The following is a 56,068-nucleotide window of genomic DNA, read 5'->3' on the forward strand; positions in this document are numbered from 1 at the left end:
AATTTACATGGCGAGCAGAGCTTGCGTCGTTTTCTCAAAGATACTCTTTCCCAGGGAGGAGTGAGCAGCCGGATACAGACGCTTTCGGGGGCTCGGGTCGGCGCGTCCGTTCAACGGCAAGATTCTTCGGCGGCGGGGCATCACTTCCACTGCAGAAAGAGGTGCGCAATTATGCAGATTGCGAAAAATAATTCAACCTGCTTTTATTGCCGCTTTGCCCGAGGAGCACCCGATGGAGTATCGCCAGTTAGGCCGGACCAATCTGAACGTGAGTGCAATCTGCCTTGGCACCATGACCTGGGGCGAGCAAAACAGCGAAGCTGAAGCCTTCGCCCAGATTGAGCGCGCCAAGAGCGCCGGGATCAACTTCATCGATACAGCCGAGATGTACCCGGTGCCGCCCAAGGCCGAGACCTACGCCACCACCGAGCGCTACATCGGCAACTATTTCAAGAGTCGCGGGGATCGTTCCGACTGGATCCTGGCCAGCAAGATCGCCGGTCCCGGCAACACCATCGACTACATCCGCGACAAGAACCTGCGCCACAATCGGCAGCACATCACCGAAGCGGTGAATGCCAGCCTCCAGCGCCTGCAGACCGACTACATCGACCTTTACCAATTGCACTGGCCGGAGCGCAGCACCAATTTCTTCGGCCAACTGGGCTACAAGCACAAGATCGAAGCCAATCTCACACCTCTGGAAGACACGCTCGAAGCGCTGGACGAGCAGGTCAAGGCCGGCAAGATTCGCCACATCGGTCTGTCCAACGAAACCCCGTGGGGCACCATGCGCTTCCTCGCCCTGGCCGAAGCCCGCGGCTGGCCACGCGCGGTGTCCATCCAGAACCCTTACAACCTGCTCAATCGCAGCTTCGAAGTGGGCCTGGCGGAAATCGCCATCCGCGAACAGTGCGGCCTGCTGGCCTATTCGCCTCTGGCATTCGGTTTCCTCTCGGGCAAGTACGAAGGAGGCGCGCGCCCGCCAAAAGGTCGCCTGAGCCTCTACAGCCGCTTCAGCCGGTACTTCAACCCGCAATCGGAAGCCGCGTGCAGCCGTTATGTGGCCCTGGCGCGTGAGCATGGCCTGGATCCGGCACAAATGGCGCTGGCATTCGTGACGCAACAGCCGTTCGTGACCAGCAACATCATCGGGGCCACGACACTGGAGCAACTCGACAGCAACATCGCCAGCTTTGAGCTGAAACTCTCGGATGAAGTGCTGGAAGGGATCGAGGCGATCCACAAGGATCACCCCAACCCTGCGCCTTGATTGATTCATGGACCCGATCGCGAGCAGGCTCGCTCCCACAGAGGATTCGCAGATCCTGTGGGAGCGAGCCTGCTCGCGATGACGGACGATCAGTCACCCCCCATCAAAGCGACCGAGCAATGATCTCCTTCATGATTTCATTGGTCCCGGCATAGATCCGCTGTACCCGCGCATCCGCCCACGCCCGGGCGATCGGGTATTCCCACATGAAGCCATAGCCGCCATGCAGCTGCACGCACTCGTCGAGCACCTTGCATTGCAGGTCCGTCCCCCAGTACTTGGCCATTGCCGCCGTAGGCACATCGAGCTTGCCTTGCAGGTGCAGTTCCAGGCAGCGATCGACAAAGACCCGGCCAATCTGGATTTCGGTGGCCATCTCCGCCAGTTTGAAACGGGTGTTCTGGAAGTCGGCAATCGCTTTGCCGAACGCCTTGCGATCACGGGTGTACTCCAGCGTCCATTGCAAGGCCGCCTCGGCCGAAGCCAACCCGCCGACAGCCACAGTGAGACGCTCCTGAGGCAATTCCTGCATGAGGTAGGCGAACCCCATGCCGGCCTGGCCCAACAGGTTTTCCTTGGGCACACGCACATCCTGGAAGAACAGCTCAGAGGTGTCCTGAGCCTTCATGCCCACCTTGTCCAGGCGCTTGCCCTTGTCGAAGCCCGGCGTACCGGCCTCCACCAGAAACAGGCTGGTGCCCTTCGCGCCGGCCTTGGGATCGGTCTTGGCGACGACAATCACCAGGTCGGCGAGATAGCCGTTGGTAATGAAGGTTTTCGAGCCGTTGATCACATACTCGTCGCCGTCCAGCACCGCGGTGGTCTTCACGCCTTGCAGGTCGGATCCGGCACCGGGCTCGGTCATGGCAATGGCGGTAACCATTTCCCCGGAAACCAGCTTCGGCAGGTATTTGTGTTTCAGTGTTTCACTGCCGTAATGCAGGATGTAGGGCGCAACGATGTCCGAATGCAGGGAAAAACCGATGCCGGTCAGCCCCAGGCGCCCTACTTCTTCGATCACAACGGCACTGTAGAGAAAGTCTGCCCCCAGACCGCCATATTCCTCCGGCAGATGCGAACACAACATCCCGGCTTCCCCAGCCTTGTTCCAGAGTTGACGGTCGATATAGCCTTGTTTCTCCCATTGCCCGTGGAAAGGCACAGCCTCTTTTTCGAGGAACGTTCGTACGCTTTCGCGAAAAAGTTCGTGCTCGGAACTGAACAAGGTTCTGGGAATCATGCGGCACCTGTCGTTGTTTTCAGAAGAAATAAGCCTTCAGAGACTATGCCCCGCGTCCGATACAGGACACTGGACACATCCGACAAAAAATAAGACGATCCAGCCGTCCGATGACCACTTTCCCCTATAAGAATAAAGTTGAACTATGTCTAACCAAGCCTCCACGCCCTTGCGGCGCGTCAGCATCCTGGCCATCGACCGGGTTTTCGCTACCACCCTCATGCAGGCCAAGGATTTCTTCCATCTCGCCAGTCTGCGCTACGGCAAACAGTTGGGCCACGGCCTCGTCCCGGCATTTGAAACCCGGTTGGTCAGCCCCGACGCAAAACCGGTGAACAGTTTCAGCGACGTGATCATGCCGGTGGACGGCGGGCTGGAAAATGCCGACATCATCGTCCTGCCCGCCTTCTGGGACGATTTCGACACCCTGTGCCAACGTTATCCACAAGTCCTGCCATGGCTGCGCCAGCAGCATGCGCGTGGCGCGGTCCTGTGCGGTGAGGCCACCGGGGTATTCTGGCTGGCCGAGGCCGGATTGCTCGACGGCAAGGAAGCGACCACCTACTGGCGCTTCTTCAACACCTTTGCCGAGCGTTTCCCGCAGGTCTATCTCAACCAGGACAAGCATCTGACCGACGCCGACAACCTGTATTGCGCAGGCGGCACCACCTCGGCCTGCGACCTGTACATCTACCTGATCGAGCGCTTCTGTGGTGCCAACGTGTCCCAGGCCGTGGCTCGGGACATACTCTATGAAGTGCAACGCAGCTATTCGCCAGGCCGCATCGGTTTCGGCGGGCAGAAACTGCACCAGGACGTGATCATCCTGCAGATCCAGCACTGGCTCGAAGAACACTTCGCCGACAAGTTCCGCTTCGAAGACGTTGCCCGCGAGCATGGCATGAGCATCCGCAACTTCATGCGCCGCTTCCAGACAGCCACGGGCGACAAGCCGCTGCATTACCTGCAACGCCTGCGCATCGAAACCGCCAAGGGCCTTCTGTCCGGCAGCCGCAAGAGCATCAAGACCATCAGCTACGAAGTCGGCTATGACGACGCGAGCTTCTTTGCACGGCTGTTCCGTCAACACACCGAACTGTCGCCGAACCAGTATCGCCAGCAGTTTCAGCAAGCCGCCTGAAGGCAATAATCCTTCCTCGGTAAGCTTCGAAAGCCGGAGGCCTGCAGTTGCAGGCCTTTTTCTTTCAATGCAACAGAACCGCTGCAACCTTCAACGGCGGCTTTTCAATGAATGACTATCCGCACTACCGGCTCAAAGCCTGAAAATGCCTAGCCAGAGCCGTGCACGATGGGCTCTGGCTCTTTCCCGATCCTGGCGAAGCAACCTGCCCCCAAATTCTTCGGACAAGGACTACAGCCTAAACGGAAGCCGCTGACTGACGCCCGCCTGCCATTTCAACTCTTATAAACACGCAGTCAAACAGCGTGAATAACAATAAGAAGAGGTCATCAGCAATGAGCGAGCCAACAAGTCCAGTTCGTGTAGCAGTCGTGCAATTCGATCCACAAGTCGGTACCGGCAATCGTGAAGCTAATCTGCGTCGCAGCCTGGAACTGGCATTGGATGCGGTCAACGACGGCGCCAATCTGATCATCTTGCCCGAGCTTTCCAACACAGGTTATTTCTTCAGTAATCGTCAGGACGCCTTCGAGCATGGCGAGACGGTACCCGACGGCCCAAGCATGCGGGCCTGGATGGAGTTTGCCCGCCTGCACAAAATCTACCTGGTCGCCGGTTTGAGCGAACGCGACGACATGCGCCTCTACAATACCGGCGTCCTGGTCGGGCCGGACGGCTTTATCGGCAAGTACCGCAAAGCCCATTTATGGAATCAGGAGAAACTCTGGTTCACGCCAGGCGATCTGGGCTTCCCGATCTTCGATACGCCCATTGGCCGCATCGGCTTACTGATCTGTTGGGACATCTGGTTCCCGGAAGTGCCGCGAATCCTCAGCCAGCAAGGGGCGGACATCATTTGCAGCCTGAACAACTGGGTCTGGACGCCTGCGCCATTGTTCGACGATGCCGGAAAATGCATGGCCTCCTACCTGACGATGACCGCGGCCCACGTCAACAACGTGTTTATCGCCGCGGCGAGCCGGATCGGCGAGGAACGGGGGGCGCGTTACCTGGGTTGCTCCTTGATCGCCGGCACCAACGGCTGGCCGATCGGTGCAGTAGCCTCGGCGGATCAACAGGAAATCCTGCTCGCCGATATTGACCTGACCAGCTCGCGCAGTGCCCCCATCTGGAACAATCTGAACGACCTGCACAGGGATCGCCGCACCGATTTATTCGACCAGATGCTCGGCTACACCCAACACCCTTGCCTCCCGCGCTGACTCAGGAGGCAGAACGATGGATATCACAAACGGGAAAAATCGACCGATCCAACGATCACCCTTCGACACGACGGTCATCCTGCTGCTGATCAGCGCGGCATTGCTGATCATCGGACTCTCATTCACCTACCGTTCATCCTGGTCTGCCCACTGGCCTGGCTATGGCGACATGGTGTCGAGTCTTCCACAGCCGAGTGCCTGGTTGCGTTGGGTATTGGGCGATATCAGCGAAGTGGCATTCTATAAACACGAATTCGCCTCAATCGGGTTATTGGCAGGCGCCTACCTGGCCTACTGGGCGAACCGAACGGGCAAGTCCTGGCAAGGCTTCTCCATTTCCTATGGAACGGGACTCTGGCCATGGCTGGTGACCAGCTCGTTGTTCGGACTGCTGCTGAGCAACCTGCTATGGGGCTGGACGGTGACCGCCACGCTTTGGCAACCCACGTTTGCCGCGTTTGTTTCGCTGCCGGCGGCGATGGTGCTGATGTTTGGTGGGGGCTGGAAGGTCACGATCAATGGCGCAATTATGGGTGCGCTGCTCGTCACACCCATGTGCCTGCTGATCGTCAACTACCTGTGTAACCCGCTGGCCTTGCCCGCGGTAATCGGCAATGTCCTGGGCATGGCGATTGCCAGTGTCCTGGCGTTTCTGCTTTGCCGCTGTTGCCCGTTCCTGGTGAAGTCGGAACGTCCCGCACCCTCACCTGCCTCGACCGTAACCCCCGAAGCCAGGACGCCCGACTATGGATTGATCTGGAGCCTGCGACGGGTTCTGGCGGACTTCTCCGAAGCACCGTTCTTCGGCAATGAACTGGCCAGCCTCGGTCTGATACTGGGCGTATTGCTGGCCTACAGCTTGAACCCAGAAAGCCCCGCCTATGGCTCGGGTCTTTTGCTGCACATCATTGCCGCACAGGCACTGACCTCAGCCATTGGCGTGCTGATGTGGCGCAGACAGTGGATGTCGCATGGCTGGTATCCCACCTATGTGCCATTGGTATCGGTCGTACCAGCCGCGATTCTGGCCCATGGCGGCAGTTGGCAGGTGATCGGTGCAAGCGCCCTGCTGGGGGCGCTGGTCGCGCCTCCGCTGGCGAGTGCGTTATCCCGACGATTACCGGCCGACATGCACGCCTACATAGGCAACGTGCTGTCGATGGCCATCAGCACACTCCTGATCGTGCCACTTATCGGCTGGCTGATTGTGAAGTAGTCCTTCCCCTCGGCCGTATCGAGCTCAGCAGCCCGATACGGCCCCTTCCTGTGACAAACAAGCGAGGTACCCCATGGACCTGCCCCAACTGGCCATCGCAGCGCTCGGTGGCACAGTCAGCATGCAAGCCAGCAATGCCGGTGAAGGCATTATTCCGACCGTCAGCGGCGAAGCCCTGCTGTCTTCGATACCTGAACTGACGATGCTGGCGCGCGTAAACGCTGAAACCCTCGGCCTGCTACCCAGCGCTTCACTGGATTTCGAGTTTTTGTTGAGCGTGCTGTCCTGGGCGAAGTTCCAGGTCAAGCAAGGCGCCGAGGGTGTCGTCATCATTCAGGGCACCGACACCCTTGAAGAAACGGCGATGTTTTTCGATTGCTTGTGGCCCTGTGACGCCCCCTTGGTGCTGACCGCAGCGATGCGTTCGGCGAATCGGCCGGGCGCCGATGGGCCGGCCAACTTGCTGGATGCATGCCGGGTAGCCTTGGCCGAAGACAGCCGACAACGCGGTGTTCAGGTCGTCATGAACGGGGAGATTCATCACGCGCGCAATGTGCGTAAAACCGATTCGCTGGCACTGCAGGCGTTTTCCTCTCCAATCGTGGGGCCGGCAGGACTGCTGCTGGAAGACCGTGTTCGTTATCTACGCCCAGCCGTTGCACGCCGGGTACTGCCCTTGCCGCAACAGACCGCACAGAAAGTAGCGATACTCGAAGCCTCGCTCTCGACCGACACCCTGCTGTTGGAAAACATCGTCGCGCTCGGCTACGACGGGCTGGTGATTGCCGGCTTCGGCGCCGGGCACGTCTCCCAGCGCTGGTCGGCCGTAATCGAGCGGATTGCGCAAAAGATCCCGGTCATCATCGCCACACGCACCGGGTCCGGCTCAACCGCGAGAACGACCTACGGTTTCAGCGGCAGCGAGATGGACTTGATCCACAAGGGTGCATCCATGGCAGGGTTTCTCTGCCCGCGCAAGGCGCGAATCCTGCTTTGGCTGTTGATTGGATGTCAGCAGCAGGATGAACTGGGGCGACATCTGAATGGCGACCCCGCATTCAATTCAGACGCATGACCCTGTAGGAGCGAGCCTGCTCGCGAGGCGGTGTGCCTGCTACATCGATGCTGGATGTGCCATCTTCGCGAGCAGGCTCGCTCCCACGTGGATTTCTGCTGTTCATAAAAAAGGCCTGCAATTGCAGGCCTTTTTTATGAACGTTTACGGCTTGTGCGCCCGAGCCAGGAACTCGTGGGATTGCATTTCCAGCAATCGGCTGAGCGTACGCTGGAATTCGAAGGTCAGACGACCGCCGGTGTAGAGGTCTTTGAGCTCGACTTCCGCGGAAATGATCAGCTTCACGTTACGGTCGTAGAACTCGTCGACCATGTTGATGAAGCGTCGGGCGATGTCGTCGGTGGTGACGCTCATCTGCTCGACGCCGCTGAGCAGCACCGCATGGAAGATCTTGCCCAGTTCGATGTAGTCGTTCTGGCTGCGCGGGCCGTCGCACAGTTCGCGGAAATCGAACCAGGCTACGTCATCGCAGGTACGCAGGGCACGGATTTCGCGGTTTTCGACGATCAGCACGTCGTTCTCGACCGCTGCCGTGCATTCCGGTGTCAGCGCGCGGAAACTCTTGCGCAGGCTTTCATGGGCCGCTTCATCGAGCGGGTAGTGAAACAGCTCGGCTTGTTCGAGGTGACGCAGACGATAGTCGACGCCACTGTCGACGTTGACGATCTCGGTGTTCTGCTTGATCAAGGCAATGGCCGGCAGGAAGCGCGCACGTTGCAGGCCGTCCTTGTAGAGACCGTCCGGTACGATGTTCGACGTCGCGACCAGAGTCACGCCGTTCTTGAACAATTCTTCCATCAGGGTGCCGAGGATCATGGCATCGGTGATGTCGGAAACGAAGAACTCATCGAAGCAGATGACCCGGGACTCGCTGGCGAAGCGCTTGGCGATGATGGTCAGCGGGTTTTTCTCGCCCCCCAGGGTTTTCATCTCTTCGTGCACGCGCTTCATGAAGCGGTGGAAGTGAGTACGGGTCTTTTCCTTGAACGGCAACGCTTCGAAGAAGGTGTCGACCAGGTAAGTCTTGCCGCGACCGACGCCGCCCCAGAAGTACAGGCCCTTGACCGGAGCCTGATCCTTCTTGCCAAACAGTTTGCCCAGCAGGCCCGGTTTGTTTTGCTCGGCCGCGATCAGGTCGTCGTACAGGCGCTGCAAATGACGCACAGCCGTTTCCTGCGCAGCGTCATGGAAAAAGTCCGGGCGTTTCAGATCAGCTTGATATCGTTCTAGGGGCGTCATAATTCGTTAGCAAGGCAACAAAAACGGGCCGTCACTGTAGCGATGGCCCGTGGGAATGGCAATCAGCCCTTGGTCGGGCCGAACCGTTGATTATTCCTGAACTGGCGTCAGGGCAATACGCAAAGCCTCGATTGCAGCATCGCGCGCACGGCTGTCAGCGAACGCCGGGCTGTCGCCAACGCACTCGCCTTCCAGCCAGACGCTGAAGCTCAGCGCTTCACTGCGCACGTCCAGTGGCTGGCCTGCCTGCAATTGCTTGGTCACCTGACCTGCGGTCTTACCGTCGGCGAAATTGCGAGACAGCAGCAGTTGTTCGCCATCGGCGGCCAGCAGGCGGAAGCGGAAACTGCCGTCGTCTTCGCGGAAACTGACAAAACGCGCGGCTTTCGCGGCTTTCTTCTTGGTGGCCGTCGCCACTTGAGTCTGGGCAACGAAGGAACGCAGTCCCACCGCTTCACGCAGTTCGTTGAGGAACGGCGTAGCTACCGCGCGGGCTTTTTTCGCACCGTGCTGCAGGATGTCTTCCAGATCCGCCGGCCGCTCGATCAACTGCTGATAGCGTTCGCGGGACTCACCCAGTTCGTTGTCGAGCAACTGGAACAGGCGATTCTTCGCTTCGCCCCAACCCAGGCCCTGCAACAGTTCGCTGCGGAATTCGTCGCACTGCGCGGGGGTAGCAAACGCCTGGAACAGCGTGAACAGGTGCGAGTTATCCGGATCTTTCGCCTCACCCGGTGCACGGGAGTCGGTCACGATCCGCGAGATCGCGTCCTTCATCTCTTTGGCGCTGCTGTACAGCGGAATGGTGTTGTCGTAGCTCTTGGACATCTTCCGGCCATCGAGGCCCGGCAGCGTGGCCACGCTTTCCTCGATCAGTGCCTCGGGCAGGGTGAAGAACTCTTTGCCCTGGCCAAACAGGTGGTTGAAACGCTGGCCGATGTCCCGCGCCATTTCCACGTGCTGGATCTGGTCACGACCGACCGGCACTTTGTGCGCGTTGAACATCAGGATGTCCGCAGCCATCAGCACCGGGTAGCTGTAAAGGCCCATGGTGATGCCCGCATCCGGGTCTTCGCCGGTCTCGACGTTCTTGTCCACCGAGGCCTTGTAGGCGTGAGCACGGTTGAGCAAACCCTTGGCGGCGACGCAGGTCAGCAACCAGGTCAATTCGGGGATTTCCGGGATGTCGGACTGGCGGTAGAAGGTCACGCGGTCCACATCCAGGCCACCGGCCAGCCAGGTCGCGGCGATTTCCAGACGCGAGCGCTGGATGCGCAGCGGGTCATCGCATTTGATCAAGGCATGGTAATCGGCCAGGAAATAGAACGAATCGGCATTGCTGTCACGGCTGGCGACGATCGCCGGACGGATGGCGCCGGCGTAGTTGCCCAGGTGCGGCGTGCCGGTTGTGGTGATGCCGGTGAGGATACGGGTACGAGTCGTCATGGGTAATCGCTTGTCAGACTGCAATCAATTCGAAAGACGCGGCAGGATCAGATCCTTTAGATCGGTCAGCTTGCCATGAAAAAAGTGTCCGCATTCTGCCACTTTCAGCAGCTCATGGGGACGTTCGAGCTTGTCGGACCACTGATAAACGACTTGCGGATCGATGACTTCGTCGGTTTCCGGCTGGATCACCGTCAGCTCGCCCTGTTGCGGCAATTGGTCCTGATCCCCAAGACGCATGACCGCGGGTGCCACCATGAACAGGTGCTTGAGTCGCTCGCCCTGCGCTTCCAGGCGGCCGCCGAGACTTGCGGCAACGAATCCGCCAAAGGAGAAACCGAACAGCGTCAGTGGCAAGTGCGGGTGCCTGGCACGAAACCACTCGGCCACGGCCTGGGCATCATCGACTTCGCCGGTCCCCATGTCGTGGGTACCTTCGCTGGCCCCCACGCCACGATAGTTGAAACGCAAGGTGATCAAACCGGCATCGCGCGCGGTGCGCTGCAGGGTCGAGACCACCTTGTTGAGCATGGTGCCGCCCTGCACCGGGTTTGGATGGCAAATGAGGGCCAGGCCGAGCGGCTGCTCGTTGTCCAGGTAGAGGGCTTCCAGCTGGCCGACCGGGCCATCAATCACTACAGGGGTTTCACGCATAAGCAAGGAAGGAACTCCGTGACCTCGAATCGGGTCGACTCGTCTAGCAAATTGTCTGTGGCTGTCTATTACGAGCGAATCGCGGTATACAGCACAGGTTCGAGCCGTTAACGTAAAGCAAAGCCGTTTATAGAGGAAGGACTCGTGGAACACTCGCTCTTAGTTTGGTTGTTGCCGACTCTTGCCCTGGTTGTGGGTGTCGCCATTGGATTCCTGATCGCTCGCCTTGCGCCGAATGCCGCGCCTAGCAGCACGCAACGTCAGCTGGACGATATTCAGGAACGTTTCGACAGTTATCAGAACGAGGTGGTGACCCACTTCAACAGCACCGCGACACTGGTCAAGAAACTGACTCAGAGCTATCAGGAAGTGCAGGAACATCTCGCCGAGGGAGCCAACCGCCTGGCCCTGGACGAGCAGACCCGCCAACGCTTGCTGGCCTCCCTGCACGCCGACGCAACGCAGGCCCCACGGGAACGCCTGACGCCACCGCGCAACCAGGAACCGCCACGCGACTACGCACCCAAGTCCCCGAACGCCCCGGGCATGCTCGATGAGCATTACGGCTTGAAGAAGTAAGCAGGTTTCAGAAACAAAAAAGCCCCCGGACAAATGATTGTCCGGGGGCTTTTTACTATCTGATGTTTCAATGGTGACCGAACTGCCCTCTTCGCGGGCAAGTCGAATCGTCGCACCGCCGCTCCCACAGGTTCTCGGCTGGAATGCAGATTTGTGATCCACCGCGACTACTGTGGGAGCGGGCTTGCCCGCGAAGGTGCCAGTACAGACACCTCAAAAAAGGCCCGACCATCGAATCGGGCATTTTTCCAAGGCCAGGCCTTATGGGTACTGCTGAACGGTACCTTGCTGCTGACCACCGTACTGCTGGCCAGGAATCGCCTTGAGGTTGACCTCGACACGGCGGTTCTGCGCACGGCCATTGACGTCACCGTTGCTGGCGATCGGGTTATCCGGGCCTGCGCCACGGGCGCTCAGGTTGGCGCCGCTCACGCCTTGCGAGGTCAGGTAAGTCGCGACGCTCTGGGCACGACGCTGGGACAGGTCGACGTTGTGCTGGCGGCTGCCGGTGCTGTCGGTGTAGCCGACGATTTCGATCTGGTTCTGGTTGAACTCCTTGAGCGAGCCCGCCAGGTTATTCAGAGGCTGGTAGAAGTTCGGAGCGATGTTCGCCGAGTCGGTAGCGAACGTGATGTTACCCGGCATGATCAGTTTGATCTGATCGCCCTGGCGCTGCACTTCGACACCGGTGTTGGCCATGCTGGCGCGCAGTTTCTTCTCCTGCTGGTCGGCGTAGTAGCCATAACCGGCGGCGGATGCACCGCCGATTGCCGCACCGATCAGCGCACCCTTGCCGCGGTTGTCATGGTTGATGGCCGCACCGGCCACAGCACCGGCCAACGCACCGAGGCCACCGTACTTGGCGGTTTTGCTCATACCCTGGGAGCCGCCATCAGCCTGCCCCTGATTGTCGTAGGGGTTAGACCCGGCACAACCGGACAGCAAGGCCACAGCGGTAGCGGCAATAATCAAACGACGCGTGGTGAACATGAAAAGCTCCTACTTTTTGCATTCTGTGGTGCAACGATCCAAGGCATCTGCCTTTGCGGGTGTTGGATCACGTTAACGGTCAAAAATTCCTGTTGTTACAAATCAGCCCCGCACAAACGGGTTTTCACGCATTTCATCGCCCAGACGCGTATCCGGACCATGTCCGGCCACGACTGTCGCCTCTTCGTCGAGGGTGTACAAACGCTGCTTGATGGAACGCACGATGGTCGCCTGATCACCACCCCACAAATCCGTACGCCCTACTCCACGACGGAACAGCGTATCGCCAGCAATCAGCAGCTTGGCCTCTGCAAACCAGAAGCTCATGGAACCGGGCGTATGACCGGGAGTATGCAGCGCGACACCACACCCACAGGCGAGTTCTTCATCATCCGCCAGCCAATGATCGGGTGATGGCACCGGGGTGTAAGGCACGCCGAACATCTGGCACTGCATCTCCAGATTGTCCCAGAGGAATTGATCCTCCTTGTGCAGGTGCAACGTTGCACCGGTTTTCTCCTTGAGCTGACCGGAGGCGAGGAAGTGATCAAGGTGCGCATGCGTGTGAATGATGCTGACCAGCTTCAGGCCGAGGGCTTCGAGGCGCGCCAGAATCAGCTCATGATTGCCACCCGGGTCGACGACAATGGCCTTTTTCGTGATCGGATCGCCGATGATCGTGCAGTTGCACTGCAAGGGGCCGACGGGGAAGGTTTCGCGAATGAGGGTGGATTGCTGAGACATCAGAGTTTTGCTCGATAAACCTGGACGGGCGATTTTCGCACAATTGAGTATCAAGCCATGCGCAACGATATGTAACGTGAAATATTCCTAACCCAACACCCCCAACTCCTTCGCCCGCGCCACTGCCTGCGTACGACGTTCAACCCCAAGCTTGCTGTTAATGTGGCTGGCATGAGTCTTGACCGTATGCAGTGAGATAAACAGCTGATCGCTGATCTCCTGATTCGAGCAGCCTTGGGCGATCAGTCGCAGAACGGCCATTTCCCGCGTGCTCAGTTGCTCCGCCGCGCCGGGAGCTTCCAGTGCCGGTCGGGTTGCCAGCGTGGGCAGTTGCTCCAAAAGGTCCTGGGTGACGCTCGTCTGTGCACAGCTTTGCAACTGACCGCGAAGCCAGTCCGGATGCTCGGCCAAGAGTGCGTCAAACGGCTGCAGCACACCTCCGGCGGCGGCATCCAGTGCCTGATTCAGCGCCTTGCGCGCCTCGGGTTCACGCCCCGTCCCGAGCAACAGGGCGATTTTTTGTGTCAGCGCCATTGCACTGAGCATCTGCCGGCCGCTCTGCTGACCGTGCTCGAGCAGTGCATTCAAACGCCCCTCGGCCAACATCGGCTGGCCCTGGATGACTTCGAGCAAGGCTTGTTGCAGTTCGATATGCAGCGGTAGTTGCGGATGGAATTCCGGCGGCGCCGCCGGATGTTCACCGTTATAGGTCTGCCCCAGTCGCGCCAGCCAGGCCTCCGCCAGATCGATGCGCCCCTGCGCCAGCCAGAGCTCGCACTTGACCAGTGTGATCATCGCCAGGTAGTAGATGGGCGGCACGTCCCAGATATGCATGAGCCGTTCGGCTTCGGCCAGTTCGGCAAACGCCTTGGCGAACTCGCCGCTGCTGCCTTCGAGCCGGGCGATCACACAATGGCCGATCAACACACTGATGTCGCGGCAGGCGCGTGCCTCGTTCAGGCCAACCTGCAGGCGCACCCGTGCGGTTTGCGGTTGCAGGCGCACCGCCAGCAGAAATCCTTCGTACAACGTCAATCGCGCACGAATGGCATACAGGCGTTGCGGCGACAATCCTTGCAGGCGTTGCAGTCCCTGCCGGACTTCATCGAGCGAGCGGAGGATTTCTCCACGTGATTGCAGCACGCGGGCGCGGTCGTAATGAGCCAGCGCTTCGAACAAAGGGTTACCCACCCGTTGCGCCAACTCCAGGGAATCACGGTTCAACTTGCGTGCGCGCCACAGGTCGCCATCGGCAATGGCCAGATTGGACAGGGTCGACAGACACATCAGGCGCTGTCCATATCGCTTGCAAGGAAGGCTGTGCAGCGCTTCGGTCAAGTAACGCAGGGTCAGCTCACGGTTACCGCGCCCGCGCGCGATAATCCCGCTCAAGGCCAGCCATTGCGCCAGCATCGACTTTTGCGCCGTGGCCGACGGGGCCGGCAGAAAACGGCTCAAATGGCTGGCCAGCTCTTCGGCCGCGTCCAGTTGGCAGGCCAATCCCAGCGCCCAGCTGTAGAGCACAATCAGCCGCGGCGTGCTGATCAGCAAGCTGTCGGGCAAGTCCATTTTCCAGCGCAACAGCATGCCGACGTTCTGCTCGGCCAACAGCTGCTCTTCGGAGAGGTTCTGCACCAGGTTGGCCGCAACGTCCAGGTGCCCGGCACGCAATGCCTGCTCCACCGCTTCGTCGAGCAAACCCTGGGCGTTGAACCAGCGACAGGCGCGCAGATGCAGACTGGCCGCCGGCACCATTGACTGGGCGACAGGTCGCGAACGCAGCAAGTCGGAAAACAGATGGTGATAGCGATACCAGTGGCCATGCTCATCCAGCGGAACCAGGAATACCTGGTGGGCCGCGAGGTAACGCAGGATCTCGGCACTGTCATGGGCATCACGAACCGCGTCGCACAGTTCGCTGCAGAAACGCTCCTGAGGCGCGGTGTCGTAGAGGAACGATTGCACCTCGGCAGGCAGACAATCGATCACCTCTTCAAGCAGGTAATCGCGGATCAGGCCCTCACCGCCATGGAGCACCTGGGGCGAAGCACCCTGCGTACCCGCCTCGGAGGCCGCCAGCAGCCAGAAACGCAACCCCGCCACCCAGCCTTCGCTGCGCTGGATCAGGTTTTCCAGCGCCTCGCCACGCAGGGAGCTGCTGTGCCGATGGAGCAGGCTCTGGGCTTCGTCGTGAGTCAGGCGCAGGTCTTGTTCATGCAACTCCAGCAGTTGCCGCGACAGCCGCAACCGAGCCAGATGCCAGTCAGGTCGCTGACGGCTGGTGACCATCACCAGCAGGCCATCGGGAAGGTGATTCAGGAAGAATTGCAGGCAGCGATCAAGCACCGGTCCCTGGGCCAGATGATAGTCATCGAGCACGAGCAACAGAGGCGTTGCTGTCGACAGGTGCACGGCCAGTTCGTCGAGCAGACCGTCCAGCCATTCCTCGAAGGCGAACGGCTGATGGCGCTGCCGCATTTTCAGCAGCCCCAGGGACTGCCTGCCCAGTTGCGGGTAAAAGTCCTGAAGACCTTCGAGCAGCTTTTCGAGAAAACGCCCCGGATCGTTGTCACGCTGGCTCAACCCCAGCCAGAGGCTATGCCAATGGGCCGGCAGCGCCTGACAGAACTCCACCGCCAGGGTGCTTTTACCGAACCCCGCCGGAGCACAGACCAGCAGCAGCCTGCCACCGAGCCCTGCACTCAGCCGCTCGCACAGTCGGGGACGCAGTACATGACCGTCGGGCAACGGCGGTCGGTAAAAGCGCCCTTCCAACGCGGCGATTGCGACGCTTGCAGGACCTGGTGGTGGGGACAGATCAGTCATGGCCGGCTCTTGTTTGAATTGCGGGGTGGCGGCGTTGCAGATGTCCGCAGACTAGCTGCAAACGAAGTGGGAATGAAGATAATTGCTACAAATGGCTACAAAAAGTCTACACACAAAAAAACGCCCCGAACCAGTCGGGGCGTTTCCAGAGGATGCGGCCTCTATCGAAGCACGTTAGCGGATACCATCCTGACGCAAGGCGTTCGGGGTGAAGTCCGCAGTGGTGGCGGTAAAGCCGAAGTCATACGCCGACTTCTCTTCGTTTTTCATACCCAGTGCCAGGTAACGCCCCGATTGCAGGTCGTACAAGGCTTCCAGGGCGTACCACGGCACTTGTTTGTCGTAGTAGTTCTCGGCATGCGCCTCGGCCACTCGCCACAGTTGGCCACGACCGTCGTAGTGGTCGATGACCGCCGCTTGCCAGGTATCTTCGTCGATGTAGAAATCACGCTTGGCGTAGATGTGACGCTGGCCTTCCTTCAGGGTCGCAACGACATGCCATACGCGGCGCAGCTCGTAACGCGCCAGGTCCTGGTTGATGTGGCCGGCCTTGATGATGTCGGCGTACTTCAGTTTCGGGTCGTCCAGTTTGTAGCTGTCGGAGGCGATGTACATCTCTTTCTTGCCTTCGAGCTTCCAGTCGTAACGATCCGGGGCACCGTTGTACATGTCCAGGTTGTCGGAGGTACGCAGGCCATCGGCTGCGGTACCCGGGCCGTCATAGGACACTTGCGGAGCGCGACGCACACGACGCTGGCCGGCGTTGTAGACCCACGCCGAACGCGGTTCCTTCACCTGGTCGAGGGTTTCGTGCACCAGCAGTACGCCACCGGCCAGACGTGCCGGAGCGGTCACTTTCTGCTTGAAGTAGAACAGAATGTTGCCCGGGTTGCTCGGATCGTAGTCCTTCATTTTGTCGCGGAACACGAACTGGTCCTGGAAATAAACCAGGCTGAACGAACCGTTTGCCTGCGGCGTGGCCTGGGTCACCAGACGGGTCACGCTGCCACCGCGATAGCGGGTAATGTGGTTCCAGATGACTTCCACACCGCTTTTCGGAATCGGGAACGGCACGGCGGTTTCGAAGTTCTCCAGACCGTTACCGCCGGACACCAGATTGGTGCTGGTGGCGTTTTTCTTGATGGCCGCGAACACATCATCCGGCACGGTGGCGCCGCGATGGGACGGATAGACCGGCATCTTGAAGGTTTCCGGGTAGCGCTTGAACATCGCGTACTGGCCCGGGGCGAGCTTGTCCTTGTACTGGTCGACGTTCTGCGCCGTGATGGTGAACAGCGGCTTTTCATTGGCATACGGGTCGGACAGGAACCCTTTGCTGTCGACGGTGCCGGCATTTTTCGCCATCGGCTTCCAGGCCGGAATCGACCCGTCGGCATTGCCCGCCATCTCGGCGCCCATCGGGGTCAGGCTCTTGCCCAACTTGTCAGCCTCGGCAGCAGGCACCGCGGCCATGACACTGGTCGCCAGCAGCGAAAGCCCCAGAACACCAGCGTGGAACAGACTCTTTGTTATTTTCATATACGTGTTCACCCTGAAAATACAGTGCTTAGAAGTTCACGCCGAAGCTGAGCGCAACGAAGTCGCGATCGTCCACGGTGGTGTACTTGCCGTCGAAGAAGTTGGTGTAGGCCAGGCTTGCGGTGTAGGTGTTCTGGTACTCGGCGTCGACGCCCAGGCTGACCGCTTTGCGACCTTCCTCGAAGTTGCCGCCAGGACCTGGCGAGTAACCCTCGACGTCATGGGACCAGGCCACGTTCGGCTTGAGGTTCACACCGGCGAATACGTCGTTGTATTCCCAGATGGCGCGAGTGCGATAACCCCAGGAGTTTGCGGTGGTGAAACCATCGTTTTCGCAGTAACGGCTGACGTTGTTTTGCGGGCCGCCTGCCAAGGTGGACGTGTTCAACGCCACGCACTGACCATTGGGCAGCGGGCCAGGACCGTAGCTCGGGTCACGACCGTAACGCGCCTTGGAAGAGCTTTCCAGACCACCCACGTGAGTGAGGCCGATCTCGCCTACCAGGGTCAACCGCTCGGCACCCATCACCTGGTCGAAGAAGTGGGTGAATGTCGTCTGCATCTGGGTGATTTCTTTGCGGCGATAACCTGGCTGATCCTGCCCTGGCGAACCCTGGAGCACGGAAACGCTAGGATTGAGCGGAGTCAGGCCGGAATAGAGGATATCGGTGGTATTGAGCTGAACGGGCGCATTCGGCCGGTAGCTGATCTCACCACTCCACGCGGTACCTGTAGGCAGTGTTGTGGAGAAGCTCAGGCCATACAGGCGGATGTCTTCAGGGTATTCGACGTAGTAGCTGGAGTTACCTGCAACCTGCAACGGCAGCAAGGTCGGCGCCAGGTTACGCGCTACAGCCAGCGGAACGCCCGCCCCTACCAGCTTGCCCACCAGGCCTGCCGCATTGTAGGCGCTGGCCGGTGCGCCCTTGCCACTGAAAATCGGCGCACGGCTGTGGTAGTTCATGAAATAGGCACCGAACTCGGTGTCCAGCGGATCGTACATGTACTTGAACGACACGCCGAATTGGCCGCTGTTACGCGCATCGCGATCCGGGCCGCGAGGAACGATCACGCCTTCATCCGGGTTGCCGAAGGTTACGCCGTTGGCCGTCAGGGTGTTGATGCTGGCATTACGCAGCGAAGCCGGCAGGCCCGCTGCCGCCAGCGAACTGTTCAGTCCATCGCGGGTTTTCAGAACGGCCAGATTGTTGTTACAACCATTGGCGATCACGTCCGGCTGCGAGAAGAAGGTGCCGCAGTTGTCGACGACGGTCTGATCCCACTCCAACTGATAGAACGCTTCGGCCGAGAGATTATCGGTGAGGCTCTGCGATACGTAGAACATGTTGACCGGGATCAGGCCTTCCTTGATCTCGGCACCTGGACGGCGGAACGCGGACACGTCGATCGGGTTGATCGAGTTGATACCGCCGCCGATGAAGGTACTTTCGCCCCAGCTCACCACCTGTTTGCCGAGACGTACCGAACCCGGGTGATCGGCAATGGCGTAGTTGTGATAGACGAAGGCGTCGAGGATCTCGGAGCCTGCGGACTTGGCGCCTTCCTTGCGACCGTCATCGCTGATGTCCTTGAACGGACGGCTTTCGTCTTTGAGCTCGAAGTCGTACCAGTATTTGCCACGGACGAAAACGCCGGTGTCACCGTATTTCAATTCAAGGTCATGGATACCCTTGAAGATCTTCGAGAAGGTTTCGCCGCTCTTGAAGTTCAGGTGACCGTCATCGGAGGTCTGGGACAGGCCGCGGCCGCCGTTGTTGACGCCGATGAGGTTCTTGTTCGGCTGCTCGGTAGACCAACTGGCACCAATCGAGAGGGATGAGTCGAACTGACCTTCGATTTCACCAACGTTGAAGCTGACGCCGAATGCAGGCCCGGCGAGCGTAGAGGCGAGGCTGACGGCCAACGGCAGTTTCGCCCGGCGCCAGAACTGGTTTACTGATGTCATCGACGCTACTCCATGTGCATTTTATTGTTATGGCAGTGAGCACTTTTAAAAACGCTTGGATAACAGGGAGCCAAGGCATCCCAAAGTCATTCCAAAGTTGCATCGCCCCGGTTTGTGCGTTTGCTCCGTTCTTAAAAATCCTTGAGCGGACTATAGCCAGCAGGTAGTAGTGCTTGATCCCTCTAAAGTGTGATTTGCAGCTGCCGGCCACTCTGGAACAGTCCTTTCGCCAGACCGACATTCGTCGGCCCGGCAAGAATGGCTGAAAATACGAATTTGACAAGCCAAGCGCTTGCTTGGTGGGGGTGGCGCGCCCTTTCGGGCACGCCGAAGGAGGTTCAAAGCGTCGAAAGGAAGGTGCTGTTGTTCGCTTGCCATTCGCTGATGTGAACGCGAATTCGCTTCTTGTCGAGCTTGCCGACACTGGTCTTGGGAATTTCAGTAACAAGGGCGATCTGACTCGGAATTGCCCACTTGCTCAAATGCCCAAGCTCCACGAATGGCTTGAGGTGTTCCTTGAGTTCCCGCGCCCCGATTTCATGACCCTCGCGCAGCACCAGCAAGGCAAAAGGCCGCTCGCCCCACTGTGGATCGGCAATCCCCACCACTGCTACTTCGCGTACCGCCACATGACGACTGATCAGGTCTTCGAGATCCAGGGAGGAAATCCACTCGCCACCGGTCTTGATCACGTCCTTGATCCGGTCGCGAATATCGATGACGCCCATGCTGTCCAGGGTCGCCACGTCACCGGTATGCAACCAGCCCCCGGCCCACAGCTCGGCACCTTTTTGCGGCTCGTTGAAGTAGCCCTCGGTGAGCCAGGGTGCACGCAGCACCAGTTCGCCCTGGGTTTCACCGTCCGCCGGGAGGAAATTGCCGTCGCCGTCGACGATCGCCGCCTCCACCAGAGGGCCGGGCACGCCAGCCTTGATCCGGTACGTGGTGCGTTCATCTTCGGTGCCTGCCATCAACTCATCGTTGAGGTGTGCACACGACACCAGCGGCCCGGTTTCCGACATGCCGTAGGCGGCGGTCAGCTGGATGCCCTTGGCCTTGGCCGCTTCATAGAGCGCACGGTTGAGGGCACTGCCGCCGATGACGATTTTCCAGCCACCGAAATCGGTATTTTGCGCAGCCTTGGCGTTGAGGACCATTTGCAGGATGGTCGGCACACAGTGCGAAAAGGACACCTTCTCCTTGCGCCACAACTCCACGAGGAATTCCGGGTCGTACCGGCCGGGATACACCTGTTTGAGCCCCATCATGGTCGCCACATAAGGCAGGCCCCAGGCATGGACATGGAACATGGGGGTGATCGGCATGTACACATCGTTGGTGCCCAGCAGGCGCACGCTGTCGACCGAGCCCATGATGGTCGACACACCCATGGTGTGCAGCACCAGTTGCCGGTGAGTGAAATACACACCCTTGGGGTTACCGGTGGTGCCGGTGGTATAGAAAGTGGTCGCGACGGAGTTCTCGTCGAAGTCCTGGAAGTCGTATTGCGGGCTTGCGGCGGCCAGCAATTGCTCGTACTCACCCACGAGGTTGGGCAGATCGGCGACTTTTTCCGGCAGGTCGGTCAGCAGCAGGGTCTTCTCGACGGTGGTCAGTTGTCCGGCAATCGCGTTGTAGAGTCCGACGAACTCGCTGTTGACCAGCACATAGCGGTCTTCGGCGTGATTCATGGTGTAGAGGATCTGTTCCGGCGACAGGCGCACGTTGATGGTGTGAATCACCGCACCGATCATCGGAATGGCGAACATGCATTCCAGGTAACGATGGCTGTCCCAGTCCATGACCGCCACGGTGTCCCCGGCCTTGACGCCGGCTGCCGTCAATACGTTGGCCAGCCGCGCGACCCGCTCGATCAGGGTCGGATAGCTGTAGCGCAACCGGTCGCGGTAGACGATTTCCCGGGTTTTCTCATAACGCGTACCGGACATCAGGAGCCGTTTGATCAGCAGTGGATACTGGTAAGCACCTTCGGCTGGGGGAATAACGCGAGTCTGCAACATAAGAGTCCCTTTTCTGACTGCACGGTCGTGGCGGAAAGTTGCACTGTAGTGCGCCTGATCGCCAGCCAAATCAGCCAAAGGAATGATTTGCAGACCCGTGCAAATGCTAGCGTTGCGCCAGCATTCAAAGGATTCAAACACCTGCCCCCTGTAGGAGCGAGCACGCTCGCGATGGTGGACCAGACAACGCGGGCATCCAGATTCCCCGCGTTATCGTTCACGACCATCGCGAGCGTGCTCGCTCCTACAGGAAACAGGTCGATCAATGCATCTCGGTAAACGCGAGCTTGACGCCGATAGCAATCAGCACCGCGCCCATGGTCCGGTCGAACCAGTGGCCCATGCGGGCGAAACCGGCGCGCACGCGCTGCTGGCTGAACAGCATCGCCACCAGGCAGAACCAGGTTGCCGTTGCCGCCGCCAGGTAAATCCCGTAACCGGCCTGCACGGCCAAAGGCGTATGGGGATTGATCACCACCGTGAACAGCGACAGGAAGAACAATGTGGCTTTCGGGTTCAGGCCATTGGTCACGAACCCCGCGGTGAAGGCACCGCGCGCCGTGCGCTCGCCTGCTTCCTTGTGCAGATCGTCGGTCACAGACTTCGCCGGTTGCGCCCTTAGCGCCTTGAAACCGATGTACAGCAGATACGCGGCGGCGGCCCACTTCAAGGCATTGAACAGGACGATGGACTGAGACACGATCAGGCCGATCCCCAGCAACGAATAGCCGACGTGCAGGAAAATCGCCGTACCGACGCCCAGCGCCGTCCAGGTCCCGGCGCGCCGACCATGCGTCACGCTCTCACGCACCACCACGGCAAAGTCCGGGCCGGGACTGGCCACGGCCAGCAGGTGAATAAGTGCAACGGTCAAGAACTCTGTCCAGTACATGGGGGCTCCTTTAGGCCAAGCGTAACTATTTATTTCATCTGATAGGCTCGGCAGATTACGCCTTCAGTTCATTGCACAAAAGGTACAGTTGATGACGAACAATCGCCGCGCCGTATTCCTCGACCACCCTTCCCTGGACTTGGGCGATCTCGACCTCAGCCCGTTGCGTGGGTGCTTCAGCGAGCTGCAGTTGTTCGCCCAGACCTTGCCTGATCAAGTGATCGAGCACCTCAAGGGCGCCACCGTCGCCATCACCAACAAAATCGTGATCGATGCGGCCGCCATCGCCGCCAGCCCGGCACTGAAACTGATCCTGATCACCGCCACCGGCACCAATAACGTCGACCTTGTCGCCGCCCGCGCCCACGGGATCACCGTCTGCAACTGCCAGGGCTATGGCACCCCTTCCGTGGCACAGCATACGATCATGCTGTTGCTCAACCTGGCGACGCGCCTGGCCGATTATCAAAAAGCCGTCGGCGAAGGTCGCTGGCAACAGGCCAAACAGTTTTGCCTGCTGGATTTCCCGATCGTCGAACTTGAAGGCAAAACCCTGGGGCTGCTCGGTCATGGCGAACTGGGGGGAGCGGTCGCCCGACTGGCCGAAGCTTTTGGCATGCGCGTATTGCTCGGCCAGATTCCGGGGCGCCCTGCCCGGCCGGATCGCTTGCCGCTGGAGCAACTGCTGCCACAAATCGACGCTCTGACCCTGCACTGTCCGCTCAACGAACACACCCGGCATTTCATCGGCGCCCGCGAATTGGCCTCGATGAAACCCGGCGCATTCGTGGTCAACACGGCACGTGGCGGCCTGATCGATGAGCAAGCGCTGGCCGACGCCTTGCGCAACGGTCATCTGGGCGGCGCCGCCACCGACGTGCTGAGCGTAGAGCCGCCCGTCAACGGCAACCCCTTGCTGGCCGTGGACATTCCACGGCTGATTGTCACCCCGCACAATGCCTGGGGCAGTCGCGAAGCGCGGCAGCGTATCGTGGGCCAAGTCACCGAAAACGCCCTGGGATACTTCAGCGGTAAGGCGCTGCGGGTCGTCAGTTGATAAACTGCGGCACTTTTTTTCACAGGAGCAGTTATGGATCCGCGCAGTGAAGTACTGCTTCGTCAGGCTGAATTATTCCAGGGGCCGGTGCTGCTGGCCGGTTTACCGGCGGACGACCTGCTCGGGCGCCTGCCCGCCGCTCGCGGCTGGTGCTGGCATGCGGGTGATCAAGCCGCACTGGATGCACGCTTTGCCGGGCGCAGCGATTTTGGCGTGAGCGCGCCAGCGTTCGAATTCGACGCGGCCGTGGTGTTCCTGCCCAAGTCCAAGGATCTGACCGATTACATCCTCAATGCCGTGGCCTCGCGCCTTGAAGGGCGCGAGGTGTATCTGGTCGGGGAAAAACGCAGCGGCATCGAGGGCGCGGCCAAGCAACTGAACCCGTTCGGCAAGCCGCGCAAGCTCGACAGCGCGCGGCATTGCCAACTCTGGCAAGTCACCGTGAGCAATGCTCCGCAGGCCAAACCACTGGAGAGCCTGGCCCAGACATTCGAGTTGCCGCTGGCCGAAGGTCCGCTCAAGGTCATCAGCCTGCCAGGCGTCTTCAGCCATGGCCGCCTGGATCGCGGTAGCGCACTGTTGCTGGAGCATCTGGACAAACTGCCGAGCGGCCATTTACTGGACTTCGGTTGTGGCGCGGGGGTGTTGGGTGCGGCAGTGAAACGTCGTTATCCACACAATCAGGTCACTCTGCTGGATGTCGATGCGTTCGCTGCCGCCAGCAGCCGCATGACCCTGGCGGCCAACGGTCTGGAAGCCGACGTCATTACCGGTGACGGCATCGATGCCGCGCCCATGGGCTTGAACACAATCCTGAGCAATCCGCCGTTCCATACCGGTGTCCATACCGACTACTACGCGACGGAAAACTTGCTGCGAAAAGCAGCCAAACATCTGAAAACCGGTGGCGAACTACGCTTGGTTGCCAACAGCTTCCTGAAGTATCAACCGCTGATCGAGGAGCACCTCGGCGCCTGTACGATCAAGGCCGAAGGACAGGGATTCAGGATCTACAGCGCCAGACGCGGCTAGAAATTTGTACTTGCCCTATCGGTTTTGCCTAGGCAAAATCCGCTCCGTCCTAGGGGAGTAGTCTCCCACGAGCGCCATGCTCGTCCGGCATGCGTCAACATACTTGGTCCTCAGACCATGGCGCATGCGACCCAAGCGTCCGCACCAGACGGATCGCAGGGTTTGACAAGACCTATGACACGCACACCTTACCCGGGGCGGGAAGGCTGTACGTGTCATAGCCGTGTCGACCCGCCCCTTAGGAAAACCCCTGATGCTGGATTCATTACTGGTTCCCACCGCAATCGTTGCCTTGGCCGAAATCGGCGACAAGACGCAACTGCTCGCGCTCATTCTCGCTGCCCGCTTCCGCAAACCCTGGCCGATCATCGCCGGCATCGTCGCGGCCACCCTGGCCAACCACGCGGCAGCCGGCGCGGTAGGCGCCTGGGTCGGCAGTTTCTTCTCCGATACGTTATTGCACTGGATCCTCGCGGCGAGCTTCACCGCAACCGCACTGTGGACCCTGGTGCCGGACAAGATGGATGAGGACGAGGCCAGCACTGCCCGCAAGTTCGGCCCTTTCCTGACCACATTGATTGCGTTTTTCCTGGCGGAAATCGGCGACAAGACCCAGATCGCGACCGTGATGCTCGCCGCGCAGTATCCGGAGCTTTGGCTGGTGATCATCGGTACCACCGCAGGGATGCTGATTGCCAACGTGCCGGTGGTTCTGGCGGGTAATTTTGCAGCGGACAAACTGCCACTGACGCTCATCCGTCGCCTGGCAGCGTCGGCATTCTTCATCCTGGCGATTGTCGCGGTGTACAAGGCGATGCAGAGCAGCGGGTGGGTTTGACGCGATAGGTCGCTGGATCGCGTTATCGTTCTTCGCGGGCAAGCCTCGCTCCTACAGGAGCAAGGTTTGCCCGCGGTGACGCCACCCGATTACTTTTTGGCCTGTTCGTACAAAGGCATGACTTTCGGAATCGCCGCCTGCAACGACGCAATGCGGCTGGCGGAATTGGGGTGAGTGCTCATGAATTCCGGTGGCGCACCTTCCGATGCCTTGCTCATCTTGTTCCACAGGGTGATCGCGGCGTTCGGGTTGTAACCGGCGCGGGCGGCCAGTTCCAGACCGATAAGGTCCGCCTCGTTTTCATTTTCGCGACTGTTGGGCAAGGTCATGCCGTAGTTGGCCACGGCGTCAGCCAGCGCCAGGCTGTCCTGGCCCAGACCGAGCAAGGCACCGGCACCCTGCTTGGCCATTTCGATACCGTAAGCCTTGGACATGGCTTCACGACCGTGTTCACGCAGTGCGTGGGCGATTTCATGCCCCATGACCGCAGCGATCTCGTCGTCGGTGAGCTTCAGGTTATCGATCAGCCCGGTGTAGAAAATGATCTTGCCGCCAGGCCCGCAGTTGGCATTGAGCTCATCGCTCTTGATCAGGTTGACTTCCCACTTCCATTGCGCCGCATCCGGGCGAAAGTTCGGCGTCTGGGCAATCAGCCGGTCGGCAATGGCCTGAACGCGTTTGGCTTCATTGCTGGTCTTGTCCAGCACACCTTTGCTGGAGGCTTCGCCGACAGTCTTCTGGTAGGACTGGGCGTACATCTGGTCGACCTCTTGCGAGGACAACATGCTGAACATGTACTGTTTGCGCTCAACGCCCACGGCGCCGCCGCTGGTGGTGTTGACCGACTGGCAACCGGCAAGCAGCAAACTTGCGCTCAGTGCACACAAAGCCAATGTTTTGTTCATTGAAAAAAGCTCCCTGAAAACATGCCGCGTATCCTAGGCGTGGAAGTGTATCGACGCCAGATACAATGGTCATAAGACGCCTGTTTCGGAAAAAGCTCTCACCAGCGTAGGAAAAAATTCACATACCGTGCCGAGCCCCGCTCGATTGCGTCTCCCACCGATTTGTTTGCGACATCCACCGTTCAAAAACGGTCATTTCGCTGCCGCTCATTCATGTCCTCTCATTTCTGTGCCGATACACCTCCGCAGATGACCTTTCGCGTGCGGAGCACCCATGAAATTCAAGTCGATCCAGTTTTCCGTGGCGGCCCTGGCCGGCGCCATCGTACTTAGTGTCGTAGCGGCCCTGGTCGTTTATGCACTGTTTTCCGGGGCGCGGACGCAAGACATGGTTCAGCAACGGACCCAGGCGCAGTTCGAGCAAGTCATCGAGCAGCGCCTGACGTCGCTGGCGCAGACCCAGGTCAGCCAGATTCAGCGCGAGCTCGAAGCACCGCTGTTGATTGCCGGCGGCCTGGTGCGGGTCAACGCGCTGATCGGCACCCCGGGTCCCGATGGCCAGCCCGCACTGAGCCTGAGCCGTGAACAACTGATCGGTCTGATCAAGGAGAACGTGGCGAAAAACCCGAAAATCCTTGGCACTTACATCGGCTGGGAAACCAACGCACTGGACCACAACGATGCAGCCTATGTCGGCACCAAGGTCGTCGGCATCGATGCCAGCAATGGCCGTTTCCTGCCCTGGTGGTTCCGCAACGATGACGGCAGCCTGGGCCTGGACAAACTGGTGGACGTGGATGACCAGAAAACCCTGTCCACTGGCGTGCGTGCCAGCGAGTACTACCTGTGCTCCAAGGAAACCAAAAAATCCTGCGTGATCGACCCGGCGCCCTACAAGGTCGGCGACAAAATCGTCATGCTCGCTTCCTTCATCGAACCGATCATGCTCAACGGCACCTTCCAGGGCATCGTCGGCGCCGACCTGTCGGTGAACTTCATCCAGGAAATGCTCCTTGGCGCCAACCAGAAGCTCTACAGCGGCGCCGGGGAAATGGCCCTGATCGGCGGCAATGGCCGGATCGTCGCCTACACCAAGGACCCGAGCAAATTCGGCGAAAAAGTCAGTGACATCCTCGACAGCAAGCAGATCGCCAACATGGCCAATCTCAAGCGCGGCGAGGTCACCTATACCGTCGACAAGGCCCAGGGCCGGATCGAGTTGTACCTGCCGTTCGGCATCGGTCAAACCGACGCCCGCTGGACATTAATGCTGCAACTGCCGTTGAACGCGGTCATGGCCGATCTGCAAAAGCTCCAGGCTGACCTGAATACTCAGCGCAATTCGGACACGTTCGGCATGGCCATGGTCGGCCTGCTGATCGCCGGCATCGGCTTGCTGGTGATCTGGCTGGTGGGCCACGGCATTGCCCGTCCACTCAAGCAAATGGTCGCCATGCTCGACGACATCGCGCAAGGCGAAGGCGACCTGACGCGCCGACTGACCAGCGATCGTTCCGATGAACTGGGCTCGATCGCCAAGGGCTTCAACACCTTCCTGGCCAAGTTGCAGGCGATGATCACCCAAGTGGTGACTTCGGTGCAGAGCGTCAGCGATTCGTCGGAACACACCGCCGACATTGCCATTCGCACCAACACCGGGGTTCACAAGCAGATGGCCGAAATCGACCAGGTGGCCACCGCGGTGCAGGAAATGACCGCCACTGCGCAGGATGTTGCGCGCAATGCGACCCAGGCCGCGCAAGCCGCCAGCCACGCCGATCAAGCCGCGAGCCAGGGCAAGCTGATCGTCCATGACACTTCGGCGTCCATCGGCGCATTGGCCGTGGAAATCGGTCGCGCAGTGGGTGTGGTGCAAACACTGGCCAAGGACAGCGAAAACATCAATGCGATCCTCACCGCCATTCGCGGGATTGCCGAGCAGACCAACCTGTTGGCACTGAACGCAGCCATCGAGGCGGCCCGTGCCGGTGAACAGGGCCGTGGATTTGCGGTGGTGGCCGATGAGGTGCGCAATCTGGCGCAGAAAACCCAGAAGGCGACCGAAGAAATCCAGACCATGATTCAACAGCTGCAACAGGGTACGCGGGATGTGGTGCGTGTCATGGAGGACAGCCAGACCCGCACCGACGAAAGTGTGCAACACGCGGCCAAGGCCGCCGAGGCGCTGGAAACCATCACTCAGGCGGTGTCGGTGATCAACGACATGAACACCCAGATCGCCAGTGCGGCCGAAGAGCAAAGCGCCGTGGCTGACGACATCAACCGCAACGTGATCAACATCGGGCAAGTGGCCAATGAAGTGGCGGGCGGCGCGGATGAATCGAGCGCGGCCAGTGCCGACCTGACCAAACTGGCCGAGCAGCAGCGGCGGCTGATCAATCAGTTCAAGGTCTGATTCAGAAACCCATTCGCGGGCAAGTCGGATCGCCTGTAGGAGCGAGGCTTGCCCGCGAACCAAACGCCGTGGTGTATCTGTAGAACCGAGTTATCGTCGTTCGCCGGCAAGCCTGGCTCCTACAGGCGAACCAAACGCCGTGGTGTATCTGTAGAACCGAGTTATCGTCGTTCGCCGGCAAGCCTGGCTCCTACGGCGAAGGCGTCAGTGCAGACAACACATCAACCCGGCGTCAGGCACTCCGGCCCATTGAGCTTGGGATCATTGACCATGTTGGCCAGCACCCGCTCGCGCAAGGCGGCGGGCTCACTGGCCAACAACGCTTGCAGGACATGCAGCGGCGTCTCGGGATCCAGCCAGGCTGCCTGCCCCGCTTCATCGAGAATCAACGGCCGGCGCTGACTGGCCGCTGGCTGGGTGATGACCGCCGTGCTCAGCCACACCTGTTCCTGCACCGGATACGCCTCCCAGATCGCCGCGAAGAACAGCGACGAGCCCTCCCCCGGCGTCAGCCAGTACGGACGCTTGCGCGTCGTACCGCGCCATTCATAGAAGCCGTTGGCCGGCAGCAGGCAGCGACGAAGGCGCAAGGCTTCGCGAAACATTGGCTGCTCGGCCACGGTTTCGGCGCGGGCATGGGCCGGGGTGCGGGACAGATCGGTCAACCAGGGCGGCGTCAGCCCCCAACGCGCTCGGGCCAGGTTGCGTCCGCCTTCCTCGCCGGCCCGCAGGATCAACACCGAATCATTGGGGGAAATATTCCACTGCGCCTGCTGATCGGCGGGAAAGCCAGGCAGGGCCGCAAAGGCCGGATTCCAGCGAAACAGGGCATAACGTCCACACATGGGGCAGCACGACTCTTGATCAAACGAACGCCAGCCTAACAGACCAGCGTGCCGGGAAAGCTGTCCGGTTCCTCCCCCGACAGCGGCAGCGCAGCATTGTACGCACGGATCAGCTCGCGGGCGTATTCGGCCTGGTCGTTTTCCACGGCAAGGCCCAGCAACCCGAAGATCGGCAATTCACCGCTGGCACCGACCAGATCGCGGCCCACCAGATGGGCCTCGATGCCCTCGCTGGCGAGCATGCCTTGCAGCAACTCGCCCTCCATCAGGTTTTCCGGCTCATAGATTCGCTGCATACGTGCCCCTCATTCGTTTTCAGAGAAAACCTCGAGTAGCCATTCGTCTTCGTGAACCTGCAATACAAAAGTAATCGGCCTGCAGCACACCTGACAATCTTCAATATAGGTCTGATCCCCCCCTGACAAATCCAGCGTGGTCTCGACTTCCTCGCCACAATACGGACATTCGTACACTGCACTTTCCAGCATCGCGGTCTCCCAGGTGACTTGTGCGTATAATCGCCGGTCTATTTGCAGGGCTATTTTTGTCTGGCTACTTTTTCAGACCGTGCCCCGCGGGTTTTCGATCAGAACCTTTACTTACCCTAGCCGTTTCCAACAAGAGAGCATGATGGGCGAATTCGATGCCATCCGACCTTACGACGACAGTGAAGTCCCAGCGGTGCTGGCACGACTGCTCGGCGACAAGGCGTTTCTAGATATCCTCACCCACTTCCGCTTCCCGCGTTTTGCCGGTGCCCTCGGCTGGATGCTCAAACCTCTTATAGCTCATCGCCTGCGTCGCGAGTTCGCCGATGTCACGTCGGTGGCTACATTGCAGGACAAAGTCGAGTATTACGTCGACCACACCATCGAACGCGCCACGGACGGGGTCACCTACACCGGCGTCGAGCAGTTCAAGTCCGGCAGCGCCTACCTGTTCATCGCCAATCACCGCGACATCGTCATGGACCCGGCCTTCGTCAACTATGCCGTGTACCACGCCGGTTTGCCGACCCCGCGCATTGCCATTGGCGACAACCTGCTGCAAAAGCCCTTCGTCAGCGACCTGATGCGCCTGAACAAGAGCTTCATCGTGCATCGCTCGATCACCGGGCGTCGCGAGAAGATGGCGGCTTATCAACTGCTGTCGGCCTACATCAACCACTCGATTCGCAACGATTGCGCCTCGATCTGGATCGCCCAGGCCGAAGGCCGGGCAAAGGACGGCGACGACCGCACCGAGTCGGCGATCCTCAAGATGTTCCACATGAGCCGCAAGGACGAACCTTTCGGCGAAGTCATCCGTTCGTTGAACCTGACGCCGGTGTCGATCAGCTACGAATACGACCCCTGCGACCAGGCCAAGGCACGCGAGCTGTACATCCGTGCCACCACTGGCAGTTACACCAAGGCACCGGGCGAAGACGACGTGAGCATCGCCAAGGGCATCACCGGCTACAAGGGTCGGGTGCATGTGAACTTCGCCGCGCCGATCACTGAGCTGTTCGAAGACACCAAACAACTGGCGGTCGAGATGGACAAGCAGATTCTGGGTGGTTATCGCTTGTTCCCGGTGCACTTCCTCGCGTACGCCCAGTGGAAAGACACCGACCCGCAATTGCAGGTGCCGGACGCCGCCGCGATGTTTCCGGCCGACGAACTGGCCAAGGCCCGGGAGCAATGGCAGCAACGCCTGGACGCCTGCCCGGAGGAGCATCGCCCGTACCTGATCCTGCAATACGCGACACCGGTGCGTAATCAATACCGGATCAAGGCCGGCCTGGCGCTTTAAGCGTTTTCGGCGGGACAGCAAAACGGCGCCCTCGGGCGCCGTTTGCGTTTATCGAGTCATCGCAAGCTGCTTCAGACCTGGGTGCTGATCCACGATACCAACAATGCCAGCCCCATACAGGCGAAGCCGAAGCAGTAGAAAAACCGGTTCATGCGCAGGGTCGCCCAGTCCAGCGTCGGTTCTTCGCTGGGACGACTCTGGCGCTGCGCCTGAAGACTGGCCATCGCACGTTGCTCACGGCGACGGGTGGCGTGCAGCAACCAGCTGCCCGGAAAGGCAAGGAACAAGGCCAGCAAGTTGATCAATTTGGCGGGATGGGCGGTAAACAGCGTCATCAAATGCAGCGACATCACGAACCTCAAGCAAAACAGGTGTGGCAAGCGCCGAACCGGCGAGCGCGGCGGGGATTCTACCGAAAGCCTCCTTGCCCGCCCTCACCTTTGCGACAAAAAACGGAACAATTGACCAATGGCTGCCCTGAGTCATGGCTTCGTCATCTGAATACGCCAGTCTGGCGTCCCTCGAAACCGACACGGATCTGGTCATGCTCCACGCCGAAAATCAGGATCGCCTCTATCTCATTGCCCACAGCGACGAACAGCAAACCCTCGTCGGCAGCCTGGCCTTCAATGTTCAGGACCGCCACTGGCTGGTGTATTGCGCACTGGGTGGCCATCAGCACGCCGATCTTCCGGAAACGGACTTGCTGACGGGCGTGAGCGTGCTGGATTTCTACTCACAAGCCGCCTGATACGGCGTATCTCCCTGTAGGAGCGAGCATGCTCGCGATGGGCTTCAACGTGTACGCGGGGCACCTGATACCCCGCGGTGTAGCGTCCACCATCGCGAGCGTGCTCGCTCCTACAGTGATCAGCGTTATTCGCCGAGGATCTGACCCACGGTCGGGTCCTTGAACAGGCGCGTCAACGCATCGCTGAGCACATCGCTGACCAGTTTGGTGTTGGTTTCCTGATTCGGTGCCATGCCGAAACGCTGGTCCAGGGACGAACCATAACGGCCGCTGTAACGACGATTGGCGTTCTGCACATCGGAGCGGAAGGTCGCGCCGATGGTGGCTTCGGTCACGTACATGCCCTCTTTGGGCGACTGGTACTTCAACTCGGTCAGGGTGACGGTCAGTTGCGGGGCATTCATTGCATTGGCTGTCGGCGTGAAGCCCAGCAGACGCACGGCTGCTTCGGCCTGAGCCTGCAGTTTCGGCAGGATCTGCTGGCCTTGCACGGTAATCGCGCTGGTTTCCGGGTACAGGCCACCACGGGTGCCCAGGGTTGGCGACGGACGCCCGTCCACCACGCGCACCATCACTGGCTGACCATGGCCTACCGGGGCCAGTTGAGCCGTCAGCTTGGGTTCAGGGCTCAGTTGTTGCGGGCTGTGGGCGCAACCGACCAGCGTCAAACTGGTCACAGTGATCAAACCGAACAACAGACGTTGCAACATGCTTACTCTCCAGAATCAGGCACAAACCGGCCGGCAGTATAGCGGCGCGCCACCGTGACTAACTAGGGGCGTTCTCGCGGCGATTACTGAAATATCTGACAGTTCCCGTGGATCGCAGTTCGGTGTCACAGGCCGTTCATTTTCCATTCACCTTCGCGTAACGACTTGCTGACATTTTTGCTGGCAGGTTTATCGAAAAAAGGTATCGCCCATGCGCTCACTCATCACTTTATTCGCGCCACGCCCCCTGCATCGCTGCTTTGCCCTGCTCGATCACAACGGTCATTGCCAGGCATTCAAGCAATGCAGCTTGAAGCCTATGGGCGAAGGTTGGGTCGAAATCGAAGAAATTCGCCTGAGCTGGCTGCATCACCCATTGCCCGCCGGCGCCCTCGTCACCGACCGGCAGCGCCTGCCACGGGCGCTACAACCGTCATTCAACTGACCAGACGCCTAATAAAAGTCAATAAACACGACCATTTCCCTGCATTTCTTCGCTACAATCTCCCCCCGATTATAAGGACGTCTCCTGATCGGGCCTCGCTGCATCGTCAATGCCCCGGTATTGACACCCCGCACCGCCCACAGAGAGCCGCCCACACAGATCGTGTCAAGTTGGCGCGCTTGCTGCCCACCCAGCAAAAACGCCGCTTTGCGTGAATCTGCAGAGCTGTCATTCCGCTCGGTCACTGAGCTGTCTGCCCGATTTGCCTGCCTTGCATCATTTGGCGGCAAACCCTCCGGGCACGGTGCCAGGCTGGGACAGCCCTTTTTGAGGTTCACGTCTCCAAAAGAGCGTGAAAAAAACGGGTTTTCACAACTTCACAAGAGTGTGGCGAGCAAATGAATAGTTTTGCGTCTGAATATGCACCATTAGCGTCTACAACAGCCCAACGACACAGGACCGAGTACGCCTCGAACACCGGAGCCTGAAGCCTGTCCGCTACGGATTTGGTTGCACGAACGGATGTATCGACCATAAGTCGAATTGCCAGCCGCCCGTTGAAATGAGTTCATGGGACTCTGATCAACCCGGCAGGTAGCGTCCGTCGAAGTTGCGAAAATTGCGAAGATTCGGACATGGCGATCCTGCCATGGGTACCTGGGGCAACACAGACACGCCCCGTCACTCCTGGCAGCCATGCCGTCAATTTGGTGCTGCAGATTTTGGAGACGCGTTAAATGGCGCATAACGAAGCAGTCGACGTAGTTCTGGTTGGGGCCGGCATCATGAGTGCCACCCTCGCAGTACTGCTCAAAGAGCTCGACCCCGCAATCAAGCTGGAAGTCGTCGAGCTGATGGACTCCGGGGCCGCGGAAAGTTCCAACCCGTGGAACAACGCCGGTACCGGCCACGCCGGCCTGTGTGAGCTCAATTACACGCCACAGGCTGCCGATGGCACTGTCGACATCAAGAAAGCCGTGCATATCAACACCCAATTCGAGGTGTCGAAGCAGTTCTGGTCGTACCTGACCAAAAAAGGCACCTTCGGTTCCTGCAAGTCCTTCATCAGCCCGGTGCCTCACCTGAGCTACGTGGAAGGCGACAAAGGCGTGTCGTTCCTCAAGGAGCGTTTCAAGCTGCTGAGCAAGCACCATGCCTTCGCCGATATGGAATACACCGAAGACAAAGCCAAGATGGCCGAGTGGATGCCGCTGATGATGCCGGGCCGTCCAGCCGATCAGGTCCTGGCCGCCACTCGTGTGATCAATGGCACCGACGTCAACTTCGGCGCCCTGACCAACCAGTTGCTCAAGCACCTGACCAGCGCACCCGATGCCCAGGTCAAGTACTGCAAGCGCGTGACCGGTCTCAAGCGCAGCAATGGCGGCTGGACCGTCAGCATCAAGGACGTCAACAGCGGCAACAGCCGTGAAGTCGACGCCAAGTTCGTGTTCCTCGGCGCTGGCGGTGCTGCACTGCCTCTGCTGCAGGCTTCGGGTATCGAAGAAAGCAAAGGCTTCGGTGGCTTCCCGATCAGCGGCCAGTGGCTGCGTTGCGACAACCCGGAAGTGGTCAAGCACCACCAAGCCAAGGTGTACAGCCAGGCTGCCGTCGGTTCGCCACCGATGTCCGTGCCGCACCTGGACACCCGCGTGGTCGACGGCAAGAAATCCCTGCTGTTCGGACCTTACGCCGGCTTCACCACCAAGTTCCTCAAGCACGGTTCCTTCATGGACCTGCCGATGTCGGTTCGCGCCGGCAACATCGGCCCGATGCTGGCCGTGGCGAAAAACAACATGGACCTGACCAAATACCTGGTCAGTGAAGTGATGCAGTCGATGGAGCAGCGCCTGGAATCCCTGCGCCGTTTCTACCCGCAAGCCAAAGCCGAAGACTGGCGCCTGGAAGTGGCTGGCCAACGGGTTCAGATCATCAAGAAAGATCCGAAGAAAGGCGGTGTGCTGCAGTTCGGTACCGAGCTGGTTGCAGCCAAGGACGGTTCCCTTGCCGCCCTGCTCGGCGCTTCGCCAGGCGCATCGGTGACTGTTTCGATCATGCTGGAATTGATCGAAAAATGCTTCCCGGCCAAAGCCAAGGGCGAATGGGCGGCCAAACTGGCGGAAATCTTCCCGGCCCGTGAGAAAGTCCTGGAAACCGACGCTGCGCTGTATCGCAAGATCAACGCGCAGAACAACGTTGCGCTGGAACTGGTCGAGGCAAGCAGCGAAACCGAAAGCTACGCCTGATCCCGCCCCATGAAAAACGCCCCGTACTCGTTGAGTGCGGGGCGTTTTTTTTGCCTGCCTGTAGGAGCACGGCTTGCCGGCGAAGGCTATTTCCAAGACGCCATCGCCGGCCAGCCGTGCTCCTACAGCGGCAACGGCGTTACAAGGGTCACCAATTGATCAGCCGCGAGCCTTTTTGATCAGCTCGATGTAATCCGGTGCATTGCGCTGATCCTGGATCAACGCGACGAAATCATTGCCCTGCTCGTCCTTGCCGTTCAGGTCGTAACCGGCCTCGACGAAAAACGCCAGGAATCGCTCGAAATCATCGATGCGCAGGCCACGGTAGGCCTTGATCAGTTTGTGCAACGAAGGCGAAGTGGCGTCGACCGGTTCGAAATCGAGGAACAACTTGATCTGGCCATCGCCGATTTCGTCACCAATCACTTGTTTTTTATCTTTACGCATTGCCGACTCCAGCTCGCAGACATTTCACGGGGCGGGCAGTTTACCCCTGCGCGGGTCCGTCACTCAACGCGGACGAACGCTACCGGTATGCAGATCGGCCCACACATGGCCGTTGGCATAACTGAGGAACTGGCAATACACCGTGTCATTGCGCAGCAGATCGATCACCACCCGGTACTGGGCCAGGGGGTAATAGAGTGTCAGGGTCTTGCTCGTGTCGTCGTAGACCGGTTTTTTCAGGCTTTTGCTCTCGCCATCGAAATTGACCAGTACCTGATTGATGGTCGCGCCCTTGTTCAGCGACTTGCCCTTGAGACGAATCATCAGTGGCGACGTGACTGGAATCGGCTGCTGATTGGACTGACGCTGACTCCCGACCACCACGGAATATTCAGTAACTTGCAGCAGTTGTTGCTGCTCGGGTTCGGCCTCACGCAAGGTCAGGTCATCCGGCGGCAGAAATTGTGCATGCATCGGTGCGGGGGCGGCGGCCAGGGGCAGGCTAAGGGTCAGCAACAGGGCTGCGCAGCTGCGGATCAAAGGGCTCATGACGGGCTCCGGGGGCGAGGCCGGGCACTTTAGCACGCGCATGAGGCTTCTGTAGGAGCGAGCAGGCTCGCGATGGTCGCAAGATCGCCGCGGGGTATCAGGCGGCCAGCGTTATCGTTAACGACCATCGCGAGCTTGCTCGCTCCTACAGAGGGGCGGATCAGTCGAACTGCGAGCGCATCCAGGCCTGATACTCGGCGGCGCCCGGTTCGCCCTCACGGGGCGCCCAATCGGCGATTTCACCCTGACCAACCGGACGGTAAGGACCGGCCTTGCATTCGAACATCAGGCTGTCGGCCTCCAGCGCCACCAGACCGTGGAATACACCCGTGGGTAAATCCACGCCGACGCAATCACCACCGGCCTGCAGAACCTGCTTTTTCACCACCCCACCGGTCTCGTCGAAAATCAACAGCCCAAGACGCCCCTTGAGAACCAACAGGGTCTCGTCCCTGCTCTCGCCCAAGTGGCGGTGCGGAGGAATATAGGTGTTCGGCTGCAGGCCGATCGCCATGCGGTGGCACGCGTCCTCCATCTGGTGGAAGTTGTGGTGCTGACGGCCGCGGGGACTGGCCGCCGCTTTTTCGGCCAGCTCGGTAAACAGGGACTGATCAAAAAAGCGAGGCACGGTCATGTTCTTACATTCCTTTAACGGCAAAAATTCCGTTGGCGTTGCGCCAGTAGCCTTTGTAGTCCATGCCGTACCCGAAGATGTAACGGTCGACACATGGCAAACCGACGAAGTCGGCCTTCAGGTCCGGGCGAGCCTTGCGGTCGTGGTCTTTGTCGATCAACACGGCCGTGTGCACGGCGCGGGCACCGGCATGTTTGCAGAAGTCGATGATCGCACCCAGGGTGTGACCTTCATCGAGGATGTCATCGATGATCAGCACATCGCGGTCGATGAACGAGATTTCCGGCTTGGCTTTCCAGAACAGCTCGCCACCGCTGGTTTCATTGCGATAACGAGTGGCGTGCAGATAGGAGGCCTCCAGCGGGAAGTTCAGGTGAGTCAGCAGTTTGCCGGAGAAAATCAACCCGCCGTTCATCACGCAGAACACCACCGGATTGCTGTCCGCCAGTTGATCGTTGATTTGTGCACCGACACGGGCGATGGCCGCCTCGACTTCAGCTTCGGTGTACAGGCAGTCAGCCTCTCGCATGATTTGACGGATATGCTCGAGATTAGCGGACATGGCGCTCTCCAAGGGGCGTTAGGGGCAGGGACGGATTTGGAAAAGCGGGCAAAGGTACGCATCCCGCACGGCCAGATCAAGCGTTTGTGGACTAACGTACTGTATGTCTATAGGACAACACCCTCGGATAGATTAATCTAGGCCGGTTTTTTTGCCCGCCGCCGGAGCCTTTCCCATGCCCATCCTCGAGATCCGCCACCCGCTGATCCGTCACAAACTTGGCCTTATGCGCCGCGCAGACATCAGCACGAAGAATTTTCGTGAACTCGCTCAGGAAGTCGGCGCCCTGCTGACCTATGAAGCCACCAAAGACCTGCCGTTGGAAACCTACGATATCGACGGTTGGTGCGGCACGGTCTCGGTCGAAAAAATCGCCGGCAAGAAGATTACCGTTGTGCCGATCCTGCGCGCCGGCATCGGCATGCTCGACGGCGTACTGAGCCTGATTCCCGGGGCAAAGGTCAGCGCCGTGGGCGTAGCCCGCAACGAGGAAACCCTCGAAGCCCATACTTACCTGGAAAAACTGGTACCGGAAATCGACGAACGCCTGGCGATGATCATCGACCCGATGCTCGCCACCGGCGGTTCGATGGTCGCCACCATCGATCTGCTGAAAAAGGCGGGCTGCAAGGACATTCGCGCCATGGTCCTGGTCGCTGCACCGGAAGGCATTGCCGTGGTGGAGAAAGCTCACCCGGACGTCACCATCTACACCGCGTCCATCGACCAGAAACTCAACGAACACGGCTACATCATCCCGGGCCTGGGCGATGCCGGCGACAAGATTTTCGGCACCAAGCAGAAGGACGCGTGACCATGCAGGACGAATTCAACGATCCGCTCTGGCGCACGGTGCTGTCCGGCGCACAGATGCTGTTCGTGGCCTTCGGTGCCCTGGTGTTGATGCCGCTGATTACCGGCCTTGATCCAAACGTGGCGCTGTTTACCGCCGGCCTGGGGACGATTCTGTTCCAGATCGTCACCGGGCGTCAGGTGCCGGTGTTCCTGGCCTCGAGCTTTGCCTTCATCACCCCGATCATTCTCGCCAAGGGCCAGTTTGGCCTGGCCGCGACCATGGGCGGCGTGATGGCGGCCGGCTTCGTCTACACCTTTCTGGGCCTTGCCGTGAAGATCAAGGGCACCAGCTTCATTGATCGTCTGTTACCACCCGTAGTGATCGGTCCGGTCATTATCTCCATCGGCCTGGCCATGGCGCCGATTGCCGCGAACATGGCGATGGGCAAGGCAGGCGACGGTTCCGAACTGATCCATTACCAGACCGCAATGATGATTTCGATGCCGGCGCTGCTGACCACGCTGATCGTGGCGGTATTCGGCAAAGGCATCTTCCGCCTGGTACCGATCATTTCCGGTGTACTGGTTGGATTCGCTCTGTCGTTTTACTTCGGCGTGGTCGATACCGCGAAAATTGCCGCCGCGCCGTGGTTCGCGCTACCGAACTTCACCGCGCCGGAATTCAACTGGCAGGCGATTCTGTTCATCGTCCCGGTAGCCCTGGCTCCGGCCATCGAGCACATCGGTGGTGTGATCGCGGTGGGTAGCGTGACCGGTCGCGATTACCTGAAAAAACCTGGCCTGCATCGCACTTTGCTGGGCGACGGCATCGCCACCACCGCAGCCGGCCTGTTCGGCGGACCGCCCAACACCACCTATGCCGAGGTAACCGGCGCGGTGATGCTGACCAAGAACTACAACCCGAAAATCATGACCTGGGCGGCGATCTTCGCCATCAGCCTGGCATTTATCGGCAAGTTCGGCGCACTGCTGCAAAGCATTCCGGTGCCGGTGATGGGCGGGATCCTCTGCCTGTTGTTCGGTTCGATCGCTGCCGTGGGCATGAACACGTTGATCCGTCACAAGATCGACCTGGGCGAGGCGCGCAATCTGGTGATTGTTTCGGTGACCCTGGTGTTCGGGATTGGCGGTGTGCTGATCGGCACCGGTACAGGTCCCGATGACTTCGGCCTCAAAGGCATCGCGTTGTGCGCGGTGGTGGCCATTGCCCTGAACCTGATCCTGCCGGGCAATGACAGCTGGAAGCACAAGAAGGCGGATGAGCCGCTGATCTAAGCAGGTCTCAAGTACGCCATCGCGGGCAAGCCCGCTCCCACAAGGTTCTCGGTCGAACACAAATTCTGTGAACGCCGGCAATACCTGTGGGAGCGGGCTTGCCCGCGATGCTTTTACAACACCAACGGCGCTCTCTCGCACAAGGCACTCAACGCCCGCACCCACTGCGGATCATCGTTGAGGCAGGGCACCAGCACCAATTCCTCGCCCCCCGCTTCGCGGAACTGTTCCAGCCCGCGATCACCGATCTCCTCCAGCGTCTCGATGCAGTCGGCAACGAATGCCGGACACATCACTAATACCTTCTTCACACCGCTTTTAGCCAGCTCATCAAGACGTGCTTCGGTATAAGGCTCGATCCATTTGGCACGCCCCAGACGCGATTGAAACGACACCGACCACTTGTCGTCCGGCAACCCCATGCGCTTGGCAAACTCTGCGGCTGTGCGCAGGCATTGTCCGCGATAACAGGTGGCAACCACTTCCGGCGGCGCTCCGGCGCAACAATCGCCGCCGCCCTCGAAGCTGTGGCCGGGATTGAGTTTTTTCAGGTGCCGCTCCGGCAAACCATGGAAGCTGAGCAGCAGGTGATCGTAATCCTGTTGCAGGTAAGGCTTTGCCGTGGCCACCAGGGCATCGAGGTATTCGGGCTGGTCGTAGAACGGCTGAAGCACCGACAGTTGCAGGTCGAGTTTTTTCTCTCGCACGACCCGCCTGGCCTCTTCAATCACGGTGGTAGTGGTACTGTCGGCGAACTGTGGATAAAGCGGTGCCAGGGTAATGCGTTTGAGGCCCTTGGCTGCCAGGCGCAGCAAGCCTGATTCAATGGACGGCTCGCCATAACGCATCGCCAGCTCGACCGGACCGTGATGCCATTGGGCAGTCATCGCCTGTTGCAGGCGTCGACTGAGCACCACCAGTGGCGAGCCCTCCTGCCACCAGATCGAGGCATAAGCGTGGGCAGACTGCTCCGGGCGCTTGAGCAGGATCAACGAGACCAACAGGCGCCTTAGCGGCCATGGCAGGTCGATCACGTACGGGTCCATCAGAAACTGATTGAGGTAGCTGCGCACATCCGCCACCGAGGTGGAGGCGGGAGAGCCCAGATTGACCAGAAGCAACGCGTGATCGGTCATGCAACGTCCTATTTCAGAGGCGGCTGGACAGATCGTCCAGGGCCGCGCGCAAATCAGTGAACCGGAAAGCGAAACCGGCCTTGAGCAAACGAGTCGGTGCGGCCCGCTGCCCTCCCAGCAACAACAATGACAGCTCGCCCAGGCCGACCTTCAGTACAAGGCTCGGCATCGGCATGAACGCCGGGCGATGCAGCACACTGCCCAGGGTTTTGGCGAACTCGCGATTGCGCACCGGCTTCGGTGCGCAGGCATTATAGGGACCGCTGGCTTCATTGCGATGCAGAAGAAAATCAATCAGGGCGATCTGGTCAGTGATATGGATCCATGACATCCACTGCCGGCCGTTGCCAATCGGGCCGCCCAGGCCCAGTTTGAAGGGAAGCAGCAGGCGCGACAAAAAGCCGCCCTCGGCGGATAACACCAGGCCTGTGCGGATGAAGATGACGCGAATACCCAGCGCTTCGGCGCGCTGGGCGGTTTCCTCCCAGGCAATGCACAACTGACTGGCGAAATCGTCGATCACCGGTGGCGAGTTCTCGGTCAGCTCACGCTCCCCGCCATCGCCGTACCAGCCGACCGCAGAACCGGAAATCAAGACCTGCGGCTTCTGCTCGCGGCCTTCGAGCCAGGTCAGCAATGTTTCCGTCACCGTGATGCGGCTGCTCCACAACAGCGCTTTGCGCTTGTGAGTCCAGGGACGATCGGCAATCGGGGCGCCGGCAAGATTGATGACGGCATCGACGGGCGCTTGCCCGAGATCTTCGAGCCGGGCGACGCCACGCACTTGAGCACCACAGATTTTTGCGACTTTTTCAGGCCGGCGACTCCAGACCGACAGGTGATGTCCCTGGCTTAACCAGTATCGGCAGAGCTGACGTCCTATCAAACCAGTACCGCCGGTCAGCAATATGTGCATGACTTCTTCCTCGCGTGGCGTTTTACCCTGATCACTAGTCTATTTTTATAAGCAAGGGATCTTTGATATCGAGCAGAGTCTGTGTTTAACAATAGGCCAAGCTGTCAAAACGAAAGATAAAAAGCTATACAGAAAAACAAAATTGTACAGGTTTAAACCCAGGCGTAGTCTGTACAGAAAGGTAAACGAGGCCCTTATGACTGTACCTATCGCAATCATCGGCACCGGCATCGCCGGACTCTCGGCCGCGCAAGCCCTGACAGACGCAGGGCATGTCGTGCAGCTGTTCGACAAGAGCCGCGGCAGTGGTGGGCGCATGTCGAGCAAGCGCAGCGACGCGGGCGCCCTGGACATGGGCGCGCAATATTTCACGGCCCGCGACCGCCGATTCGTCACCGAAGTCCAGCGCTGGCAAGCCAACGGCTGGGTCGCCGAATGGACACCCCAGCTCTACACCTACCATGGCGGCCAGCTCAATCTGTCGCCGGACGAGCAGACTCGCTGGGTCGGCACGCCTCGCATGAGTGCCATTACCCGCGCCCTGATCGGCGATCTCGAAGTGCATTTCGCCTGCCGGATCACCGAGGTCTATCGCGGTGAAGAACACTGGCATCTGCAGGACGCCGAAGGCTTTACGCACGGCCCGTTCAGCCATGTGATCGTCGCCACGCCGGCACCCCAGGCGACCGCGCTGCTGGCCTCGGCACCGAAACTCGCCGGCGCCGCCGCCGGGGTAAAAATGGACCCCACCTGGGCGATTGCGCTGGCCTTCGAAACACCGCTGGATACGCCCATGGAAGGCTGCTTTGTGCAGGACAGCCCGCTGGACTGGCTGGCGCGCAACCGCAGTAAACCGGGACGCGATAACACCCTCGACACTTGGGTGCTGCACGCCACCAGCGCCTGGAGCCGGCAGCATATCGATTTGCCAAAAGAGGCGGTGATCGAACAGCTGCATGGCGCGTTCGCCGAATTGCTGCACGATTCCATGCCCGCACCGACTTTCAGCCTCGCCCACCGCTGGCTCTATGCCCGCCCCGGCAGCAACCATGAGTGGGGCACCCTCGCCGATGCCGATCTGGGCCTTTACGCCTGCGGCGACTGGTGTCTGTCCGGACGCGTCGAAGGGGCCTGGCTCAGCGGCCAGGAAGCCGCACGCCGCCTGCATGAGCACCTTCAATAAGGCACATTGATTCAGGCCTATAGCTGCTGTCGGCTCCGATAGCAGCTCCCGCGCTACCCCGCGAAAGCACTTTTTATCGATCCGGTTGGCTCACAAGCCGTCAGAAAACCTGTACGAATTATTTGACTTGTACATGTTTGCACCTATGATCAAACAACGTTGTACAAATTTTATAATCTGTACAAGTTATGATTTCGAGGTGCTTCGATGCCCCTGCCCGCCACCAAACCGAGAATTGCCATCAGCGCCTGCCTGATGGGTGCAGCGGTGCGCTATAACGGCGGGCACAAGGCATCGCACTTGTGCAGCGGCATCCTGGCTGATTACTTCGATTGGGTACCGGTTTGCCCGGAGGTCGGCATCGGCCTGGGCATTCCGCGCGAGCCCATCCGTCTGGTAGGCGATCCGGACCGCCCCGAAGCCGTCGGCACCCGCGATCGCCAGCTTAACGTCACCGCAGCGCTGGCCGAGTATGGGCAACAAATGGCGGCTGAACTTGACGACATATGCGGCTACATCTTCTTGCAGAAATCGCCGTCCTGTGGCCTGGAGCGGGTCAAGGTCTACCATGCCAATGGCGCGCCGACAGGTTCCGGCCGAGGAATCTATGCCCGCGCTTTTTGTACCTTGCATCCCGACTTGCCGGTGGAAGAGGAAGGCCGTCTCCATGACCCGGTCCTGCGAGAAAACTTCCTTGTCCGCGTGTTTGCCTACAGCGCCTGGCAGCAATTGCTGCAACAAGGCCTGAGCCGTCACGGCCTCACGCAATTTCATTCGCGCTACAAGTACCTGCTGATGGCCCACAATCCGGTGCAATACAAGGCCCTGGGCAACCTGCTGGGCAGCATGGGCCGCAGCGATCCGCAGGAGCTCGGTCCGCGCTATTTCAGCGAGTTGATGACGGCGCTGAAAAAGTGCGCCACGCGAGGCACCCACAGCAATGTCCTGCAGCACATCAGCGGCTATCTGAAACAGGTGATCAGCAGCGAGGACAAACAGGAAGTCCAGCATGTCATCAGCCAGTATCGCCAGGGAGTCGTCCCGTTGGTGGTGCCACTGACGCTGCTCAAGCATCACTTTCGCCAACACCCGGATCCGTACATTGCGCAGCAGGTCTACCTGCAACCGCACCCGGAAAACCTCAGTTTGCGAAACGCCATCTGATGAAAGCCCAACTCGATAGCAGCGCTTGCGATGGACAAGCGACAGACTTCAAGAAAGCCCTCGACGAAGGCTGGCTGCCGATCCGCGAGGTCGCCAGGCAAACCGGCGTCAACGCTATCACCCTGCGTGCCTGGGAGCGGCGCTATGGCCTGATCGTGCCGCAACGCACCCCCAAGGGGCATCGCCTGTTTGCCGCCGATCACGTGAAACGGATCCAGGCGATTCTCACCTGGCTCAACCGCGGTGTCGCCATCAGCCAGGTCAAACAACTGCTCGACACCCCTCAGGCCTTCAGCGAATCGGCGGAAAACGACTGGCTTGGGCTGCGCCAGACATTGCTTCAGGCGGTCATGCGACTGACTGAGCGAATCCTGGATGACACCATCAACCAGGCCATGGCGTTGTATCCGCCGCGCACCCTGTGCCAGCAACTGTTGATGCCGTTGCTGGCGGAACTGGAGCGACGCTGGCAGGGACAGTTCGGCGCACAGATGGAGCGCGTGTTTTTTTATTCCTGGCTGCGCAGCAAATTCGGTGCACGCATCTACCATAACAACCGCCAGCTTCACGCCGCGCCACTCCTGCTGATCAACCAATCGGACCTGCCCATGGAGCCTCAACTCTGGCTCACCGCGTGGCTGATCAGCAGTGCCGATTGCCCTGTGGAGGTTTTTGACTGGCCACTGCCCTGCGGTGAACTCGCATTGGCCGTTGATCGCCTGCAACCCAGGGGCGTTCTGCTGTATGCCAGTAAAGCCATGGACCTGGCGCAGCTGGCGAAACTGTTGAATGGCGTCACCTGCCCCAAAATAATCGCCGGACCTGCGGTGTGCATACACCACGCCGAGTTATCCGCAACAACACAGCAAGTCGCTGAACTGTTCCTGGCGCAAGACCCGTTGTCGGTTCAACAGGTCCTGGTCCAGCGGGGACTTCTTTAATGTGGACACGCCCATGCAATTGATCTGGTTGCGCAGCGACTTGCGCGTAAGCGACAACACCGCTCTGTCGGCTGCGGCGGCCGCAGGGCCGAGCGTGGCGTTGTATCTGCTCAGTCCCGATCAATGGCAGCAACACGACGACGCCCCCTGCAAAGTCGACTTCTGGCTACGCAATCTCCATGCACTCAAACAAGCACTGGGCGAACTGAACATCCCCCTGTTGATCCGCCAGGCACCTCGCTGGGAGGATGTGCCCGGCACTCTGTCGGATCTTTGCCGGCAGTTGAACATCGATGCCGTGCACCTCAACGAGGAGTACGGCATTCATGAATCGCGCCGCGATGCGGCTGTTATCCAAGCGCTGGGGGCACAAGGCATCGATGTGCATTGCTATCTCGATCAGTTGCTGTTCAAACCCGGCAGCGTGCTGACCAGGACCGGCACTTACTTCCAGGTTTTCAGTCAGTTCCGCAAGGTCTGCCACGAACGCCTGTACCACGCCCTGCCCCACTTGGTCGGCACACCGGCGGCGCAAGCCCCCCTGAATATTGCCAGTGACGCGATCCCTGCCTGCATCCAGGGGTTCGCCACGCCAACGCAAAGCCTGCGCGCATTGTGGCCGGCCGGTGAAGGCGAAGCCCGGCGGCGCCTCGACACTTTTACCGATGCGCAGATCGATGACTACCAGAGCGAACGCGACTTCCCGGCGAAACCCGGTACCAGCCAACTATCGCCCTACCTGGCGGCCGGGGTGATTTCCCCCCGTCAATGCCTGCACGCAGCCCTGCAAAGCAACCAGGGTGAATTCGCCAGCGGAAAAGCCGGTTCAATGACCTGGATCAATGAATTGTTATGGCGCGAGTTCTATAAACACATTTTGGTGGGCTACCCAAGGGTTTCCAGGCACCGGGCCTTTCGTCCGGAAACCGAAGCCCTGGCTTGGCGTCACGCTCCGCAAGACCTCGCTGCCTGGCAAGAGGCTCGCACCGGTTTTCCGATCATTGATGCCGCCATGCGCCAACTGCTGGAGACCGGCTGGATGCACAATCGCTTGCGCATGATCGTGGCGATGTTCCTGACCAAGAACCTGTTGATCGACTGGCGCGAAGGCGAGCGCTTTTTCATGCGTCATCTGATTGATGGCGACCTGGCGGCAAACAATGGCGGCTGGCAATGGAGCTCATCCACAGGAACCGACTCAGCCCCCTACTTCCGGATTTTCAACCCGCTGAGCCAATCGGAAAAATTCGACGCCGAAGGCCGGTTCATCAAGCACTGGTTGCCGGCACTGGCAGAACTGAGCAGAAAGGATGTGCACAACCCGGCGAATCTCGGCGGTTTGTTCGGTGTCGCGGATTATCCGCTCCCCATTGTCGATCTCAGTGCGTCGCGCGAGCGCGCCCTGGCGGCATTCAAGGACCTGCCATCACGGCAGCATGCAGGAGGCTATAGTGAATAATTCCGGGAAAGGATTGGTTATCCAGACCAATACCCTGTTTTATGTACACTCATGGACATCGGACCGGGCGATTGCCTGGCTAAAAAGGGAAACGGTATGAGTCTTACGTCCCCACGCAGGTACTGGCTGACCGGAGCGGGCAGTGGCATTGGCGCTGCACTGGCCGAGGAGCTATTGAAAACCGGCGCTCATCTGGCCCTCAGTTCACGCTCGCCGGCACCGCTCAAGGTATTGTCCCAACGCTATCCCGGACAGGTGCTGGTGTTGGCGGGTGATCTGACCAACAGCCAGACCGTTCGCGAAATCGGCGAACAGATTGCCGATGCCTGGGGATCGCTGGACACGGTAATCCTCAATGCCGGTACTTGCGAGCATGTCGATGCCCGTCAGTTCGACCATTCGATCGTCGAACACCTGGTTCGCACCAACCTGCTTGCCAGCAGTTATTGCGCCGAAGCGGCCTTGCCGCTGCTGCGGGCCGGTACCGCGCCGCACCTGATCGGCATGGCCAGTTCAGTGACCTACTTGCCGCTTCCCCGAAAAGAAGCTCATGGGGCTTCCAGAGCAGGTTTGCGCCACCTGTTCGAATCCATGCGTATCGAACTGGCTCCGGAAGGGATTGAAGTCACGATGGTCAGCCCGGGGCCCCTCAACACCCAGCCAACCAAGCCAAGCGATCTTTCGATGCCGCTGAGTTGGCCCGCGGACAAAGCCGCACGGTACATCCTTGAAAAGCTCAGAAACCGCCCACTGGAGATTACATTTCCAGGCATGTTCATGGCTGCCCTCTGGCCGATGTCGAACCTGCCTGATCGAATGGTACTGGCCATCGGCAAACGCATGGTACGCAGCAGTCCACCGATCAAGGACCGACCTTGAATCAAGCCTGACGCCAGCAGATGGGCATCCGTCAGGGCACTCACACAGCACTGACTCACTCCCCTACACTGCGTGTCATGAAGACCATTGCCCACACACAAATCACCGGGTCGGCCGTGACATGCTCGACCTGCGCGGCCTGTTGCTGTCAGCTCGAAGTCATGCTGATTACCGACACAGGTGTGCCCAAGCAGTATGTCGATACCGATGACTGGGGTGGCGAAGTCATGTTGCGCCTGGAAGATGGCTGGTGTGCGGCGCTGGATCGCGACACGATGAGGTGCAGCATCTACGCAAGACGCCCGCTGATTTGCCGGGAGTTCGAGATGGGGGCGCAGGAATGCCTGGATGAGCGCCGGGGTATTTCCACGGCGTATCGCTAAGATCAATCGAACATCAGTGTGGGAGCCGACCTGCTTGTGGTAGCAGCCTGGCATTCAATATTGATGCTGGCTGTCACTGCGCTTTCGCGAGCAGGCTCGCTCCCACATTTTCAAATGTCTCGTGAGCTTACAACGGCATCGTGTAATGCAACGAGTAACTCTCTACACCGTCGTTCGAACTGGCGAGCCCGGCGTTGGAATAATGCGTGGCACGCACCCCGACTTCGTGCCCGCCATTGAAGCGCAGGCCAAAACCGAATCGATCTTCAAACTGAAAAGCGCCACCGATGTTATTGCTTTCGAGTCGGGTATGGGAAAACACCGCCACGCCGATCCCTGCTTCGACGTAGGGTTTGACGTTTTGACCGGCAAACTCGTAAACAAATACGGGAGAGAAGGACAGGCTGCTGGCACTGGAGGTTTTGTCACCTTCCCAGTAGGTGTAGGCGCCATTCCAGTAGCCGGTCATACGGCCGACGTCGGTCTGCCACCAGCTCTCGTCCCAATCGAACTGCATCCCCAACCGGTAAGTCATGGTTGAATCGCTGGTCTGGCCGACCGCGAACTCCACGCCTGCCGCCTGTGCGGTAAAACTGTGCCCCACCAATGCGGCCGCAATCGCGGCCAAACAGAATAGTCGCTTCATAGAAACTTCCTTTTCCGAACGATTACGTTTGGTTTTTTTTTGTAGCTCGACGCACACAGCTATAGAAGTCGGCGATTTTTCAGAAGTTCACCCCAATCTTTCCAGCGCCCCAGCAGAGTTTGTTTACTCTTGAAAGCTTTGCACAACGCCAGCGTTATTCCACAAAGTCGGCAATATATTTGTGAAGTGCAAGGAATCGGCGCTGGTCCAGAACTGCGCAGCGCGGGCAGGTCCTTCGGCGAGCAGTTCACGCTCGGCCAAAAGCCGCTGAAGCTGGCGCGCAACCGCAGCCCCGGTGTCAATCAGGCTGATATCGTCAGGAATCATCTGCTTGAGCAACGGCTTGAGGAAAGGGTAATGGGTGCAGCCCAGAATGATGGTGTCGGCGCCAGCGGCAAGCAGCGGTCGGACGTAAACCTCAAGCAGCTGACGCAGGGCAGGACTGTGCAGGTCCCCATTCTCGATCAACTCCACCAACCCCGGGCAGGGTTGGGTGATGACGCGCACATCGGTAGCGAAACGGTCGAGCAATGCCGCGAACTTGGCACTCTGCAAGGTGCCGGTCGTGGCGAGCACCCCGACCACGCCGCTGCGTGTGGCTGCAGCGGCCGGTTTGACCGCGGGCTCCATGCCGACGATGGGCCATTCGGGGTAGTCTCGTCGCAAATCCGCAACACCGGCCACGGTCGCGGTATTGCAAGCCAGCACCAGCGCCTTGGCGCCCTGGCGCTGAAAAAAACCGGCGATGACGCTGCATCGCTGGCGTATGAATTCCGGCGTTTTCTCGCCGTAGGGAACATTCCCGCAATCGGCGACATACAAAAGAGATTCGTTGGGCAACAAACGCTGGATCTCGGCCAGCACCGAAAGCCCACCGACACCGGAGTCGAATACGCCGATGGGCGCCTCACGCATGTTTGGGCCCACAGACGCTGCAGCCCGGATCACGCTTGACGCGCAATTCGCGAAAGCGCGAACCCAGTGCATCGATCAACAACAGCCGTCCCACCAGCGGTTCGCCAAAACCCGCCAGCAACTTCAGTGCTTCCAGCGCCTGCAGACTGCCGACCAGCCCCACCAGCGGCCCGACGACGCCAGCCTCGCTGCAAGTCAACTCGGCCTCGCTGCCGTGCCCGTAAAGGCAGTGGTAGCAAGGGCTCTCCACTCGACGCGGATCGAATACCGACAATTGCCCTTCGAGGCGGATAGCCGCACCGCTGACCAGCGGCTTGCCGGCGTTGACGCAGGCGGCATTGACCGCTTCACGGGTGGAGAAATTGTCGGAGCAGTCAAGCACCAGATCCACACCACCCACCACGGCGGCAAGTGAGTCTTCATCCAGTGCCGCGCGATGGGCCACCAGCGCAATGTCGGGGTTGATGGCCGACAGGCGCTTGATCGCCGAATCCACCTTGGTCAGGCCGACACTGTCGGTGTCGTGGATGATCTGGCGCTGCAGGTTGGTCAGGTCGACCGTGTCAAAGTCCGCCAGGTGCAGCTCACCGACGCCCGCGGCGGCGAGATACAACGCCACCGGAGCGCCGAGCCCGCCCAGACCGACGATAAGCACGCGGCTGTCCTTGAGGCGCAATTGACCGTCGATGTCGATGTGCGCCAGCAGGATCTGCCGGCTGTATCGCAACAATTCCTGATCGTTCAGCACGCAAGACGCCCCAGACTGATGCGTTGGTGGTCGCCCAGGTCGGTGCGGCTATGGACTTGTTCAAAACCTCGGGTCAGCAACAAATCGCGCACGGCCTCGGCTTGATCGTAACCGTGTTCGAGCATCAGCCAGCCACCGGCCTCCAGATGGTCCGGAGCCTGGCTGACGATCAAGCGCAGATCGTCAAGACCATCGGGGCCGGCGACCAGGGCACTGGCCGGTTCGAAGCGCACATCGCCCTCCACCAGATGCGGATCGGCGGCGGCGATATAGGGCGGATTGCTGATGATCAGCTCAAAACGCTGACCTTGCAGGGCGCTGAACCAGTGACTGCTCAGAACCGTGACATTGTTCAGATGCAGGCGCTGGCGATTGCGTTCGGCCAGGGCCACTGCTTCCAGCACGCGGTCCACAGCGGTGACCTTCCACGCAGGACGCTCGCTGGCCAGGGCCAGGGCGATGGCACCACTGCCAGTCCCCAGGTCGAGCACGTGTGCGGGAGTGGCCGGCAGCAACTCGAGTGCGGCTTCCACCAGCAACTCGGTGTCGGGGCGCGGGATCAGTGTGTGCGGCGCCACCTCCAGGTCCAGCTTCCAGAAGCCTTGCTGGCCCAGGATATAAGCCACGGGTTCACCACTGCGGCGTCGCTGCAGATACTCGGTAAACGTCAGAACCGCTTCGCTCGGCACGATGCGCTCGGGCCAGGTGTGCAGAAAGCTGCGGGATTTACCCAATGCCGCTGCCAGCAACAGTTCGGCATCGAGACGCGCCGTCGGCGAGTCGGGCAACTCGGCGGTGCGCAACAAACTGGCAATGATCGTCATTTACTCACCTATCGCTGCCAGTTGATCGGCCTGGTATTCGGCCAACAACGGCTCGATCACTGCCTCGACACCACCGGCAAGGATTTCGTCGAGCGAATACAGGGTCAGGTTGACCCGGTGGTCGGTCACCCGGCCCTGGGCAAAGTTATAGGTACGGATACGCTCGGAACGATCTCCGGACCCCACCAGCAATTTGCGCTCGCTGGCAATGGCATTGGCGGCGGCGGTGGTTTGCTGGTCGTTGAGCTTGGCCGACAGCCAGGACATCGCCCGGGCGCGGTTCTTGTGTTGCGAGCGCTCTTCCTGACACTCGACAACGATGCCGGTCGGCAGGTGAGTGATACGGATCGCCGAATCGGTTTTGTTGACGTGCTGACCACCGGCGCCGGAGGAGCGGTAAGTATCGATGCGCAGGTCCGCCGGGTTGATCTCGATGGCTTCCTGTTCATCCGGCTCAGGCAGTACCGCCACGGTACAGGCCGATGTGTGGATACGCCCTTGCGATTCAGTCGCCGGAACCCGCTGTACGCGGTGCGCGCCGGATTCGAACTTCAGCTTGCCGTAGACGTTCTCGCCTTCGACCCGCGCAATGACTTCTTTATAGCCACCGTGTTCACCCTCGCTTTCGGACAGGATCTCCACCCGCCAGCCGCGACGCTCGGCATAGCGCGAATACATGCGGAACAGGTCACCGGAAAAAATCGCCGCTTCGTCACCACCGGTACCGGCGCGGATTTCAAGGAACACGTTGCGCCCGTCATTCGGATCCTTGGGCAACAGCATACGCTGCAGGCTGGCCTCGAGCTCCACCAAGGCCTCCTTGGCCTCGCGGACTTCTTCCACGGCCATTTCACGCATGTCCGGGTCGCTGTCCTTGAGCAGGGCCTGGGCGCCGGCGAGATCGTCCTGCACCTTGAGCAACTGTTTATAGGTGCCGACAATCGGCTCGACTTCCGCGTACTCCTTGGAATAGGTGCGGAATTTGTTCTGATCGGAAATGACCTCGCCATCGCCAAGCAAGGCGGTCAATTCTTCGAATCGGTCCTGGAGGATGTCCAGCTTGTTGAGCAGTGACGCTTTCATTGCGGTTTTTTATCCGAAAAGCTTTCCGATGAGCCCTCATTGAGGGCAAAGAGTTCCTGCGCCATCGCCAGCGCATCGAGGCGACCTTCGGCAGAGAGCTTTTTCAGCTGTACGCTCGGGGCGTGCAACAGTTTGTTGGTCAGGCCGCGGGCCAGTTGCACCAGCACCTCTTCGGCACTGCCACCATTGGCCAGCAGGCGTTGGGCCTTGTGCAATTCTTCATCGCGCATGCGTTCGCTTTGTTGACGATAGGCCTTGAGCACGTCCACTGCCGCCAGTTCGCGCAAGCGGACCATGAAGTCTTCGGCGCCGACCGAAACCATCTCTTCCGCCGCCTGCGCCGCGCCCTGGCGGCTCTTGAGGTTCTCGGCGACCACTTCGTGCAGATCATCGACGCTATACAGATAAACGTCGTCCAACTCGCCGACTTCCGGTTCGATATCCCGTGGTACGGCGATATCCACCATGAAAATCGGTTTGTGCTTGCGCAACTTGAGGGCGCTTTCCACCGCGCCCTTGCCGAGGATCGGCAATTGGCTGGCAGTTGAACTGATGACGATATCGCTGCGCACCAGTTCGGCCGGAATGTCCGACAACAACACCGCATGCGCACCGAACTGTTCGGCCAGGATGCTCGCGCGTTCGAGCGTGCGGTTGGCCACGACGATGCGCTTGACCCCCAGATCGTGCAAATGGCGGGCAACCAGGGTAATGGTTTCTCCGGCGCCGATCAGCAGAGCCTGGCTGCGTTGCAAGTCGCTGAAGATCTGTTTTGCCAGGCTGACCGCGGCAAATGCCACGGATACCGGGTTTTCACCAATGGCGGTGTCGGTGCGCACCTGCTTGGCCGCATTGAACGTGGCCTGAAACAGCCGCCCCAGCAACGGCCCGATCGTGCCGGCTTCGCGCGCCACGGCGTAGGCCGATTTCATCTGGCCAAGAATTTGTGGCTCACCCAACACCAGCGAATCAAGCCCGGATGCGACCCGCATCATGTGACGAACTGCCGCATCATCTTCGTGCACATAAGCACTTTCGCGCAGCTCTTCGAGACTCAATTGATGATATTCGGCCAGCCAGCGCAGCACGGTATCGGCCGACAGGTGATCCTGTTCTATGTAAAGTTCACTGCGATTGCAGGTGGAGAGGATCGCAGCTTCGCGGCTGTCGGTGAGTCGGCAGAGCTGCTGCAAGGCCTCAACCAGCTGCTCAGGAGTAAAGGCCACGCGCTCGCGGACGTCTACGGAAGCAGTCTTGTGGTTAATACCGAGTGCAAGGAAGGCCATTCAAAGTCGCTGATGATGACGTGAAGCCGGCAATTGTCCTACTTCGCCAGATTCAGAACAACTACCGCTGACTATTGTCCTGGCAGCGTGCTCTTGTAAAAGCCTGGAAAAACACGTCACCCCCGAGGTTCCTTGCGAGCAAGCTCGTTGCTACGGTTATGTTTGACCGAAGGCTTGTGTCATGATGATCCGACCGCAGGTTAGTCGTCCTCTTCCTTATATGAATAGATCTTCCGCGTTGTTTCTCGCTCTTGTCTTCCTCAGCGGCTGCCAGGCCTTGGCACCCGTGTCGTCGGACGGTACGTCGCCGACTGAAGACAGCACCCCGGCGCCTGAGAAGCCCAAGGTTTACAGCTCCTTCAGCGAAGACACTGTCTTCAGCCTGCTGAGCGCAGAGCTGGCTGGCCAGCGCAATCGGTTCGACATTGCCCTGGACAACTACGTCACCCAGGCCATCAATACCCAGGACCCGGGCATCTCCGAGCGGGCATTTCGCATCGCCGAATACCTGGGCGCCGATCAGGCTGCCCTGGACACTGCGCTGATCTGGGCAAAAAACGCCCCGGACGACCTGGAGGCGCAACGGGCCGCGGCCGTGCAACTGGCACGCGCCGGGCGCTATGACGACTCCATGGCTTATATGGAAAAGGTCCTGCAAGGCAAGGGCGACACCCATTTCGACTTCCTCGCCCTGTCCGCGGCCGACACCGACCAGGACACGCGCAATGGCCTGATGAAAAGCTTCGACCGCTTATTGCAGCGCCACCCGAACAATAGCCAACTGATCTTCGGCAAGGCCCTGCTGATGCAACAGGACGGCGACGCCAAGGGTGCCCTGACACTGCTGGAAAACAATCCGCCCGACGAAGGCGAGATTGCCCCGATCCTGCTGCGCGCACGCCTTTTGCAAACCCTCGATCGCGGCGATGAAGCCTTGCCGTTGCTGCAAAAGAGCATCAAGAAATACCCGGACGACAAACGCCTGCGCCTGACTTACGCACGCATGCTGGTTGAGCAGAACCGCATGGACGACGCCAAGGCCGAGTTTTCGAGCCTGGTGCAGCAATACCCGGAAGACGACGAACTGCGTTACTCCCTGGCGCTGGTGTGCCTGGAAGCCAAGGCGTGGAAAGAGGCCCAGGGCTACCTGGAGGACCTGATCGCCAGGGAAAGCCATGTCGACTCGGCACACCTGAATCTGGGGCGCATCGCCGAAGAACGCAACGATCCTCAAGGTGCACTGATCGAGTACGGCAAAGTCGGGCCGGGCAACGATTACTTGCCGGCCCAGTTGCGCCAGGCCGACATTCTGATGAGCAACGGCAAGACCGCCGAAGCCCAGCGCAAGCTGGCGGCCCAACGCGACGAACAGCCGGACTACGCGATCCAGTTGTACTTGATCGAAGCCGAAGCCCTGGCGGCCAACAACCAGGGCGACAAGGCCTGGACCGTCCTCGAAAAGGCGCTGCAGCAGTACCCTGACGACCTGAATCTGCTCTACACCCGTGCCATGCAAGCGGAAAAACGCAATGACCTGGCGCAGATGGAAAAAGACCTGCGACAGATCATCAAGCGTGATCCGGACAATGCCATGGCGCTGAACGCCCTGGGCTACACCTTGTCCGACCGCACCACCCGCTACGTCGAAGCCAAGGCCCTGATCGAACAGGCACACCAGATCAACCCGGAAGATCCGGCGGTACTGGACAGCCTCGGCTGGGTGAATTTCCGCATGGGCAACCTCGACGAAGCCGAACGACTGCTGCGCCAGGCGCTGGAACGCTTTCCCGACCAGGAAGTCGCCGCGCACCTGGGCGAAGTCCTGTGGGCCAACGGCAAACAACGCGAAGCTCGCCAGGTCTGGAGCAAATTCCTGAAGGAACAACCCGATAGCCCTACCCTGCGCAGCACCATCAAGCGCCTGACCGGATCAGAGACTCTTTAACATCATGTTTTTGCGCCACCTCATTGTTTTCAGCTTCATCGCCCTGCTCGCCGGCTGCGCAGGCTTCGGCGCCCGCGAATCGGTCGAGGGTCACGGCAACCCGACCCAATGGCGCGAGCACAAGCAACAACTTGCAGGTCTGGATGGCTGGCAAATCGACGGCAAGATCGGCATTCGCGCCCCCAAGGACTCGGGCAGTGGCACGTTGTTCTGGCTACAGCGCCGGGACTATTACGACATCCGCCTCTCCGGCCCCCTGGGTCGCGGCGCCGCACGCCTGACCGGACGACCTGGAAAGGTATCGCTGGAAGTCGCCAACCAGGGACGCTATGACGCGCCGACCCCCGAAGTCCTGCTCGATGAGCAACTGGGCTGGAAGTTGCCGGTGTCCAATCTGGCCTGGTGGGTCCGCGGACTCCCGGCTCCCGACAGTAAAAGTCGTTTGACGCTCGACGGCGACAGTCGCCTGGCCAGCCTTGAGCAGGATGGTTGGCAGGTCGAGTACACCGCCTACACCGAACAAAATGGTTTCTGGCTGCCCGAGCGGATCAAACTGCATGGCGCCGACCTTGATGTCACGCTCGTGATCAAGACCTGGCAACCGCGCAAACTGGGACAATGACATGCCAGCCAATCGCCTGACCCTGCCCTCCCCGGCCAAACTCAATTTGATGTTGCACATTCTTGGTCGCCGGGAAGATGGCTACCACGAATTGCAGACACTGTTTCAGTTTCTCGATTACGGCGACGAAATCACTTTCGCCGTGCGTGAGGATGGTGTCATTCGCCTGCACACCGAATTTGAAGGCGTCCCCCACGACAGCAACCTGATCGTCAGGGCGGCACGGAAACTTCAAGAGCAGTCCGGTTGTGCCCTGGGCATCGATATCTGGATTGAAAAGGTCCTGCCAATGGGCGGCGGAATCGGAGGGGGCAGTTCGAATGCCGCCACGACCCTGCTTGGCCTCAACCATCTCTGGCAGCTGGCCTGGGACGAGGACCGACTGGCTGCGCTGGGCCTGACGCTGGGTGCCGATGTCCCGGTTTTCGTCCGTGGCCACGCGGCGTTTGCCGAGGGTGTGGGCGAGAAACTGACCCCGGTTGACCCCGAAGAACCCTGGTATGTCGTGCTGGTGCCGCAAGTCTCTGTAAGTACAGCAGAAATTTTTTCAGA

General features: G+C 59.8%; 55 protein-coding genes, 1 pseudogene and 1 riboswitch (1 of these 57 cut by a window edge). Of the genes and pseudogenes, 27 read left to right on the forward strand and 29 right to left on the reverse strand.

Annotated features, from left to right (window positions below):
- The first annotated feature begins 232 nt into the window (after positions 1-232).
- Positions 233-1,273, forward strand: a complete 1,041-nt coding sequence (locus tag ACQKP2_RS15505) for an NADP(H)-dependent aldo-keto reductase (RefSeq protein WP_427577615.1) — start codon at positions 233-235, stop codon at positions 1,271-1,273.
- A gap of 103 nt (positions 1,274-1,376) precedes the next feature.
- Here ACQKP2_RS15505 and ACQKP2_RS15510 read toward each other — a convergent pair whose 3' ends face one another.
- Entirely contained in the window at positions 1,377-2,513 is a 1,137-nt protein-coding gene (locus tag ACQKP2_RS15510) for an acyl-CoA dehydrogenase family protein (protein WP_427577617.1), read from the reverse strand.
- Between the two features lie 220 nt (positions 2,514-2,733).
- Between ACQKP2_RS15510 and ACQKP2_RS15515 the strand changes: the two genes are divergently transcribed.
- From ACQKP2_RS15515 to ACQKP2_RS15530, 4 genes are all read left to right on the forward strand, one after another.
- Positions 2,734-3,654 carry a GlxA family transcriptional regulator gene (locus tag ACQKP2_RS15515; RefSeq protein ID WP_427577688.1) on the forward strand — a complete coding sequence of 307 codons (921 nt, stop codon included), beginning with the start codon at positions 2,734-2,736 and terminating at the stop codon, positions 3,652-3,654.
- A 335-nt stretch (positions 3,655-3,989) separates the two neighbouring features.
- Positions 3,990-4,877, forward strand: a complete 888-nt coding sequence (locus tag ACQKP2_RS15520) for a nitrilase family protein (protein ID WP_427577618.1) — start codon at positions 3,990-3,992, stop codon at positions 4,875-4,877.
- Between the two features lie 16 nt (positions 4,878-4,893).
- Complete coding sequence (locus tag ACQKP2_RS15525) at positions 4,894-6,093, forward strand: hypothetical protein (protein ID WP_427577620.1); 1,200 nt, start codon at positions 4,894-4,896, stop codon at positions 6,091-6,093.
- A 73-nt stretch (positions 6,094-6,166) separates the two neighbouring features.
- Positions 6,167-7,168: an asparaginase gene (locus ACQKP2_RS15530; protein WP_427577621.1), complete on the forward strand. Its 1,002-nt coding sequence runs from the start codon at positions 6,167-6,169 to the stop codon at positions 7,166-7,168.
- A gap of 144 nt (positions 7,169-7,312) precedes the next feature.
- Here ACQKP2_RS15530 and zapE read toward each other — a convergent pair whose 3' ends face one another.
- The 3 genes from zapE to ACQKP2_RS15545 form a co-directional block, all read right to left on the reverse strand.
- Positions 7,313-8,407, reverse strand: a complete 1,095-nt coding sequence (gene zapE / locus ACQKP2_RS15535) for a cell division protein ZapE (protein WP_427577623.1) — start codon at positions 8,405-8,407, stop codon at positions 7,313-7,315.
- Between the two features lie 90 nt (positions 8,408-8,497).
- Positions 8,498-9,853 carry a tryptophan--tRNA ligase gene (locus ACQKP2_RS15540; protein WP_427577625.1) on the reverse strand — a complete coding sequence of 452 codons (1,356 nt, stop codon included), beginning with the start codon at positions 9,851-9,853 and terminating at the stop codon, positions 8,498-8,500.
- 24 nt (positions 9,854-9,877) lie between these two features.
- Complete coding sequence (locus tag ACQKP2_RS15545; RefSeq protein ID WP_427577689.1) at positions 9,878-10,507, reverse strand: alpha/beta hydrolase; 630 nt, start codon at positions 10,505-10,507, stop codon at positions 9,878-9,880.
- Between the two features lie 144 nt (positions 10,508-10,651).
- On the opposite strand from ACQKP2_RS15545, the gene ACQKP2_RS15550 reads away from it, so the two are divergent.
- Entirely contained in the window at positions 10,652-11,086 is a 435-nt protein-coding gene (locus tag ACQKP2_RS15550) for a YhcB family protein (protein WP_427577626.1), read from the forward strand.
- A gap of 261 nt (positions 11,087-11,347) precedes the next feature.
- On the opposite strand, the gene ACQKP2_RS15555 is transcribed toward ACQKP2_RS15550, so the two are convergent.
- The 7 genes from ACQKP2_RS15555 to ACQKP2_RS15585 all read right to left on the reverse strand — a co-directional run bounded on the left by ACQKP2_RS15555 (position 11,348) and on the right by ACQKP2_RS15585 (position 22,064).
- On the reverse strand, positions 11,348-12,076 hold the full coding sequence (locus tag ACQKP2_RS15555; RefSeq protein ID WP_427577628.1) for an OmpA family protein: 729 nt from the start codon (positions 12,074-12,076) through the stop codon (positions 11,348-11,350).
- Positions 12,077-12,178: 102 nt separating this feature from the next.
- The gene (locus ACQKP2_RS15560) at positions 12,179-12,820 is read right to left on the reverse strand and encodes an MBL fold metallo-hydrolase (protein WP_427577629.1); all 642 of its coding nucleotides are present in this window, start codon (positions 12,818-12,820) and stop codon (positions 12,179-12,181) included.
- Between the two features lie 87 nt (positions 12,821-12,907).
- A complete protein-coding gene (locus ACQKP2_RS15565; protein ID WP_427577631.1) occupies positions 12,908-15,646 on the reverse strand; it encodes a LuxR C-terminal-related transcriptional regulator in 2,739 nt (912 codons plus the stop codon).
- Positions 15,647-15,820: 174 nt separating this feature from the next.
- Positions 15,821-17,185, reverse strand: coding sequence for a DUF1329 domain-containing protein (locus ACQKP2_RS15570; RefSeq protein WP_427577633.1), 1,365 nt, complete (start codon positions 17,183-17,185; stop codon positions 15,821-15,823).
- A 28-nt stretch (positions 17,186-17,213) separates the two neighbouring features.
- Positions 17,214-19,151, reverse strand: a complete 1,938-nt coding sequence (locus tag ACQKP2_RS15575) for a DUF1302 domain-containing protein (protein ID WP_427577635.1) — start codon at positions 19,149-19,151, stop codon at positions 17,214-17,216.
- Between the two features lie 338 nt (positions 19,152-19,489).
- On the reverse strand, positions 19,490-21,172 hold the full coding sequence (locus ACQKP2_RS15580) for a fatty acid--CoA ligase (protein WP_427577636.1): 1,683 nt from the start codon (positions 21,170-21,172) through the stop codon (positions 19,490-19,492).
- Between the two features lie 262 nt (positions 21,173-21,434).
- Positions 21,435-22,064 (reverse strand): LysE family translocator, encoded by a 630-nt coding sequence (locus ACQKP2_RS15585; protein ID WP_427577638.1) that lies wholly within the window; start codon positions 22,062-22,064, stop codon positions 21,435-21,437.
- Between the two features lie 91 nt (positions 22,065-22,155).
- Between ACQKP2_RS15585 and ACQKP2_RS15590 the strand changes: the two genes are divergently transcribed.
- The 3 genes from ACQKP2_RS15590 to ACQKP2_RS15600 all read left to right on the forward strand — a co-directional run bounded on the left by ACQKP2_RS15590 (position 22,156) and on the right by ACQKP2_RS15600 (position 24,991).
- The gene (locus ACQKP2_RS15590) at positions 22,156-23,121 is read left to right on the forward strand and encodes a 2-hydroxyacid dehydrogenase (RefSeq protein ID WP_427577640.1); all 966 of its coding nucleotides are present in this window, start codon (positions 22,156-22,158) and stop codon (positions 23,119-23,121) included.
- A gap of 33 nt (positions 23,122-23,154) precedes the next feature.
- Positions 23,155-24,153 carry a methyltransferase gene (locus ACQKP2_RS15595; RefSeq protein ID WP_427577641.1) on the forward strand — a complete coding sequence of 333 codons (999 nt, stop codon included), beginning with the start codon at positions 23,155-23,157 and terminating at the stop codon, positions 24,151-24,153.
- A 39-nt stretch (positions 24,154-24,192) separates the two neighbouring features.
- A riboswitch (yybP-ykoY riboswitch) is annotated at positions 24,193-24,317 on the forward strand.
- An 89-nt stretch (positions 24,318-24,406) separates the two neighbouring features.
- Entirely contained in the window at positions 24,407-24,991 is a 585-nt protein-coding gene (locus ACQKP2_RS15600; protein ID WP_427577643.1) for a TMEM165/GDT1 family protein, read from the forward strand.
- 89 nt (positions 24,992-25,080) lie between these two features.
- On the opposite strand, the gene ACQKP2_RS15605 is transcribed toward ACQKP2_RS15600, so the two are convergent.
- Complete coding sequence (locus ACQKP2_RS15605) at positions 25,081-25,896, reverse strand: M48 family metallopeptidase (RefSeq protein WP_427577644.1); 816 nt, start codon at positions 25,894-25,896, stop codon at positions 25,081-25,083.
- A gap of 1,363 nt (positions 25,897-27,259) precedes the next feature.
- Here ACQKP2_RS15605 and ACQKP2_RS15610 point away from each other — a divergent pair.
- Together ACQKP2_RS15610 and ACQKP2_RS15615 are read left to right on the forward strand one after the other, a co-directional pair.
- Positions 27,260-27,457, forward strand: a pseudogene (locus tag ACQKP2_RS15610) (HAMP domain-containing protein); the annotation flags it as partial.
- Positions 27,458-27,568: 111 nt separating this feature from the next.
- Entirely contained in the window at positions 27,569-28,312 is a 744-nt protein-coding gene (locus tag ACQKP2_RS15615; protein ID WP_427577691.1) for a methyl-accepting chemotaxis protein, read from the forward strand.
- A 221-nt stretch (positions 28,313-28,533) separates the two neighbouring features.
- On the opposite strand, the gene ACQKP2_RS15620 is transcribed toward ACQKP2_RS15615, so the two are convergent.
- Genes ACQKP2_RS15620 through ACQKP2_RS15630 form a run of 3 tightly spaced genes read right to left on the reverse strand, consistent with a single transcriptional unit; the run spans position 28,534 to position 29,645 of the window.
- Positions 28,534-29,157, reverse strand: coding sequence for an SOS response-associated peptidase (locus ACQKP2_RS15620; RefSeq protein WP_427577645.1), 624 nt, complete (start codon positions 29,155-29,157; stop codon positions 28,534-28,536).
- A 35-nt stretch (positions 29,158-29,192) separates the two neighbouring features.
- Positions 29,193-29,453 carry a putative signal transducing protein gene (locus ACQKP2_RS15625; RefSeq protein ID WP_427577646.1) on the reverse strand — a complete coding sequence of 87 codons (261 nt, stop codon included), beginning with the start codon at positions 29,451-29,453 and terminating at the stop codon, positions 29,193-29,195.
- 9 nt (positions 29,454-29,462) lie between these two features.
- Positions 29,463-29,645 (reverse strand): CPXCG motif-containing cysteine-rich protein, encoded by a 183-nt coding sequence (locus tag ACQKP2_RS15630; RefSeq protein ID WP_427577648.1) that lies wholly within the window; start codon positions 29,643-29,645, stop codon positions 29,463-29,465.
- 142 nt (positions 29,646-29,787) lie between these two features.
- Here ACQKP2_RS15630 and ACQKP2_RS15635 point away from each other — a divergent pair, with 142 nt between their 5' ends.
- Positions 29,788-30,951: a 1-acyl-sn-glycerol-3-phosphate acyltransferase gene (locus ACQKP2_RS15635; RefSeq protein ID WP_427577650.1), complete on the forward strand. Its 1,164-nt coding sequence runs from the start codon at positions 29,788-29,790 to the stop codon at positions 30,949-30,951.
- Between the two features lie 71 nt (positions 30,952-31,022).
- Here ACQKP2_RS15635 and ACQKP2_RS15640 read toward each other — a convergent pair whose 3' ends face one another.
- Complete coding sequence (locus ACQKP2_RS15640) at positions 31,023-31,301, reverse strand: hypothetical protein (protein WP_427577651.1); 279 nt, start codon at positions 31,299-31,301, stop codon at positions 31,023-31,025.
- A gap of 194 nt (positions 31,302-31,495) precedes the next feature.
- On the opposite strand from ACQKP2_RS15640, the gene ACQKP2_RS15645 reads away from it, so the two are divergent.
- Positions 31,496-31,702, forward strand: coding sequence for a hypothetical protein (locus ACQKP2_RS15645; RefSeq protein WP_427577693.1), 207 nt, complete (start codon positions 31,496-31,498; stop codon positions 31,700-31,702).
- A 125-nt stretch (positions 31,703-31,827) separates the two neighbouring features.
- On the opposite strand, the gene ACQKP2_RS15650 is transcribed toward ACQKP2_RS15645, so the two are convergent.
- Positions 31,828-32,412: a YajG family lipoprotein gene (locus ACQKP2_RS15650; RefSeq protein ID WP_427577652.1), complete on the reverse strand. Its 585-nt coding sequence runs from the start codon at positions 32,410-32,412 to the stop codon at positions 31,828-31,830.
- Positions 32,413-32,623: 211 nt separating this feature from the next.
- Here ACQKP2_RS15650 and ACQKP2_RS15655 point away from each other — a divergent pair, with 211 nt between their 5' ends.
- The 3 genes from ACQKP2_RS15655 to ACQKP2_RS15665 all read left to right on the forward strand — a co-directional run bounded on the left by ACQKP2_RS15655 (position 32,624) and on the right by ACQKP2_RS15665 (position 35,262).
- A complete protein-coding gene (locus tag ACQKP2_RS15655; RefSeq protein ID WP_427577653.1) occupies positions 32,624-32,857 on the forward strand; it encodes a hypothetical protein in 234 nt (77 codons plus the stop codon).
- Positions 32,858-33,594: 737 nt separating this feature from the next.
- Positions 33,595-35,103: a malate dehydrogenase (quinone) gene (gene mqo, locus ACQKP2_RS15660; protein ID WP_427577655.1), complete on the forward strand. Its 1,509-nt coding sequence runs from the start codon at positions 33,595-33,597 to the stop codon at positions 35,101-35,103.
- 9 nt (positions 35,104-35,112) lie between these two features.
- A complete protein-coding gene (locus tag ACQKP2_RS15665) occupies positions 35,113-35,262 on the forward strand; it encodes a hypothetical protein (protein WP_427577657.1) in 150 nt (49 codons plus the stop codon).
- Here the strand turns inward: ACQKP2_RS15665 and ACQKP2_RS15670 are convergent, their stop codons facing one another.
- From ACQKP2_RS15670 to ACQKP2_RS15685, 4 genes are all read right to left on the reverse strand, one after another.
- Entirely contained in the window at positions 35,263-35,550 is a 288-nt protein-coding gene (locus ACQKP2_RS15670) for a PA4642 family protein (protein ID WP_427577658.1), read from the reverse strand.
- A 63-nt stretch (positions 35,551-35,613) separates the two neighbouring features.
- A complete protein-coding gene (locus ACQKP2_RS15675) occupies positions 35,614-36,099 on the reverse strand; it encodes a hypothetical protein (RefSeq protein ID WP_427577659.1) in 486 nt (161 codons plus the stop codon).
- A gap of 160 nt (positions 36,100-36,259) precedes the next feature.
- Positions 36,260-36,733, reverse strand: coding sequence for a WbuC family cupin fold metalloprotein (locus tag ACQKP2_RS15680; protein WP_427577660.1), 474 nt, complete (start codon positions 36,731-36,733; stop codon positions 36,260-36,262).
- Positions 36,734-36,737: 4 nt separating this feature from the next.
- Entirely contained in the window at positions 36,738-37,295 is a 558-nt protein-coding gene (locus ACQKP2_RS15685) for a hypoxanthine-guanine phosphoribosyltransferase (RefSeq protein ID WP_427577661.1), read from the reverse strand.
- A gap of 175 nt (positions 37,296-37,470) precedes the next feature.
- Here ACQKP2_RS15685 and upp point away from each other — a divergent pair, with 175 nt between their 5' ends.
- Positions 37,471-38,109, forward strand: coding sequence for a uracil phosphoribosyltransferase (gene upp, locus ACQKP2_RS15690; protein ID WP_427577662.1), 639 nt, complete (start codon positions 37,471-37,473; stop codon positions 38,107-38,109).
- A 2-nt stretch (positions 38,110-38,111) separates the two neighbouring features.
- Complete coding sequence (locus ACQKP2_RS15695; RefSeq protein WP_427577663.1) at positions 38,112-39,386, forward strand: uracil-xanthine permease family protein; 1,275 nt, start codon at positions 38,112-38,114, stop codon at positions 39,384-39,386.
- Positions 39,387-39,499: 113 nt separating this feature from the next.
- Here ACQKP2_RS15695 and hemH read toward each other — a convergent pair whose 3' ends face one another.
- Together hemH and ACQKP2_RS15705 are read right to left on the reverse strand one after the other, a co-directional pair.
- Complete coding sequence (hemH, locus tag ACQKP2_RS15700) at positions 39,500-40,522, reverse strand: ferrochelatase (RefSeq protein WP_427577664.1); 1,023 nt, start codon at positions 40,520-40,522, stop codon at positions 39,500-39,502.
- A gap of 13 nt (positions 40,523-40,535) precedes the next feature.
- The gene (locus tag ACQKP2_RS15705) at positions 40,536-41,438 is read right to left on the reverse strand and encodes a TIGR01777 family oxidoreductase (protein WP_427577665.1); all 903 of its coding nucleotides are present in this window, start codon (positions 41,436-41,438) and stop codon (positions 40,536-40,538) included.
- A gap of 196 nt (positions 41,439-41,634) precedes the next feature.
- Here ACQKP2_RS15705 and ACQKP2_RS15710 point away from each other — a divergent pair, with 196 nt between their 5' ends.
- The 6 genes from ACQKP2_RS15710 to ACQKP2_RS15735 all read left to right on the forward strand — a co-directional run bounded on the left by ACQKP2_RS15710 (position 41,635) and on the right by ACQKP2_RS15735 (position 47,447).
- Entirely contained in the window at positions 41,635-42,621 is a 987-nt protein-coding gene (locus tag ACQKP2_RS15710; protein ID WP_427577666.1) for an NAD(P)/FAD-dependent oxidoreductase, read from the forward strand.
- Positions 42,622-42,828: 207 nt separating this feature from the next.
- Complete coding sequence (locus ACQKP2_RS15715; protein ID WP_427577667.1) at positions 42,829-43,785, forward strand: YbgA family protein; 957 nt, start codon at positions 42,829-42,831, stop codon at positions 43,783-43,785.
- Positions 43,785-44,726 carry a MerR family transcriptional regulator gene (locus ACQKP2_RS15720; RefSeq protein ID WP_427577668.1) on the forward strand — a complete coding sequence of 314 codons (942 nt, stop codon included), beginning with the start codon at positions 43,785-43,787 and terminating at the stop codon, positions 44,724-44,726. The genes ACQKP2_RS15715 and ACQKP2_RS15720 overlap by 1 nt, the downstream gene beginning before the upstream one ends.
- Before the next feature lie 13 nt (positions 44,727-44,739).
- Entirely contained in the window at positions 44,740-46,185 is a 1,446-nt protein-coding gene (gene phrB / locus ACQKP2_RS15725) for a deoxyribodipyrimidine photo-lyase (RefSeq protein WP_427577669.1), read from the forward strand.
- Positions 46,186-46,281: 96 nt separating this feature from the next.
- A complete protein-coding gene (locus ACQKP2_RS15730; RefSeq protein ID WP_427577670.1) occupies positions 46,282-47,064 on the forward strand; it encodes an SDR family NAD(P)-dependent oxidoreductase in 783 nt (260 codons plus the stop codon).
- 77 nt (positions 47,065-47,141) lie between these two features.
- Complete coding sequence (locus ACQKP2_RS15735) at positions 47,142-47,447, forward strand: YkgJ family cysteine cluster protein (RefSeq protein ID WP_427577672.1); 306 nt, start codon at positions 47,142-47,144, stop codon at positions 47,445-47,447.
- Between the two features lie 127 nt (positions 47,448-47,574).
- Here the strand turns inward: ACQKP2_RS15735 and ACQKP2_RS15740 are convergent, their stop codons facing one another.
- The 6 genes from ACQKP2_RS15740 to hemA all read right to left on the reverse strand — a co-directional run bounded on the left by ACQKP2_RS15740 (position 47,575) and on the right by hemA (position 52,949).
- Positions 47,575-48,093 (reverse strand): acyloxyacyl hydrolase, encoded by a 519-nt coding sequence (locus tag ACQKP2_RS15740; protein ID WP_427577673.1) that lies wholly within the window; start codon positions 48,091-48,093, stop codon positions 47,575-47,577.
- Between the two features lie 123 nt (positions 48,094-48,216).
- Positions 48,217-49,008 (reverse strand): glutamate racemase, encoded by a 792-nt coding sequence (gene murI, locus ACQKP2_RS15745; RefSeq protein WP_427577675.1) that lies wholly within the window; start codon positions 49,006-49,008, stop codon positions 48,217-48,219.
- On the reverse strand, positions 49,001-49,756 hold the full coding sequence (locus tag ACQKP2_RS15750; RefSeq protein ID WP_427577676.1) for a molybdopterin-synthase adenylyltransferase MoeB: 756 nt from the start codon (positions 49,754-49,756) through the stop codon (positions 49,001-49,003). The genes murI and ACQKP2_RS15750 overlap by 8 nt, the downstream gene beginning before the upstream one ends.
- Positions 49,750-50,580: a peptide chain release factor N(5)-glutamine methyltransferase gene (gene prmC, locus ACQKP2_RS15755; RefSeq protein ID WP_427577677.1), complete on the reverse strand. Its 831-nt coding sequence runs from the start codon at positions 50,578-50,580 to the stop codon at positions 49,750-49,752. Before prmC ends, ACQKP2_RS15750 begins: the two co-directional genes overlap by 7 nt.
- Positions 50,581-51,663 carry a peptide chain release factor 1 gene (gene prfA / locus ACQKP2_RS15760; RefSeq protein WP_427577679.1) on the reverse strand — a complete coding sequence of 361 codons (1,083 nt, stop codon included), beginning with the start codon at positions 51,661-51,663 and terminating at the stop codon, positions 50,581-50,583.
- A complete protein-coding gene (hemA, locus tag ACQKP2_RS15765) occupies positions 51,660-52,949 on the reverse strand; it encodes a glutamyl-tRNA reductase (RefSeq protein WP_427577680.1) in 1,290 nt (429 codons plus the stop codon). Before hemA ends, prfA begins: the two co-directional genes overlap by 4 nt.
- 220 nt (positions 52,950-53,169) lie before the next feature.
- Here hemA and ACQKP2_RS15770 point away from each other — a divergent pair, with 220 nt between their 5' ends.
- The 3 genes in view from ACQKP2_RS15770 to ispE are tightly spaced (at most 4 nt apart) and all read left to right on the forward strand, a layout consistent with a single transcriptional unit that may run on beyond the window.
- On the forward strand, positions 53,170-54,894 hold the full coding sequence (locus ACQKP2_RS15770) for a tetratricopeptide repeat protein (RefSeq protein WP_427577682.1): 1,725 nt from the start codon (positions 53,170-53,172) through the stop codon (positions 54,892-54,894).
- A gap of 4 nt (positions 54,895-54,898) precedes the next feature.
- Complete coding sequence (gene lolB, locus ACQKP2_RS15775; RefSeq protein WP_427577684.1) at positions 54,899-55,516, forward strand: lipoprotein insertase outer membrane protein LolB; 618 nt, start codon at positions 54,899-54,901, stop codon at positions 55,514-55,516.
- Between the two features lies 1 nt (position 55,517).
- On the forward strand, positions 55,518-56,068 hold the 5' portion of the coding sequence (ispE, locus tag ACQKP2_RS15780) for a 4-(cytidine 5'-diphospho)-2-C-methyl-D-erythritol kinase (protein ID WP_427577686.1). 301 nt of this gene lie beyond the right edge of the window; the window shows 551 of its 852 coding nt (coding positions 1-551); the start codon lies at positions 55,518-55,520; its stop codon lies off the right edge, out of view.

This window comes from Pseudomonas sp. NPDC089569, assembly GCF_050280625.1.
In the GTDB taxonomy this organism is placed as follows: domain Bacteria; phylum Pseudomonadota; class Gammaproteobacteria; order Pseudomonadales; family Pseudomonadaceae; genus Aquipseudomonas.

Coding starts and splice junctions, on each gene's coding strand:
- ACQKP2_RS15505 (WP_427577615.1), top strand. CDS start 233: ATGGAGTATCGCCAGTTAGGCCGGACCAATCTGAACGTGAGTGCAATC.
- ACQKP2_RS15510 (WP_427577617.1), bottom strand. CDS start 2,513: ATGATTCCCAGAACCTTGTTCAGTTCCGAGCACGAACTTTTTCGCGAA.
- ACQKP2_RS15515 (WP_427577688.1), top strand. CDS start 2,734: ATGCAGGCCAAGGATTTCTTCCATCTCGCCAGTCTGCGCTACGGCAAA.
- ACQKP2_RS15520 (WP_427577618.1), top strand. CDS start 3,990: ATGAGCGAGCCAACAAGTCCAGTTCGTGTAGCAGTCGTGCAATTCGAT.
- ACQKP2_RS15525 (WP_427577620.1), top strand. CDS start 4,894: ATGGATATCACAAACGGGAAAAATCGACCGATCCAACGATCACCCTTC.
- ACQKP2_RS15530 (WP_427577621.1), top strand. CDS start 6,167: ATGGACCTGCCCCAACTGGCCATCGCAGCGCTCGGTGGCACAGTCAGC.
- zapE (WP_427577623.1), bottom strand. CDS start 8,407: ATGACGCCCCTAGAACGATATCAAGCTGATCTGAAACGCCCGGACTTT.
- ACQKP2_RS15540 (WP_427577625.1), bottom strand. CDS start 9,853: ATGACGACTCGTACCCGTATCCTCACCGGCATCACCACAACCGGCACG.
- ACQKP2_RS15545 (WP_427577689.1), bottom strand. CDS start 10,507: ATGCGTGAAACCCCTGTAGTGATTGATGGCCCGGTCGGCCAGCTGGAA.
- ACQKP2_RS15555 (WP_427577628.1), bottom strand. CDS start 12,076: ATGTTCACCACGCGTCGTTTGATTATTGCCGCTACCGCTGTGGCCTTG.
- ACQKP2_RS15560 (WP_427577629.1), bottom strand. CDS start 12,820: ATGTCTCAGCAATCCACCCTCATTCGCGAAACCTTCCCCGTCGGCCCC.
- ACQKP2_RS15565 (WP_427577631.1), bottom strand. CDS start 15,646: ATGACTGATCTGTCCCCACCACCAGGTCCTGCAAGCGTCGCAATCGCC.
- ACQKP2_RS15570 (WP_427577633.1), bottom strand. CDS start 17,185: ATGAAAATAACAAAGAGTCTGTTCCACGCTGGTGTTCTGGGGCTTTCG.
- ACQKP2_RS15575 (WP_427577635.1), bottom strand. CDS start 19,151: ATGACATCAGTAAACCAGTTCTGGCGCCGGGCGAAACTGCCGTTGGCC.
- ACQKP2_RS15580 (WP_427577636.1), bottom strand. CDS start 21,172: ATGTTGCAGACTCGCGTTATTCCCCCAGCCGAAGGTGCTTACCAGTAT.
- ACQKP2_RS15585 (WP_427577638.1), bottom strand. CDS start 22,064: ATGTACTGGACAGAGTTCTTGACCGTTGCACTTATTCACCTGCTGGCC.
- ACQKP2_RS15590 (WP_427577640.1), top strand. CDS start 22,156: ATGACGAACAATCGCCGCGCCGTATTCCTCGACCACCCTTCCCTGGAC.
- ACQKP2_RS15595 (WP_427577641.1), top strand. CDS start 23,155: ATGGATCCGCGCAGTGAAGTACTGCTTCGTCAGGCTGAATTATTCCAG.
- ACQKP2_RS15600 (WP_427577643.1), top strand. CDS start 24,407: ATGCTGGATTCATTACTGGTTCCCACCGCAATCGTTGCCTTGGCCGAA.
- ACQKP2_RS15605 (WP_427577644.1), bottom strand. CDS start 25,896: ATGAACAAAACATTGGCTTTGTGTGCACTGAGCGCAAGTTTGCTGCTT.
- ACQKP2_RS15615 (WP_427577691.1), top strand. CDS start 27,569: ATGGCCGAAATCGACCAGGTGGCCACCGCGGTGCAGGAAATGACCGCC.
- ACQKP2_RS15620 (WP_427577645.1), bottom strand. CDS start 29,157: ATGTGTGGACGTTATGCCCTGTTTCGCTGGAATCCGGCCTTTGCGGCC.
- ACQKP2_RS15625 (WP_427577646.1), bottom strand. CDS start 29,453: ATGCAGCGAATCTATGAGCCGGAAAACCTGATGGAGGGCGAGTTGCTG.
- ACQKP2_RS15630 (WP_427577648.1), bottom strand. CDS start 29,645: ATGCTGGAAAGTGCAGTGTACGAATGTCCGTATTGTGGCGAGGAAGTC.
- ACQKP2_RS15635 (WP_427577650.1), top strand. CDS start 29,788: ATGGGCGAATTCGATGCCATCCGACCTTACGACGACAGTGAAGTCCCA.
- ACQKP2_RS15640 (WP_427577651.1), bottom strand. CDS start 31,301: ATGTCGCTGCATTTGATGACGCTGTTTACCGCCCATCCCGCCAAATTG.
- ACQKP2_RS15645 (WP_427577693.1), top strand. CDS start 31,496: ATGCTCCACGCCGAAAATCAGGATCGCCTCTATCTCATTGCCCACAGC.
- ACQKP2_RS15650 (WP_427577652.1), bottom strand. CDS start 32,412: ATGTTGCAACGTCTGTTGTTCGGTTTGATCACTGTGACCAGTTTGACG.
- ACQKP2_RS15655 (WP_427577653.1), top strand. CDS start 32,624: ATGCGCTCACTCATCACTTTATTCGCGCCACGCCCCCTGCATCGCTGC.
- mqo (WP_427577655.1), top strand. CDS start 33,595: ATGGCGCATAACGAAGCAGTCGACGTAGTTCTGGTTGGGGCCGGCATC.
- ACQKP2_RS15665 (WP_427577657.1), top strand. CDS start 35,113: ATGAAAAACGCCCCGTACTCGTTGAGTGCGGGGCGTTTTTTTTGCCTG.
- ACQKP2_RS15670 (WP_427577658.1), bottom strand. CDS start 35,550: ATGCGTAAAGATAAAAAACAAGTGATTGGTGACGAAATCGGCGATGGC.
- ACQKP2_RS15675 (WP_427577659.1), bottom strand. CDS start 36,099: ATGAGCCCTTTGATCCGCAGCTGCGCAGCCCTGTTGCTGACCCTTAGC.
- ACQKP2_RS15680 (WP_427577660.1), bottom strand. CDS start 36,733: ATGACCGTGCCTCGCTTTTTTGATCAGTCCCTGTTTACCGAGCTGGCC.
- ACQKP2_RS15685 (WP_427577661.1), bottom strand. CDS start 37,295: ATGTCCGCTAATCTCGAGCATATCCGTCAAATCATGCGAGAGGCTGAC.
- upp (WP_427577662.1), top strand. CDS start 37,471: ATGCCCATCCTCGAGATCCGCCACCCGCTGATCCGTCACAAACTTGGC.
- ACQKP2_RS15695 (WP_427577663.1), top strand. CDS start 38,112: ATGCAGGACGAATTCAACGATCCGCTCTGGCGCACGGTGCTGTCCGGC.
- hemH (WP_427577664.1), bottom strand. CDS start 40,522: ATGACCGATCACGCGTTGCTTCTGGTCAATCTGGGCTCTCCCGCCTCC.
- ACQKP2_RS15705 (WP_427577665.1), bottom strand. CDS start 41,438: ATGCACATATTGCTGACCGGCGGTACTGGTTTGATAGGACGTCAGCTC.
- ACQKP2_RS15710 (WP_427577666.1), top strand. CDS start 41,635: ATGACTGTACCTATCGCAATCATCGGCACCGGCATCGCCGGACTCTCG.
- ACQKP2_RS15715 (WP_427577667.1), top strand. CDS start 42,829: ATGCCCCTGCCCGCCACCAAACCGAGAATTGCCATCAGCGCCTGCCTG.
- ACQKP2_RS15720 (WP_427577668.1), top strand. CDS start 43,785: ATGAAAGCCCAACTCGATAGCAGCGCTTGCGATGGACAAGCGACAGAC.
- phrB (WP_427577669.1), top strand. CDS start 44,740: ATGCAATTGATCTGGTTGCGCAGCGACTTGCGCGTAAGCGACAACACC.
- ACQKP2_RS15730 (WP_427577670.1), top strand. CDS start 46,282: ATGAGTCTTACGTCCCCACGCAGGTACTGGCTGACCGGAGCGGGCAGT.
- ACQKP2_RS15735 (WP_427577672.1), top strand. CDS start 47,142: ATGAAGACCATTGCCCACACACAAATCACCGGGTCGGCCGTGACATGC.
- ACQKP2_RS15740 (WP_427577673.1), bottom strand. CDS start 48,093: ATGAAGCGACTATTCTGTTTGGCCGCGATTGCGGCCGCATTGGTGGGG.
- murI (WP_427577675.1), bottom strand. CDS start 49,008: ATGCGTGAGGCGCCCATCGGCGTATTCGACTCCGGTGTCGGTGGGCTT.
- prmC (WP_427577677.1), bottom strand. CDS start 50,580: ATGACGATCATTGCCAGTTTGTTGCGCACCGCCGAGTTGCCCGACTCG.
- prfA (WP_427577679.1), bottom strand. CDS start 51,663: ATGAAAGCGTCACTGCTCAACAAGCTGGACATCCTCCAGGACCGATTC.
- hemA (WP_427577680.1), bottom strand. CDS start 52,949: ATGGCCTTCCTTGCACTCGGTATTAACCACAAGACTGCTTCCGTAGAC.
- ACQKP2_RS15770 (WP_427577682.1), top strand. CDS start 53,170: ATGAATAGATCTTCCGCGTTGTTTCTCGCTCTTGTCTTCCTCAGCGGC.
- lolB (WP_427577684.1), top strand. CDS start 54,899: ATGTTTTTGCGCCACCTCATTGTTTTCAGCTTCATCGCCCTGCTCGCC.